The 56,775-nt window shown below is 68.8% G+C and carries 48 protein-coding genes, 2 tRNA genes and 1 pseudogene (1 of these 51 only partly in view); 31 read left to right on the top strand and 20 right to left on the bottom strand.

Annotated elements, in window-relative coordinates; translation table 11 throughout:
• The 5 genes in view from topA to J8J14_RS18875 are tightly spaced (each overlapping or abutting the next) and all read right to left on the bottom strand, a layout consistent with a single transcriptional unit that may run on beyond the window.
• On the bottom strand, window positions 1–1,150 hold the 5' end (the start) of the coding sequence (topA, locus tag J8J14_RS18895) for a type I DNA topoisomerase (RefSeq protein WP_209381105.1). It extends 1,580 nt beyond the left edge of the window; only the first 1,150 of its 2,730 coding nucleotides appear in the window; it begins with the start codon at window positions 1,148–1,150; the stop codon falls past the left edge of the window.
• Window positions 1,147–2,295: a DNA-processing protein DprA gene (gene dprA, locus J8J14_RS18890; RefSeq protein WP_209381104.1), complete on the bottom strand. Its 1,149-nt coding sequence runs from the start codon at window positions 2,293–2,295 to the stop codon at window positions 1,147–1,149. The genes topA and dprA overlap by 4 nt, the downstream gene beginning before the upstream one ends.
• Window positions 2,296–2,886, bottom strand: a complete 591-nt coding sequence (gene plsY, locus J8J14_RS18885) for a glycerol-3-phosphate 1-O-acyltransferase PlsY (RefSeq protein WP_245215959.1) — start codon at window positions 2,884–2,886, stop codon at window positions 2,296–2,298. It abuts the gene before it with no gap.
• Entirely contained in the window at window positions 2,883–4,151 is a 1,269-nt protein-coding gene (locus tag J8J14_RS18880) for a dihydroorotase (protein ID WP_209381102.1), read from the bottom strand. The genes plsY and J8J14_RS18880 overlap by 4 nt, the downstream gene beginning before the upstream one ends.
• Entirely contained in the window at window positions 4,148–5,089 is a 942-nt protein-coding gene (locus tag J8J14_RS18875) for an aspartate carbamoyltransferase catalytic subunit (protein ID WP_209381101.1), read from the bottom strand. Before J8J14_RS18875 ends, J8J14_RS18880 begins: the two co-directional genes overlap by 4 nt.
• 77 nt (window positions 5,090–5,166) lie before the next feature.
• Between J8J14_RS18875 and J8J14_RS18870 the strand changes: the two genes are divergently transcribed.
• Window positions 5,167–5,685 carry a GNAT family N-acetyltransferase gene (locus J8J14_RS18870; RefSeq protein ID WP_245215958.1) on the top strand — a complete coding sequence of 173 codons (519 nt, stop codon included), beginning with the start codon at window positions 5,167–5,169 and terminating at the stop codon, window positions 5,683–5,685.
• A 99-nt stretch (window positions 5,686–5,784) separates the two neighbouring features.
• Here the strand turns inward: J8J14_RS18870 and ruvX are convergent, their stop codons facing one another.
• Together ruvX and J8J14_RS18860 are read right to left on the bottom strand one after the other, a co-directional pair.
• Window positions 5,785–6,270 carry a Holliday junction resolvase RuvX gene (ruvX, locus tag J8J14_RS18865; RefSeq protein ID WP_209381100.1) on the bottom strand — a complete coding sequence of 162 codons (486 nt, stop codon included), beginning with the start codon at window positions 6,268–6,270 and terminating at the stop codon, window positions 5,785–5,787.
• Between the two features lie 5 nt (window positions 6,271–6,275).
• Window positions 6,276–7,211, bottom strand: a complete 936-nt coding sequence (locus J8J14_RS18860; RefSeq protein ID WP_209381099.1) for a retropepsin-like aspartic protease — start codon at window positions 7,209–7,211, stop codon at window positions 6,276–6,278.
• Window positions 7,212–7,331: 120 nt separating this feature from the next.
• Between J8J14_RS18860 and gatC the strand changes: the two genes are divergently transcribed.
• Genes gatC through gatB form a run of 3 tightly spaced genes read left to right on the top strand, consistent with a single transcriptional unit; the run spans window position 7,332 to window position 10,548 of the window.
• Window positions 7,332–7,619, top strand: coding sequence for an Asp-tRNA(Asn)/Glu-tRNA(Gln) amidotransferase subunit GatC (gene gatC / locus J8J14_RS18855; protein WP_209381098.1), 288 nt, complete (start codon window positions 7,332–7,334; stop codon window positions 7,617–7,619).
• On the top strand, window positions 7,619–9,100 hold the full coding sequence (gatA, locus tag J8J14_RS18850) for an Asp-tRNA(Asn)/Glu-tRNA(Gln) amidotransferase subunit GatA (protein ID WP_209381097.1): 1,482 nt from the start codon (window positions 7,619–7,621) through the stop codon (window positions 9,098–9,100). Before gatC ends, gatA begins: the two co-directional genes overlap by 1 nt.
• Window positions 9,097–10,548 (top strand): Asp-tRNA(Asn)/Glu-tRNA(Gln) amidotransferase subunit GatB, encoded by a 1,452-nt coding sequence (gene gatB, locus J8J14_RS18845; protein ID WP_209381096.1) that lies wholly within the window; start codon window positions 9,097–9,099, stop codon window positions 10,546–10,548. Before gatA ends, gatB begins: the two co-directional genes overlap by 4 nt.
• A gap of 6 nt (window positions 10,549–10,554) precedes the next feature.
• Here the strand turns inward: gatB and J8J14_RS18840 are convergent, their stop codons facing one another.
• The 3 genes from J8J14_RS18840 to J8J14_RS18830 all read right to left on the bottom strand — a co-directional run bounded on the left by J8J14_RS18840 (window position 10,555) and on the right by J8J14_RS18830 (window position 13,346).
• Window positions 10,555–11,499: an NAD(P)/FAD-dependent oxidoreductase gene (locus J8J14_RS18840; protein WP_209381095.1), complete on the bottom strand. Its 945-nt coding sequence runs from the start codon at window positions 11,497–11,499 to the stop codon at window positions 10,555–10,557.
• A gap of 73 nt (window positions 11,500–11,572) precedes the next feature.
• On the bottom strand, window positions 11,573–11,905 hold the full coding sequence (locus tag J8J14_RS18835; RefSeq protein WP_209381094.1) for a TM2 domain-containing protein: 333 nt from the start codon (window positions 11,903–11,905) through the stop codon (window positions 11,573–11,575).
• A gap of 73 nt (window positions 11,906–11,978) precedes the next feature.
• Window positions 11,979–13,346: a cytochrome P450 gene (locus tag J8J14_RS18830; RefSeq protein ID WP_209381093.1), complete on the bottom strand. Its 1,368-nt coding sequence runs from the start codon at window positions 13,344–13,346 to the stop codon at window positions 11,979–11,981.
• Between the two features lie 104 nt (window positions 13,347–13,450).
• Between J8J14_RS18830 and J8J14_RS18825 the strand changes: the two genes are divergently transcribed.
• From J8J14_RS18825 to J8J14_RS18805, 5 genes are all read left to right on the top strand, one after another.
• Window positions 13,451–14,080, top strand: coding sequence for a glutathione S-transferase family protein (locus tag J8J14_RS18825; RefSeq protein WP_209381092.1), 630 nt, complete (start codon window positions 13,451–13,453; stop codon window positions 14,078–14,080).
• An 81-nt stretch (window positions 14,081–14,161) separates the two neighbouring features.
• A tRNA-Ser gene (locus tag J8J14_RS18820) sits at window positions 14,162–14,254 on the top strand.
• 367 nt (window positions 14,255–14,621) lie between these two features.
• Window positions 14,622–15,379 (top strand): IS5 family transposase gene (locus J8J14_RS18815; protein ID WP_209381091.1). Its coding sequence is split into 2 segments (ribosomal slippage): window positions 14,622–14,958 and window positions 14,958–15,379, totalling 759 coding nucleotides; the frame shifts between segments, so codons are not numbered across the junction.
• Between the two features lie 328 nt (window positions 15,380–15,707).
• Window positions 15,708–15,950: a hypothetical protein gene (locus J8J14_RS18810; RefSeq protein WP_209381090.1), complete on the top strand. Its 243-nt coding sequence runs from the start codon at window positions 15,708–15,710 to the stop codon at window positions 15,948–15,950.
• 1,420 nt (window positions 15,951–17,370) lie between these two features.
• Window positions 17,371–19,164 carry a transglycosylase domain-containing protein gene (locus J8J14_RS18805; RefSeq protein ID WP_209381089.1) on the top strand — a complete coding sequence of 598 codons (1,794 nt, stop codon included), beginning with the start codon at window positions 17,371–17,373 and terminating at the stop codon, window positions 19,162–19,164.
• A 168-nt stretch (window positions 19,165–19,332) separates the two neighbouring features.
• Here the strand turns inward: J8J14_RS18805 and J8J14_RS18800 are convergent, their stop codons facing one another.
• The 4 genes from J8J14_RS18800 to J8J14_RS18785 form a co-directional block, all read right to left on the bottom strand.
• Window positions 19,333–20,448 carry an acyltransferase family protein gene (locus J8J14_RS18800; protein WP_209381088.1) on the bottom strand — a complete coding sequence of 372 codons (1,116 nt, stop codon included), beginning with the start codon at window positions 20,446–20,448 and terminating at the stop codon, window positions 19,333–19,335.
• Entirely contained in the window at window positions 20,445–21,809 is a 1,365-nt protein-coding gene (locus tag J8J14_RS18795; RefSeq protein ID WP_209381087.1) for a putative O-glycosylation ligase, exosortase A system-associated, read from the bottom strand. Before J8J14_RS18795 ends, J8J14_RS18800 begins: the two co-directional genes overlap by 4 nt.
• A gap of 4 nt (window positions 21,810–21,813) precedes the next feature.
• Window positions 21,814–22,056 (bottom strand): hypothetical protein, encoded by a 243-nt coding sequence (locus tag J8J14_RS18790; protein ID WP_209381086.1) that lies wholly within the window; start codon window positions 22,054–22,056, stop codon window positions 21,814–21,816.
• A gap of 1,224 nt (window positions 22,057–23,280) precedes the next feature.
• On the bottom strand, window positions 23,281–24,447 hold the full coding sequence (locus J8J14_RS18785; protein ID WP_209381085.1) for a M20 aminoacylase family protein: 1,167 nt from the start codon (window positions 24,445–24,447) through the stop codon (window positions 23,281–23,283).
• A 788-nt stretch (window positions 24,448–25,235) separates the two neighbouring features.
• On the opposite strand from J8J14_RS18785, the gene J8J14_RS18780 reads away from it, so the two are divergent.
• Window positions 25,236–25,724 (top strand): PilZ domain-containing protein, encoded by a 489-nt coding sequence (locus J8J14_RS18780; protein WP_209381084.1) that lies wholly within the window; start codon window positions 25,236–25,238, stop codon window positions 25,722–25,724.
• Window positions 25,725–25,744: 20 nt separating this feature from the next.
• On the opposite strand, the gene J8J14_RS18775 is transcribed toward J8J14_RS18780, so the two are convergent.
• From J8J14_RS18775 to J8J14_RS18765, 3 genes are read right to left on the bottom strand one after another with little or no spacing between them, the layout of a single operon-like run.
• Window positions 25,745–26,920, bottom strand: a complete 1,176-nt coding sequence (locus tag J8J14_RS18775; protein WP_209381083.1) for a M20 aminoacylase family protein — start codon at window positions 26,918–26,920, stop codon at window positions 25,745–25,747.
• Window positions 26,921–26,957: 37 nt separating this feature from the next.
• Window positions 26,958–27,866, bottom strand: a complete 909-nt coding sequence (locus J8J14_RS18770) for an SDR family oxidoreductase (protein WP_408896326.1) — start codon at window positions 27,864–27,866, stop codon at window positions 26,958–26,960.
• A 2-nt stretch (window positions 27,867–27,868) separates the two neighbouring features.
• Window positions 27,869–28,561: an extensin-like domain-containing protein gene (locus J8J14_RS18765; RefSeq protein ID WP_209381082.1), complete on the bottom strand. Its 693-nt coding sequence runs from the start codon at window positions 28,559–28,561 to the stop codon at window positions 27,869–27,871.
• A gap of 167 nt (window positions 28,562–28,728) precedes the next feature.
• On the opposite strand from J8J14_RS18765, the gene rplM reads away from it, so the two are divergent.
• From rplM to J8J14_RS18720, 9 genes are all read left to right on the top strand, one after another.
• Window positions 28,729–29,214 carry a 50S ribosomal protein L13 gene (rplM, locus tag J8J14_RS18760; protein WP_209381081.1) on the top strand — a complete coding sequence of 162 codons (486 nt, stop codon included), beginning with the start codon at window positions 28,729–28,731 and terminating at the stop codon, window positions 29,212–29,214.
• Window positions 29,215–29,216: 2 nt separating this feature from the next.
• Window positions 29,217–29,714: a 30S ribosomal protein S9 gene (gene rpsI, locus J8J14_RS18755; protein ID WP_209381080.1), complete on the top strand. Its 498-nt coding sequence runs from the start codon at window positions 29,217–29,219 to the stop codon at window positions 29,712–29,714.
• A gap of 128 nt (window positions 29,715–29,842) precedes the next feature.
• The gene (gene argC, locus J8J14_RS18750; RefSeq protein WP_209381079.1) at window positions 29,843–30,811 is read left to right on the top strand and encodes an N-acetyl-gamma-glutamyl-phosphate reductase; all 969 of its coding nucleotides are present in this window, start codon (window positions 29,843–29,845) and stop codon (window positions 30,809–30,811) included.
• Window positions 30,808–31,350, top strand: a complete 543-nt coding sequence (locus tag J8J14_RS18745; RefSeq protein ID WP_209381078.1) for a gamma carbonic anhydrase family protein — start codon at window positions 30,808–30,810, stop codon at window positions 31,348–31,350. The genes argC and J8J14_RS18745 overlap by 4 nt, the downstream gene beginning before the upstream one ends.
• 106 nt (window positions 31,351–31,456) lie before the next feature.
• Complete coding sequence (locus tag J8J14_RS18740) at window positions 31,457–32,110, top strand: hypothetical protein (protein WP_209381077.1); 654 nt, start codon at window positions 31,457–31,459, stop codon at window positions 32,108–32,110.
• Window positions 32,111–32,293: 183 nt separating this feature from the next.
• The gene (locus J8J14_RS18735) at window positions 32,294–34,555 is read left to right on the top strand and encodes an ATP-binding protein (protein ID WP_209381076.1); all 2,262 of its coding nucleotides are present in this window, start codon (window positions 32,294–32,296) and stop codon (window positions 34,553–34,555) included.
• A 1-nt stretch (window position 34,556) separates the two neighbouring features.
• A complete protein-coding gene (locus J8J14_RS18730; protein ID WP_209381075.1) occupies window positions 34,557–35,030 on the top strand; it encodes a response regulator in 474 nt (157 codons plus the stop codon).
• A complete protein-coding gene (locus J8J14_RS18725; RefSeq protein ID WP_209381074.1) occupies window positions 35,027–36,526 on the top strand; it encodes an HWE histidine kinase domain-containing protein in 1,500 nt (499 codons plus the stop codon). Before J8J14_RS18730 ends, J8J14_RS18725 begins: the two co-directional genes overlap by 4 nt.
• A gap of 82 nt (window positions 36,527–36,608) precedes the next feature.
• A complete protein-coding gene (locus tag J8J14_RS18720) occupies window positions 36,609–37,808 on the top strand; it encodes a M20 aminoacylase family protein (RefSeq protein ID WP_408896310.1) in 1,200 nt (399 codons plus the stop codon).
• Window positions 37,809–37,850: 42 nt separating this feature from the next.
• Here the strand turns inward: J8J14_RS18720 and J8J14_RS18715 are convergent, their stop codons facing one another.
• Entirely contained in the window at window positions 37,851–40,052 is a 2,202-nt protein-coding gene (locus tag J8J14_RS18715; RefSeq protein WP_456307528.1) for a PHA/PHB synthase family protein, read from the bottom strand.
• 228 nt (window positions 40,053–40,280) lie between these two features.
• Between J8J14_RS18715 and J8J14_RS18710 the strand changes: the two genes are divergently transcribed.
• From J8J14_RS18710 to J8J14_RS18675, 9 genes and pseudogenes are all read left to right on the top strand, one after another.
• The gene (locus tag J8J14_RS18710) at window positions 40,281–40,784 is read left to right on the top strand and encodes a hypothetical protein (RefSeq protein WP_209381073.1); all 504 of its coding nucleotides are present in this window, start codon (window positions 40,281–40,283) and stop codon (window positions 40,782–40,784) included.
• 46 nt (window positions 40,785–40,830) lie between these two features.
• On the top strand, window positions 40,831–42,060 hold the full coding sequence (locus J8J14_RS18705; RefSeq protein WP_209381072.1) for an LL-diaminopimelate aminotransferase: 1,230 nt from the start codon (window positions 40,831–40,833) through the stop codon (window positions 42,058–42,060).
• Window positions 42,057–43,343 (top strand): homoserine dehydrogenase, encoded by a 1,287-nt coding sequence (locus tag J8J14_RS18700; protein WP_209381071.1) that lies wholly within the window; start codon window positions 42,057–42,059, stop codon window positions 43,341–43,343. Before J8J14_RS18705 ends, J8J14_RS18700 begins: the two co-directional genes overlap by 4 nt.
• Complete coding sequence (gene glpX, locus J8J14_RS18695; protein ID WP_209381070.1) at window positions 43,340–44,344, top strand: class II fructose-bisphosphatase; 1,005 nt, start codon at window positions 43,340–43,342, stop codon at window positions 44,342–44,344. The genes J8J14_RS18700 and glpX overlap by 4 nt, the downstream gene beginning before the upstream one ends.
• Window positions 44,292–46,136, top strand: coding sequence for a single-stranded-DNA-specific exonuclease RecJ (gene recJ / locus J8J14_RS18690; RefSeq protein ID WP_209381069.1), 1,845 nt, complete (start codon window positions 44,292–44,294; stop codon window positions 46,134–46,136). Before glpX ends, recJ begins: the two co-directional genes overlap by 53 nt.
• Before the next feature lie 94 nt (window positions 46,137–46,230).
• A complete protein-coding gene (locus J8J14_RS18685) occupies window positions 46,231–46,926 on the top strand; it encodes a hypothetical protein (protein ID WP_209381068.1) in 696 nt (231 codons plus the stop codon).
• A gap of 70 nt (window positions 46,927–46,996) precedes the next feature.
• Window positions 46,997–47,072, top strand: a tRNA-Glu gene (locus J8J14_RS18680).
• A 151-nt stretch (window positions 47,073–47,223) separates the two neighbouring features.
• Window positions 47,224–47,349, top strand: a pseudogene (locus J8J14_RS25775) (DUF6538 domain-containing protein); the annotation flags it as partial.
• A gap of 231 nt (window positions 47,350–47,580) precedes the next feature.
• Window positions 47,581–47,997 carry a hypothetical protein gene (locus tag J8J14_RS18675; protein ID WP_209381067.1) on the top strand — a complete coding sequence of 139 codons (417 nt, stop codon included), beginning with the start codon at window positions 47,581–47,583 and terminating at the stop codon, window positions 47,995–47,997.
• 319 nt (window positions 47,998–48,316) lie between these two features.
• On the opposite strand, the gene J8J14_RS18670 is transcribed toward J8J14_RS18675, so the two are convergent.
• The gene (locus tag J8J14_RS18670) at window positions 48,317–49,585 is read right to left on the bottom strand and encodes an efflux RND transporter periplasmic adaptor subunit (protein WP_209381066.1); all 1,269 of its coding nucleotides are present in this window, start codon (window positions 49,583–49,585) and stop codon (window positions 48,317–48,319) included.
• Window positions 49,586–49,790: 205 nt separating this feature from the next.
• On the opposite strand from J8J14_RS18670, the gene J8J14_RS18665 reads away from it, so the two are divergent.
• Entirely contained in the window at window positions 49,791–52,907 is a 3,117-nt protein-coding gene (locus J8J14_RS18665) for an efflux RND transporter permease subunit (RefSeq protein ID WP_209381065.1), read from the top strand.
• A gap of 29 nt (window positions 52,908–52,936) precedes the next feature.
• Window positions 52,937–54,346, top strand: a complete 1,410-nt coding sequence (locus J8J14_RS18660; protein WP_209381064.1) for a TolC family protein — start codon at window positions 52,937–52,939, stop codon at window positions 54,344–54,346.
• 5 nt (window positions 54,347–54,351) lie between these two features.
• Here the strand turns inward: J8J14_RS18660 and J8J14_RS18655 are convergent, their stop codons facing one another.
• Complete coding sequence (locus J8J14_RS18655; RefSeq protein WP_209381063.1) at window positions 54,352–55,761, bottom strand: sensor histidine kinase; 1,410 nt, start codon at window positions 55,759–55,761, stop codon at window positions 54,352–54,354.
• A 68-nt stretch (window positions 55,762–55,829) separates the two neighbouring features.
• Between J8J14_RS18655 and J8J14_RS18650 the strand changes: the two genes are divergently transcribed.
• On the top strand, window positions 55,830–56,522 hold the full coding sequence (locus J8J14_RS18650; RefSeq protein ID WP_209381062.1) for a response regulator transcription factor: 693 nt from the start codon (window positions 55,830–55,832) through the stop codon (window positions 56,520–56,522).
• Window positions 56,523–56,775 lie beyond the last annotated feature (253 nt).

The raw sequence follows: 56,775 nt of genomic DNA, 5'->3' as shown, positions 1-56,775 counted from the left end.
AGACCAGCTCATAGAGGCGGCGCTGGTCGGGGTTGAGGTAGCGGGCGACATCCTGCGGCGTGCGGGTCACGTCCGTCGGGCGGATCGCCTCATGCGCTTCCTGGGCGTTCTTTGCCTTGGAGGCGTATTCGCGCGGCGCCGCTGGCAGGTAATTCTCGCCGAAGGCGGATTTCACATGGTCCCGGATGCCCATCATGGCCTCGCGGGCCATCTGGACGCCGTCGGTTCGCATATAGGTGATGAGGCCGACGGTCTCGCCGCCGATATCCACACCCTCATAGAGCTGCTGGGCCAGGCGCATGGTGGCCTGGGCGCCGAAGCCGAGCTTCCGGCTGCTCTCCTGCTGCAGGGTGGAGGTGGTGAAGGGCGGCGGCGGGTTACGGCGGACGCGCTTCTTCTCGATGGAGGAGACGCTGAAGCGCCCGCCCTCGACCAGCGCCTTGGCGCGCAGCGCGGCGGCCTCGTCCGGAAGGTCGAACTGTTCGAGCTTCCGGCCTTCCAGATGAGTGAGCCGCGCCGTGAAGGGGGCGCCGGCCGGGGTCTGGAGCCCGGCTTCCACGGTCCAGTACTCGCGGGCGCGGAAGACCTCGATCTCGGCCTCCCGGTCCGTGATCAGCCGCAGGGCGACCGACTGCACGCGCCCGGCGGAGCGGCTGCCCGGCAGCTTGCGCCAGAGGACGGGCGAGAGGGTGAAGCCGACGAGGTAGTCCAGCGCGCGGCGGGCCAGATAGGCGTCGATCAGCGGGACATCGAGCTCGCGCGGGTGCTCGATCGCGTGCTGGATGGCGCGCTTGGTGATCTCGTTGAAGGTGATGCGGTGCACCTCCACGCCTTTCAGGGCGCGGCGGCTCTCCAGCATCTCCCGCACATGCCAGGAAATGGCCTCGCCCTCCCGGTCCGGGTCGGTGGCGAGGTAGAGGCGCTTGGCGTGCCCGGCCTTCAGGGCCTGGGCGATCTCGCGCACCTGCTTCTCGCCCCGGTCCTCGGAGGACCAGTCCATGGCGAAATCTTCCTCGGGGCGCACCGAGCCGTCCTTGGGCGGCAGGTCGCGGACATGGCCGAAGGAGGCCAGCACGGTGTAGCCGCTGCCCAGGTACTTATTGATGGTCTTCGCCTTTGCGGGCGATTCGACGACGACAACGTCTGTCATGCGGTGGGCTGGCCGCCTTCCAATCCTTCTGCGCGCTGAGCGCCGGACCGCACGACACGGTTTCCGGGCAACGCCTCGATCAGGCCCTCCAGCTCCAGTTCCAGGAGCGCGGCGCGGGCGTTTGGCGGGGAGAGGTGGCAGCGGCGAAGCACCTCGTCAACCGCAACCGGGGTCGGGCCGATCAGCGAGAGCAGCTCTGAATCGCCCGATTCGCCGGGCTCCGCATGCGGGGGTGCGGGCACATGCATGCGGGGGCGCGCGCCCCCACGCGAGGGGCTGGGGGCGAAGAGGGGCAGCGCCTCCGCCGTGGCGGGCAGGGTCTCCAGCACGTCGCCGGCATGTTCGCAGAACCGCGCGCCGTTCCGGAGCAGGTCATTCGAGCCCTGGCAGCGCGGGTCCAGCGGGGAGCCGGGGACGGCATAGATCTCGCGCCCGGCCTCGGCCCCGAGGCGCGCGGTGATGAGGGTGCCGGAGCGGTGGGCGGCCTCGATCACGACGATGCCGAGGCAGAGGCCCGCGACGATTCTGTTCCGTTTTGGAAAATGCCGCGCGAGGGGGGCCGTGCCGAGCGGCGCCTCGGCCAGAAGCAGGCCTTCGGCGGCGATCGCCTCCTGAAGGCTTCGATTCTCCGGCGGATAGGCGATGTCGAGCCCGCCCGGGATCACGGCGATGGTGCGGCCGTGGCGGAGGGCGCCGGCATGGGCGGCTGCGTCGATCCCCCGGGCCAGGCCGGAGGTGACGGCGACACCCGCCTCGGCCAGCGCCTCCGCCATGTCCTCCGCGATGCGGCGCCCGGCGGAGGAGGCGTTGCGGGAGCCGACGATCGCCACCTGGCGGCGGGGGAGAAGGGAGAGGTCGCCCAACGCCGCGAGGACCGGCGGGGCGTCATCCAGCGCGGCGAGAAGGGGCGGGTAGCCGGGGCCACCGAGATGAAGCCATTCGCCGCCCATGCCCAGAATGGCGTCGTGCTCGCCCTCCACCGTTCCGGGATCGGGCGGGGTGAAGCGGCGGGCGGGGTCGGCGGCCAGGGCGCGCAGGGCGCGTTCGGCGCTGCCATGCTGGGCCAGCAGGCGCCGGAAGGTCTGGGGGCCGATCCCCTCGGTGCGGGCGAGTCGGAGGCGCGCGAGGGAATCGGCCGGGTTCAACTACTTGCCCTGGCCGATCCGGGGCTCGGTGCCGGCCAGGAGGCGGCGGATATTCGCGTGGTGTCGCAGATAGACATAGGCCACGATGAGCGCGACCGGCCAGAAGAGCGGCCATCCGCCCCAGAGCCATGCCACCAGCGCGGCCACCAGCAGGCCGGCGAGGGCACTGGCCGAGGAGATCTTCACCAGCTTCGCCATGGCGAGCCAGGTCAGCCCAGCGGCGACGAAAACCGGCCAGGCCAGGGCGAGGAAGACGCCCAGCGCCGTGGCCACGCCCTTGCCGCCGCGGAAGCCGAGCCAGGGCGGATGGCAGTGGCCGAGCACGGCGGCGATGGCCGCGATGCCGGCGGTCTCCGGCCCGAACAGCGCGCCGGCCAGCCAGACCGCCACGGCGCCCTTGAGGAAGTCCAGCAGCAGCGTGGCGGCAGCGAGCTTCTTGTTGCCCGTGCGGAGCACATTGGTGGCGCCGATATTGCCGGAGCCAATGGAGCGGATATCGCCCAGCCCTGCGGCCCTGGTGAGGACCAGGCCGAAGGGAATGGAGCCCAGGAGCAGGCCGAGCAGGGCGGCCCAGAGCATGGCGGAGCTCATCCGAAGACCCGCCGGCCGGCTTTCCATGTGCCGACCACCCGGCCCTCCAGCGCGCGGCCATCGAAGGGGGAGTTCTGCGCCTTGCCCGGCAGCTTCCCGGCCTCGACCTTCCAGCCCCGGTCCGGGGAGAAGAGGACGAGATCGGCCGGGGCGCCGGGGGCGAGGCGGCCGGCCTCGAGGCCCAGCAGTTTCGCCGGCGCGGCGGTGAGCAGTTCCAGGCAGCGCAGCAGGGGCAGGTCCCCGCCATGGTAGCGGGCCAGGGTGACGCCGAGCAGCGTGGCGAGCCCGGCGCCCCCGGCCTCGGCCTGCGCGAAGGGCACGCGCTTGTCGTCGGCATCGCGCGGCTGGTGGTCGGAGGCGACGGCGTCGATCGTGCCATCCGCCAGGGCGGCGACCACGGCGCGGCGGTCCTCCTCCCGCCGCAGGGGCGGGGAGAGCTTGGCATAGGTGCGGAAATCGCCGATCGCCGTCTCGTTCAGGTCGAAATAGGGCGGCGCGGTGTCGCAGGTCACGCGCAGCCCCTCGGCCTTGGCCTGGCGGATCAGGTCCAGCGCGGCGCCGGTGGAGACATGGGCGAAATGCACATGGCCCCGGGTCAGGCGCGCCAGGGCGATGTCGCGCGCCACCATCATCGCCTCGGCCGCGGCGGGGGCGGCTGGCAGGCCCATGCGGGTCGCCATCTCGCCCTCGGTCGCCGAGGCGTTGCGGGCGAGGGACGGCTCCTCCGGGTGCTGCACGATGAAGGTGCCGAAGGCGCGGGCGTAGGACAGGGCGAGGCGCATGGTGCGCGCATCGGCGATGGCGTGGGTGCCGTCGGTGAAGGCGATGGCGCCGGCTTCCCGCAGCAGCCCGAACTCGGTCATCTCCTTGCCCGCGCAGCCCCGGGTGGCCGCGCCATAGGGCAGGATGGAGAGGCTGCCGGTCATCTCGCCCTTGCGGAGGATGAATTGCAGCGGGGCCGGGTCGTCCAGCGCCGGTTCGCTGTCCGGCAGGGCGCAGAGGGTTGTGATGCCGCCGGCCGCCGCGGCCTCAGCAGCGGATTCGATGGTTTCGCGGTGCTCCTGCCCGGGCTCGCCCAGGGCGGCGCGCAGGTCGATCAGCCCGGGGGCGAGGATGGCCCCGTTGCAGTCCAGCACCTCCGCGCCCTCCGGCGCGCCGGTGCCGTCGAGCGAGGCGATGCGGCCCTTCTCGATCAGCAGGCTGCCCGGGGAATCGCGGCCGCTGGCGGGGCAGACCAGGCGGGCGTTCTGGAGGATGATGCTCATCGGGCGTTGCGCCGCTGGTTCTGGGACAGAATGTCGAGCACGGCCATGCGGACGGCCACGCCCATCTCCACCTGCTCGCCGATCACGCTGCGGGTGGGATCGTCGGCGATGGCGCTGTCGATCTCCACGCCGCGGTTCATGGGGCCCGGATGCATGACGATGGCGTCAGGCTTCGCGTGGCGCAGCTTCGCGGCATCCAGGCCGTAGAAGCGGAAGAACTCCCGCGCGGAGGGGACGAGGCCGCCCTGCATCCGCTCCTTCTGCAGGCGCAGCATCATGACAACATCGGCGTCCTTCAGCCCCGCCCTCATGTCGTGGAAGACCTCGACGCCGAGCGCCTCGGCTTCCGCCGGGATGAGGGTTGGCGGGCCGACGATGCGGACGCGGCAGTTCATCGCCAGCAGGAGGTGGATGTTGCTGCGGGCGACGCGGCTGTGCAGCACGTCGCCGCAGATGGCGACCGTCAGGTTCTCCAGCCTGCCCTTGCGGCGGCGGATGGTCAGGGCATCCAGCAGCGCCTGGGTCGGGTGCTCATGGGTGCCGTCGCCCGCATTGATCACCGCCGCATCCACCTTCTGCGAAAGCAGGGCGGGGGCGCCGGACTGGGCATGGCGGATGACCAGGAGGTCGGTCTTCATCGCGTTCAGCGTGGAGGCCGTGTCCAGCAGCGTTTCGCCCTTGTTCACCGAGGAGGTGCTGACGGACATGTTGATCACGTCCGCGCCCAGGCGCTTGCCCGCCAGCTCGAAGCTGGTGCGGGTGCGGGTGCTGTCCTCGAAAAAGAGGTTGATCAGGGTCTGGCCGCGCAGCACGTCGCGCTGGGTCTTCCCGCTGCGGTTCAGCAGGGCATAGGACTCGGCGAGGTCCAGGAGTTCGGCGATGTAGGGGGGCTCAAGGCCCTGCAGCGCGAGGAGGTGCCGGTGCGGGTAGAGGGGCATGGGTCCTCTTTGCTGCCTGGGTGCGGCCGGGCGGGGCTGCTGGCGGGGCGGATGGGCGCTGTGTAGGGGAGGCCGGGTTGCGGGGGAAGGCTTGGGCGTGGCGCTCCATGCGGGAGGCGGACCTGCCGGCGGTTTCGGCGATCGCTTCGGCCGTGCATCCGGGGCTTCCCGAAGCGGACGGAGTCTTCGCTGAAAGGCTGCGGCTGGCCCCTGGGGCATGCCTTGCGCTGGAAGGGGATGGGGCGGTGCTGGGCTATGCGCTGGCCCATCCCTGGTGGCGCGGGCGGGTGGTGGCGCTGGACCGGATGCTCCATGCCCTGCCGGATGAGCCCGAGGTGCTCTACCTGCATGACCTGGCGTTGCTGCCCGCGGCCCGTGGGAGCGGCGCGGGGGCCGAGGCGGTGCGCCGCCTGGCCGCGATCGCGCGAGGGCTTCCCCTGGCCCTGGTTTCGATCGGCGGTACGGAGGTGTTCTGGCGCGCCCAGGGCTTCGCTCCCGTGGCCGACCCCGCGCTGGACGCCGTGCTGCGGAGCTATGGCGCCCAGGCGCTCTATATGGAGCGGGCCATCGATCTCAGCGGCGGCGGGTCCTGCTGACGGTGGCTGCGCGGCAGCCGCAGCGCCGTCTCTCGTCCGCCCGGGGATGGGATTGCAGGTCATCATCCATCATGAAGGCGGTGACCACCCAGCCGGCGATCATGCCTCGTCCTCCTCGGTGGGACGCGGCCGGGTGGCGTCGAGGGCGGATTGGAGCATGTAGGCCGCGGCGGCGGCGTCCACGGCCTTGGCCCGTTTCGCGCGGGTGAGATCCGCCTCGATCATCATGCGGTTCACGGCGGAGGAGGAAAGGCGCTCGTCCCACAGGGCGACCGGCAGGCCGGTGGCATCCGAGACGGCCATGGCCCAGTCCTTCGCCGCCTGGGCGGCGGGGCCGAAGGAGCCGTCGAGGCCCAGAGGCAGGCCGCAGACCAGGCCGGCCGCCCCCTCCTTTTCCGCGATGCGCCGGATCTCGGCGGCATTGGCCGAGAGCTTGCCGCGGGCCAGGCCGGCATAGGGCGAGGCGAGCATCAGCAGCACATCCGAGAGGGCGATGCCGATGGTCCGGCTGCCCGGGTCCAGGCCGATCAGCCGGGCGTGGCGGGGCAGGGCGGCGCGAAGGGCAGGGAGGGGTGTGACGGGCATTTCGGTCAGGGCCGGGCGGAGGAGGGGGCGAGGTAGAGACGCTGTCCCGCATAGGAGAGCCAGAGCCTGCGGGGGCCGAGCATGTCCTGGCCCAGCAGCACATCGACGGGGAGGGTGGGGGGCAGGGGGGCGAGGACGATGGGGAGGGTGGCCTGGGTCCGCTCCCCCAGCCGGAGCCGGGCGCCTTGGTGCAGGTGGAAGGCGGCATTGCCCGTGCCCGTGCCGAAGATGGTGCCGGCCGGCGGGGCAGTGAGGGCCGAGGCGGGAATCCCGAAATCGGCGATGCGGTCCCGGCGCAGCACGGTCCGCACCGCCCCCGTGTCCACCAGCGCGCGGACCGGCCTGTCATTGAGGTGGATGGTGATGATCGGCAGGCCCTCCAGCCTCAGCTCCACGGGGATCTCCTCGGCCCCGGGCCAGGGCGGCGGGGCGGCGAGGCAGGAGGGCGAATCGTGCAGCGCGACCCGGCTGGCCGGGAGATCGATCTCCAGCGCGCCTCGGCGCAGCAGGTCCGCACCGATGATCCCGGCAATCCGCTCCACCTGTTCGCCGCCGGGCGCGACGGGGACGGACAGGTTCCGGAACACGCGCCGGCCGATCTGCAGGTCCCGCAGCAGCGCGTTGGGCATGCGTGAGGTGCCGCCCATCCCGGTGATGTGCGTGGAGCGCTCCGGATCGACCCGCAGGCCGAGCGAGGCTGCGAAGCTGGTGCGAAGCTGAGTGAGGCCGGTCCCGGTATCCAGAATGAAGGGCAGGGCCACCCCATTGGCCTGGGCGAGCACCACAGGCAGGGAGCCCGCCCCGCGGCCCAACAGGGCGATGGCGGCCGGGGCCGCGTTGGCCACCACGACCAGCCGTTCCCCCTCGTCAGGCCGGCAGGCGGCGCAGGAGGCGAGGAGGAGGGCGGCCAGGAGCGGGATCGAGGATGGGCGAAGCTTCATGCCCGGCCATTGTAGCCGATGTGCACGGGAAGGGGCGGTGCTTCTGCCCGGCCCTTGACTTCGGGGGGGCGGGGGGCTTCCTGGCCCCCTTCGGCCCCATCCAGGGATTTTTGCCCCACCATGTCGCTAGACCTGCAAACCGTGAGGCGCGTCGCGTCCCTCGCCCGGCTCCACTTGCAGGAGGGGGAGGACCAGCGCCTGCAAGCGGAGCTGAACGGGATCCTGGGCTGGATCGAGCAGCTGCAGGCCGTTGACACCAGCGAGGTGGAACCGCTTTCCGGCGCCGGCGGCACCTCCGCACCGCTGCGCGAGGATATCGTGAATGATGGCGGGAAGGCGGAGGCGGTGCTCGCCAATGCGCCGGACCGCGCCGGCGCCTTCTTCGCCGTTCCGAAGGTTGTTGAGTGATGAACCCGACCGATTTCACCATCCGCGGCGCGCTTGAGGCGCTGTCCGAGGGAATCGTCACCTCCGAGGCGCTGACCCAGGCCCATCTGGACGCCATCGCGGCCCTGAACCCGCGCCTGAACGCCTATGTCACCGTCACGGCGGAGAAGGCGCTGGAAGCCGCGCGCGCCTCGGACAAGCGCCGGGCGGACGGCGTGGCCGGGAAGCTCGAAGGCATTCCGCTGGCCATCAAGGACCTGTTCTGCACGGCCGGTACCCGCACCACGGCGGCCAGCCGGATCCTGGGCGATTTCGTGCCGCCCTACGAGAGCACCGTGACGGCGAACCTGCTGCGGGACGGCGCGGTGTTCCTGGGCAAGGTGAATCTCGACGAGTTCGCCATGGGGTCGTCCAACGCCACCTCGGCCTTCGGCGAGGTGGAGAACCCGTGGAAGCGCGGGAATGACGATGGCGTGCGGCTGGTGCCGGGCGGATCCTCGGGCGGCTCTGCGGCGGCGGTGGCCGCGCGGCTGGCCATGGGCGCGACCGCCACGGATACGGGCGGCTCGATCCGGCAGCCCGCGGCCTTCTGCGGCATCGCTGGGATCAAGCCGACCTATGGCCGCTGCTCGCGTTGGGGCGTGGTGGCCTTCGCCTCCTCGCTCGATACGCCGGGCCCGGTCGCGCGGAGCGTGGAGGATTGCGCCCTGCTGCTGGAGAGCATGTCCGGGCACGACCCGAAGGACAGCACCTCGGCCAACCTTCCCGTGCCTGACTTCGCGGCGGCCTGCGCTCGCGGCGTGAAGGGACTGCGGATCGGCGTGCCCCGCGAGTACCGGCTGGAAGGCATGCCGGAGGAGATCGAGGCGCTGTGGCAGCAGGGGCTGGACTGGCTTCGCGCCGAGGGCGCGGAGATCATCGACATCTCCCTGCCGCACACGAAATACGCGCTGCCGACCTACTACATCGTGGCGCCGGCCGAGGCTTCTTCCAACTTGGCGCGGTATGACGGTGTGCGCTTCGGGCTGCGCGAGAATGGCGAGGACCTGAAGGACCTCTACCAGCGCACCCGTGCCGCCGGTTTCGGCGACGAGGTGAAGCGCCGCATCATGATCGGCACCTATGTGCTGAGCGCCGGCTACTACGATGCCTACTACCTGAAGGCGCAGAAGGTGCGTGCGCTGATCAAGCGCGACTTCGACCAGGCCTTCGCGGGCGTGGACGCCATCGTGACGCCGGCGACGCCTTCGGCCGCCTTCGCGGCCGGGGAGAAGCAGGACGATCCAATCGCGATGTATCTGAACGACGTCTTCACCGTGACCGCGAACCTCGCCGGCATTCCGGGCATGACGGTGCCGGCGGGCTATGACCGCCAGGGCCTGCCGCTCGGCCTGCAGGTACTGGGCCGTGCCTTCGACGAGGAGACGGTGTTCGCGGTGAGCTCGGTGATCGAGAGCGCCGCCAATCTGACGAAGATGCCGCAGGTGAGGGCCTTCGCATGACCTACACGATCGAGGGCGAGACCGGGCCCTGGGAGCTGGTGATCGGGCTTGAGGTGCATGCCCAGGTGACCAGCAACGCCAAGCTGTTCAGCGGGGCGGCGACGGAGTTCGGCGCGGAGCCGAACAGCCAGGTGAGCTTCGTGGATGCGGGCTTCCCCGGCATGCTGCCGGTGATCAACCGGGAATGCGTGGCGCAGGCGGTGCGCACGGGGCTGGGGCTGAACGCCCAGGTGAACCCGTGGTCGCGCTTCGACCGGAAGAACTATTTCTACGCGGACCTGCCGCAGGGCTACCAGATCAGCCAGTTCGCCCATCCGATCGTGGGTGAGGGCAAGATCACCGTTGAGCTGTCGGACGGCAGCACGAAGGAGATCGGCATCACGCGCCTGCATCTGGAACAGGACGCAGGCAAGTCGATCCACGACCAGCACCCGACGAAGTCCTTCATCGACCTCAACCGGTCGGGCGTGGCGCTGATGGAGATCGTGTCGGAGCCCGACATGCGCTCCCCGGAGGAGGCCGGCGCCTATCTCACGAAGCTGCGGCAGATCCTGCGCTATCTCGGCACCTGCGACGGGAACATGGAGCAGGGCTCGCTACGGGCGGACGTGAATGTCTCTGTGCGCAAGGCCGGCGAGGGCTTCCGCACGCGCTGCGAGGTGAAGAACGTCAACTCCATCCGCTTCGTCATGCAGGCGGTGGAGGCCGAGGCGCGGCGGCAGATCGAGGTGTGGGAATCCGGCGGCACCGTCGACCAGGAGACGCGGCTGTTCGACACCACGCGCGGCGTGACCCGCTCGATGCGGTCCAAGGAGGACGCGCATGACTACCGCTACTTCCCCGATCCGGACCTGCCGCCGCTGGTGGTGGACCCATCCTGGATCGAGGAGCTGAAGGCGGGGCTGCCGGAGCTGCCGGATGCGCGCCGCACGCGCTACGTAAACGAGTTCGGCCTTTCCGCCTACGATGCCTCGGTGCTCGTGGCGGAGAAGGAGACGGCGGCCTTCTACGAGGAGGTGGCTGCCGGGCGCGATCCGAAGGTGGCGGCCAACTGGGTGATGGGCGACTTCTTCGCCATCCTGAACCGGATGGGGAAGGGGATCGAGGACAGCCCGGTCTCGGCAAAGCATCTCGGCGCGCTGCTGGACCTGATCGCGGACAAGACCCTCTCGGGCAAGATGGCCAAGGAGGTGCTGGAGGCGATGGCGGAGACGGGTAAGGCGCCCGGGACCATCGTCGAGGAGCGAGGGCTGCGGCAGGTCTCGGACACCGGCGCCATCGAGGCGGCGGTGGAGGCGATCATCGCGGCCAATCCGGACAAGGTGGCGCAGTACAAGGCGAAGCCCACGCTGTTCGGCTGGTTCGTCGGCCAGGTGATGAAGGCCATGAAGGGGCAGGGGAACCCTGCCCTGGTGAACGAGGTGCTGAAGGCGAAGCTGGACGCCTGAGGCCCCTCAGTCGCCGGGCTTGCCGCCGATCTCGTCCTCGGTCGGCAATTCGCAGCGGTTGTGGATATCCGTGGCGGCGATGGCGGCATGGCCCATCGCCACCACGATCTGGTTCAGCGCACGCACCACGTCCCCGGCGGCGTAGAGGCCGGGGACGGTGGTGCGGTTGTGGTCATCGACGATGAGCGCGCCGCTCTCGTCATGCTCGGCGCCCAGCGCGAGGGCGAGGTCCGAGCGGGTTTTCAGGCCGAGCGCCGAATAGAGCGTCTCGAACCGGTGCTCCTGGCCGCCGGCGCGGATGGCGCTGATGCGCTCCCCTTCGATGTCCAGCGCCTCGATAGGGGCGGTGATCACGCGGATCCCATGCTCCTTCGCGCGCGCCTCCTCCTCCGCGGCAAGCGACTGGCCGAGGGTCAGCAGCGTGACATCCGGCGAGTAGCTGCGGGCGATGAAAACGGCCTCACCCAGGCCGCGGGCACCATGGCCGAGGACGGCGACCTTCCTGTCGCGGGCCTCGTAGCCGTCGCAGATCGGGCAATAGCGGACAAGGCCGCGCTGCACGGCGTCGGGCAGGTCGGGAAGCGAGGGTTCTATATCGACGCAGCCGGTGGCCAGGAGCACACGGCGTGCGCGGAGCTGGCGGCTCTCCTCATGGCCTTCCAGCATCGCCACGAAGTGGCCGGGCAGCTTGTGCAGCCCCGATATCCGCGCCACGACGGGCGTGATGCCATACTGCGCAAGGTTCTGCTTCTGGCGGGCCAGGAGCTCAGGGCCGCCGATCCCCTCGGCGAAGAGCGGGACATTGTGGCTCGTGGGGATCCAGGCGGCGCGGCTGGCGCCACTATCCACCAGAGCGAAGCGGCGGTTGAACCGGGCCAAATAGAGGGCGGCCGTCAGGCCGGCGGGCCCCCCGCCAATGATCAGGCAATCCAGCACACCGTCTTCCGCCATAGGCCCCTCCCGCGCGATGGTGAGACGCACTGGAGGGGGCTTGTGTTTCAGGCGGCAGAAAATTCCGCCGGGCTCAGCGGCCGAGCGACGCGATGATGCCCCGGTTGTAGGACCGGATCATGCCGGGGATGAGGAAGGCGTCGATCAGCAGCCAGAGGCCGATGAAGGCGAGGCCGAGATAGCCGATGGCGATGGCCGTGAGCGCCCAGGATATGAGGCTGACCGCGAGCATGAAGAGGCCGCTGGCCATCTTCCCCGCATAGAAGCGGTGGGCGGCGAACCAGCCCAGGAAGAACCAGAGGATGTAGGCGATGAGCACCGACCGCTTGTTGGCGTCGTAATGCATCATCGCCGCCGTGTCGGTCATCCCGGGGACGGGGCCTGGGTTGGAGCCGAAGCCGGACATCTTTGAAGCGATTCCTTTCGTGACAGGGGCGAGCCTGCCCCGGATCAGCGGGGTGGGCCAGCCAGGCGGCCGCTCAGCGGCGGGTGATCCGCATGGGCATGCCGCGGGCGGGACGGAGGGTGATCCGCATCTGGAGGCCCGGGTTGAAGCCGGGCTCCGGGCGGAGGCGGATGGCGGGCAGCAGCGTCGCGAGGATGGCGGTTGCCTCCTCCATCGCGAAACCCAGGCCGATGCAGATGCGCGGGCCGGCACCGAAGGGGATCCAGGCATAGCGATGGCGCGCCTTCACCTCCGCCGGGGCGAAACGGCCGGGATCGAAGCGGTGCGGATCGGGCCAGATGCCGGGCAGCCGGTGGGTGGCATAGGCAGGGATCAGGACCGTGGTGCCGGCCGCGATCCGGTGTCCCCCGACCTCCACGGGGCGCGTGGCCCCGCGGGCGATGATCGGGGCAGGGGGATAGAGGCGCAGCACCTCCTGAACAGCCTGGCGGGTGCGGACGAGGCGGGGCACCACTTCCGGCTTCAGGGGGGCGCCGCCCGTTGCCTGCGTGATTTCGGCCAGCAACCGGTCCTCCTCCTCCGGGTGGCGGGCGAGGAGGTAGAAGGCCCAGGTCAGGGCCAGGGCTGTCGTCTCATGGCCGGCGGTGATGAAGGTGAGGAGGTTGTCCGCGATATCGCGGTCATCCATTGCTTGGCCCGACTCCGGATCCCGTGCGGCCAGGAGGAGGGCGATCAGGTCCTCCCGCTCGGAGCCGAGGCGGCGCCGTTCCGAAACAAGGCGCAGCAGCTCGCCCCGGAGATAATCCCGCGCCCGAGCGGCGCGGCGCTGGCCGGGAAAAGGGGTCCATCCCGGCGCCTTCACCATGGCGAAGGCGATGGCCCAGCCCGTGCTCTCCAGATAGGTGGTGATGCCGTTCTCCACGCGCGCCACATCGATGGCCGCGTGGCCCGAGAGCATGGTTTCCACAATGATGTCGAAGGTCATCCGCATCATCTCGTGGCCGAGCTCGATTTCGGTGCCCGGCGGAAGGGCAAGCCAGCGGTCCCGGGTGCGGGCGGCCGCTTCGATCATGGGTGAAAGGAAGGACTGCACCCGGTCAGGACGGAAGATCGGCGCCACGGCGCGCCGCTGCCACCGCCAGCGGTCGCCATCCGCGGTGAGGATGGCATCCCCGAGCGCCGGAGCGAGGGCCCGGCGCATCGCTTCCGACTTGGCGAAGGCGTCGGCCTGGGTGAGCAGCACCTCCTGGATCATCTCCGGGCTGGTGACGAAGTAGCGTTCCCGGCCCAGCACGGTGCGGCGGGCGATGGGCTGTTCGAAGGCTTCTCTCGGGAGGGCCTCGAGCGGGTTCCGGATCACCGCGCGGATCAGGGCGAGGCTGCCCAGCGCTCTTCCGGGTGGGACATGGCGCGCGAGGTCGGGCTGATGGGTGTCCGGCATGGCATCCCGGATATCGGGAGGCGGCCTGCCCGGTTCCAGGGCGGCCCGGGGTGGCTTCCCTGCCGGGTCAGCTGCGGCGATGCTCCCGTGCGAGGAGATAAAGCATGATCACCCTGCACAGTTGGAACACCCCCAACGGCCGCAAGATCAGTGTGGCGCTGGAGGAGATGGGCCTGCCCTACATCGTCAAGACCGTCAATATCGGGGCCGACGAGCAGTTCCGGCCCGAGTTTCTCGCCATCAGCCCGAACAACCGGATCCCTGCCATCGTTGATGACGAGGGGCCGGGCGGGCAGCCGATCAGCGTTTTCGAATCGGGCGCCATCCTGCTTTACTTGGCCGAGAAGACCGGGAGGTTCCTGCCCGCCGACCTGCGCGCCCGCGTGCCCGTACTGGAATGGCTGATGTGGCAGATGGGCGGGTTCGGGCCGATGCCCGGGCAGGTGCACCACTTCTTGATGCAGCCGGACGGGCCGGCCAAGGAATACGGCTTGGCCCGCTACGGCAAGGAAACCCGCCGCCTGTATGGCGTGCTGGAAAAGCGCTTGGCAGGCCGGGACTTCGTGGCCACCGAAGGCGAGCCGAGCATCGCCGATTTCGCCATCATCGGCTGGGCCTGGCGGCATGAGCGGCACCAGGTGCCCTTTGACGACCTGCCCAACGTGGCTGGCTGGTATGAGCGGATGATGGCCCGCCCGGCCACGAAGCGTGGCTTCGAGGTGGCTTTGTCATGAATCGTCATTTGGCGGTTTGACGCGCGGGCAGGGGGCGGGTAGAAGCGCCTTCTGCAACGCCGTGAGACTTTCCACTCCTGCGGAGGGGTGGCCGAGTGGCCGAAGGCGGCGGTTTGCTAAACCGTTATAGGATGTCAAGTCCTATCGTGGGTTCGAATCCCATCCCCTCCGCCATTTTCTGACGGCCAATTTCTAAGTCTTTCGGCGGTATGACCGCGCGGATTGTGCTCCGGATTGTAACCCGCCGTGCATGGCCGCCACCTGACCCGCAAAGGGTCTTCCTGGATGTTCCAAATGCGGGTGTCCACTCGCTTTAACTTTTCGTTAAATTCGTCGCCGATCCGAATCACGCTTGGAGCAATCCGGAGCGTGCGGCGGAAGTCGCCGCTTGGGTCCTTGCGGTATCCGCAAACATTCATTTCGAGCGCGCGAGGTTCCACGACATGGCCGAGGTTGGAATTAGGGTCGAAACTAGATCAGATTATTGATCAACCGGGGCAATTGGGATTCCGTGCTGTCGGCGTGCGGCATGGAGGTGGCTATGGCAGACCTGTTCTGGTTCTCGGACGCAGAGTGGGCGGTGATCGAGCCGTTCATGCCGCAGAACCAGCCCGGCGCTCACCGGGTGGACGACCGCCGGGTCATCAGTGGCATCGTGCACGTCCTGCGCTCAGGCTGCCGCTGGCGCGACTGCCCGGCCGAGTACGGCCCTCCCACGACGGTCTACAACCGGTTCAACCGCTGGTCTCGGCGCGGCTTCTGGCGCGCCATGCTGGCCACCCTGGCCGAGCGGGGATGGATCGCCGAGACGGCCTCCCTCGACAGCACCTACGTCCGCGCCCACCGCTCGGCTCACGGCGGGGAAGGGGGGCAAAGGCGCAGGCCATCGGCCCGTCGCGCGGCGGCCAGACTACCAAGATCCACGTCCTCACCGACGTCCTCGGCCGCCCCGCGGTCATCCATCTGACACCTGGCAACGCCAGCGACGTGACGGCAGCGCCCGACGTGCTCGCCGCCACCCCCGGCCACCTGCGCCGCCTCGTGGCGGACCGGGGCTACGATGCCGACGCGTTGCGGCGCGACCTACGCGCCATGGGCACCAAGCCGGTCATCCCAGGCCGCCGCTGCCGCAAACGTCCCATCCGTCATGACAAGAGGCGCTACCGCGACCGCTGGCGCATCGAGGCCGCTATATGCCGCCTGAAAGACTTCCGCCGCATCGGCACCCGCTACGACAAGCTCGCCGCCAACTTCGACTCCGCCGTCGCGATCGCCGCCATCGTCGCCTTCTGGTGCTGATCGAGTCCGGACCCTAGGACACCGGATCCCTGGCCAACAGTCGCGTCCCGACTTCGGGACGATGTCGCACTGATGCTCCCACTCTTGTGTGCACTCGATGACGTGGACAGGTGTCAGCCGACCGACGCGACGCTCGCGCCGCGGATGGTTGCTGTCGAGTTTGATGGCTTGGCCGATCTCCTGGCCGGCCGCATGAGCGGCGGCGCGGAATTAAGGGTCGGCCCTGGAGGCCTAATTCCGCAAGGTCATCACCGACGAGGAGACGGGCCGCGAGCATCTGGGCGAACCTCACCTGCCGCCACGGGAATCGGCTGCGGACATCGCCAAGGTGCTCACCGTTGTCACGGACATGCGGGTCATGCAGGCGGCCATAGAGGCCAAGGTCGCGTCCGCGACCGCGTTGAAGCATGTTCCGTTGTTCAGCGCCGCGGCGGACGCCTACTATCAGAAGCTACGGCGAGCGCACGGCGACGGATACGACGAACTCAAATACATGCGCCATCGCAAGGCAGTATTCGTGCGATTGTACGGCGACAAGCCGGTCAGCCAATACACGCAGGACGACATTTAGAAATTCGTCGATGATGTCCGCCACCTTCCCCCCCCCCGCCCCCAACGTTTCCACGAACCCCGATTACAAGATTGAGGACGCCTGACGATAAATTGCCGAGGCGAAATAGCAGGGGGCAGAGGGGCCTAGCGAGAGCACGCTGGTCAACAACTACCTCGGCAAGGTTAAGACCATTCTGCCCGACGGCTGCGCCAGCGCGGGAGTTCCCTTCAGCTTGGAGGGCATGCGGATTGTCATACCCAAGGGCGTTCCCAAGGCGCGTCACGGCCCGGCGCCCGACTACACCGCGCGGAACCGCGTATTCCGCGCCGGTGTTGAAAGCGGAATGCTTGCGGAGGCAATGTTGCCGCTGCTGGCGTCCTGACCGGCCGCCGGTTGGGGTTGCTTACCTACCTGCGCCGGGAGGACATCCAGCGGTACCATGGCTGCTGGGTCGTCCCTCCCCGCGGCAGCGTAGGGAATGGCGAGCGGTGGGTGACGGCGCCGTTTGAGACTGACGAGTCCCTCACCTGCTTCGTGCTGCATGACGTGCTGGCCGAAGCAGGCCTCATCGACTGGGCGCGGCGTGGCCAGGGTTTCATGTTGGAAAGCCTGCACAAAGCGAGGGACCCGGCCAACACCACCTCCAAGCGGATGGCGCGCCTTTTCCGGACCGCCGGTCTGAACCCAAGCTGTTCACCATGTTCCACGGGCTCCGGCATGCCAAAATTGCCCTGGCACGGGAATTGAAGCTGGATCCGCGTGCCATCCGGCTCCAGGTGGGGCACGAACTCGGCGGGGTTCATGAGCATCACGGCGACCACGGCATGAACCGCAGCGAACTCGCCGCCGTCGCCCGGGTCGAACTACCGTTGGACAGCGACATGAGCGTGTTCCGCGGTCTCGACTTCGAGGCGCTGGCCGCCATCCGGCCAAAGCGAGGGCGGCCGCGCGGTGAGCACGTCGAATTCACCGGGGCGCCCCTTGTCCCGACGCCGCCGGCCCGGCCGTCGCGCGCAGCGCGGGTTAAGGTTAGCAGAACCACTGCGGAGAGGCGCGCCGCAGGCGCGACCTTGACGCGCGTGACCACGGCGGCAGGCTGGCGGCGAGGGAAAGCGGATCGCGGGGGCTTTGGGGAGCGGTGCCAGTCTCCCGGGCAGGTCCAGGGCGACGCCCTGGTGGGGCGGCAGCTCCTCTGGAGAGCTGGTCCTGCTATCGCGGAGATGGACACCGCCAGACACCTTGACCGGCCCTGCTTCACGGGCCTGGGGCGGCGGTTTCTTCGGCGCAAATCTTGCCGCAAGCCACGCCCTCCAACCTTGTTGAAAGGCGGGGCTTACGTGCACATTTTGCTGAGTGTTCGGCTTCAGGCCGCGACCTGCCCTAAATAGCCTCAGCGCCGGAGGGCTCATTCCACCCTGGCAGGAGGCTTGCACCCGCATTGTCCGCGTTCACGGAAGGCACCCTCGACCGGAGGCATTTCCTCGCGCTGCTCGGTCTGGCGGCCGCTGCCCCTCGCCAGGCCGAAGCAATCGAACTGACCGATGCGAGCCGGCTGATCACAGACAACCGCGAGAACGGCGTGCGGCTGCTGAGCCAGCAAGGCGAGTTCATCGGAGCGCGAGGAGCATATTACGGGCCCCCTGTGCCGTTCGCGCAGCTTCCGAAGCACCTGATCGACGCCTTGGTGGCCAGCGAGGACCGTCGCTTCTACGAACATTGGGGGTTGGACCCGCGTGCGATGGCGCGCGCGGTCTGGTCGACCATCAGCGGCCGGACCCAGGGCGGCAGCACGCTGACGCAGCAGACCATTAAGGAAATCTATCTCAAGGAACACAGCCCGATCATCCGCAAGCTGCTGGAGGAGCCGGTGCTGGCGCCCCTGCTCGAACGTAATCTGAGCAAGGAGGACATCCTCTTCGTCTACCTGAACCGCGTGTTCTTCGGCGGCAGCGCGTACGGCATCGAGGCCGCGGCACGGGTATACTTCGGCAAATACGCCCGCAACCTCAGCGTGCTCGAGGCCGCGATGATGGTCGGGCTGCTGCCCGCTCCAAACCGCTACAATCCCCACAGGAACTTCGAGCTGTCGCGCGACCGGGGCATCCGGGTCATCGAGCAGATGGTGGATGCTGGCTACGTGACCCGGCGCGCGGCGGATCGTGCCAAGGCACAGCGCGTGGTTGTGGCAGCCTCCAAGTCAGCCTGGGGAGGGGTCTATCCACGCAGCACGCAGCTCGGCTGGTTTGCCCGTTGGGCCGAGAGCGAGGCCAACGCGAACTCCAGGGTCAGCGGAAGAAAGGGGACAAGGACTGTCACGACCACGCTGGACCTGCGGATCCAAGCGGCGGCGGAGAAACACCTCGAGCAAGCCCTGCGCCAGAATGCCGAGGCGAAGCAGATTTCGGAAGGCGCCATTGTCGTCATGCGGTATGACGGTGCGGTGGTGGCGATGGTGGGTGGGCGCGACTACAGGCGCAAGGAATTCGACCATGCCACGCAGGCCAAGCGGCAACCGGGGTCGGTGGCCAAGCTGTTCGTGTATATCGCGGCGCTTGAGGAAGGCAGCACGCCCGACACCGAGGTGAGCGACGCAGCCCTGATGCTGGGCGGCCGGCCTGTGCGGAATTTCGACGGCCGCTATCGCGGCGACATCAGCCTCGCCGAAGCCCTGGAAAAGTCGTCAAACACGGCCGCGGTCCGCCTGGCGATGCAGAATACCACGGAGGTTCGGGAGGTGATCGAGAGGCTGAATCCCGGCCGGGAGGTGGAGGGAGCGGCCGGCGACCTGGCGCTCGGCACCTACGAGGCCAGGCTGGTCGATCTCACCGCCGCCTTTGCTAGCGTTGCCAATGGCGGCAGCATGGTCATGCCCTATGCCGTGCTGCGCGTGCAGGACTCGGAAGAGGCCGAGCTATTGACGCGGACCCGACCGACGCGCTCTGAAATTCGGCAGGTGATAAGGCCGCAGCACGCTGAGATGATGCGCCAGATGCTGGCTGGCGTCGTGCAGCGCGGAACCGGCAGGGCGGCAAATCCAGGCTTCTGGGCCGCGGGCAAGACCGGGACGACGACGGCTAACCGGGACGCCTGGTTTGTCGGCTTTACCCAGCACTACGTGGCCGGCGTTTGGCTCGGTAATAGCGATAATCAGCCCATGCTGGGTGTTTCGGGTGGAGGCCTGCCAGCAGAGATATGGCGGGCGGTTATGATCGACGCTGCGAAAGACGCCTGATCAACTGGGACGAAGAAGCGCAGCGGCACCGGAACAAGGAAGGGCTTCAATCGGGTTGCGGAACCCGAGACTGAAAGCCACTGCAGTCCAGATCAAGAAGTCAGACAAAACGATAAGAGTGCAGCCTGATCCTCGGGATGGGACCAGGCGCGCAAACGACATGGGCTATTAAGAACTGGCTCTGATCCGCTGTCGGCCCAAGCGCCGCAACCAGTACCGGCCCGGCTGCTCCACAAACCGGTAGAGGAGACTGGATGCCAGAAGTGTAAGGCACATATAGACGGCGAGCGCGAAAAGCGAAGGCTGCCCCGCCCCGACGAGGAGAAAGCGGACCCAATCCCTTATAAAGTAATGGGACATGTAGGTGGAGTAGGAGACTTCCCCTATCCAAACAAGGGCAGTGATGGCGCCGAGCGCAGATGCGATACGACCCTGTGACGCGAGGCCGTAGATTATCAGGGACGAGGCGATGGGTACAGCGACGTAATCCCGGATGCCCTCGGAGCCAATCGCCAGTCCCAGCAGCCCCATTCCGAGTATTGCGAGAAGATCATCTCGAGTGGCCGATGCACTCGACAGCGCATGGATCCTGTAGAGGATCATGCCCATCGAAAACTGAAGCAGGCATCGCATGAGGCCAAGCTGCGGGATATTGTCTCCCAGCCCGACATTAAGATAGTTCCACAATGCGACGAGCAATGTGTAAGTGCCGAGGAACGTGGCAACAAGAGCGACCCGGGCTGTGACATATTTCACGAGAACGAAAGCCAGAACGGGAAAAGTGAGATACGCCATCCATTCCACGCTGATGGACCATGCCGGAACATTCCAGGCCAGGTATCCAACGAAGCCCCAGTTCTGCACAAGAACCCAGCTCAGAAGGTAGTAGCCGAGATTGTAGCGTTCCCCAATGGTTCCTTCTGACGAAAACAAGGCGATCGCAATCGGATTTGCCAGGAAAAGGAGCAGAAGGAAGGCATGCAGCGGATAAATCCGGGCAAACCGTGCCACCCAGAATTCGCGGGCTGAGCTGAAGCTGGGTTGTCCAAAGCTTCGGCTATAGGTGTAGGCAAGAATGAAGCCGCTTAACTGGAAGAAGAAATCGACGGCCATGTAACCACGAGCCGCAACGTCCAACAGCCAGCTGGGGGTGGCCGCCGGCAGCGCCTCCCTGAAGTGGTAAAGGACCACCCACCAGGCCGCGATCCCACGAACGCTCGTGAGAGCCAACATATGCTGCCTTCCCAGGCCAGCGGCTTCTGCTGACGACACGGGCCGCGTCACCGCGCTTTCCATCGTAGCTGCGGCACAGCTCGCCAGGGCGCGGAGGGAGCCGCTGCTCGTTGGTTCGCGCCGACCGATGCCGGAACGAGAGACCGCCTCACATGGTGCTGTAGGGCCGCGGTCGCGGCGAAGAGGAAGTAGAGCATGGGCTGGAATGCGACGCCGATGAATGCCCCGCAGACGGCCATGACCGCGAGCGAGACCTGCAGCGCTCTTGCAAGGTCCTGGCACCACTCCAGCCCCGGGACACCACGCGTCTGCCGGAAAATCTTCTGGTGGATGAGGAACGACCCGAGGATCAGGCCGAGTAGGAGAAAAAGGCCGACCCAGCCATGCTCGCCGAGCATCTCGAAATACACACTGTGGAAGGCCTTCCCGGTGATAACGATTGGCTCCTGCCGCGTCGCATTGGGCGGTGAGATGAATTCATTAATCATATATGCTTCAAAGCCACCGCCTAATGGGTGTGTCATCACATAGTCCAAGGTCCAACGCCAGACGAGCAGCCGGCCAAATGCGGACGCCTCATTCCTGCTGTCCGCTATGGTTTCCATGCGTTCTGTCCACGCATCTGATGTAATCAGTGAAGCAACCCCGGCTGCAACGGCGCAGAGAAAGACGCTCAGGACCTTGCGGCGCGCCCGGAGGCAAAGCAACAACGCAAGAACAGCAAGTCCGACGAGACCGGTTCTCTGATAAGTGCCCAGCGTACAGGCGATGGCCAAAACGACGAGGCCAGCATAGCCAAGCTGCACAATATTCCAACGAGGGAGGAGAATTGTGTGCTTCCGGAGGAACAGGATTAGCGGCACGACCATCACACTGACAGCCGCGAGTGTAGCTCCTTCGCCCAGCCCTGCATTCGCGCCCACAAGGCCCAAGGTCCGGCCGTAACCTCCGCCGCTCAGGAAAACCTTTATCCCGACCGGAATGAAATGCATCGCGAGGGAGAATACATAGACCTGTAGAAAAGCTTCGATCTGCACGCGTGAGCGGAGTACGAACATCAGTAGTCCGGAGAAAACGACCGTCTTGAACGCCCAATCCCACTTTACCCAGGCAAACTCGGGAACGACTGCCCAGCCAACTGTGGACAGGGTGATCCAGAATGCCAGGGCCGCCGTGAGCGCGAAAAGGAGCCCAGGCCGAGGCGGATCGCGCCGGTCCAAAAGAAAGTAAACGAGAAATGCGAATGCCCCCATAATGAGGGAGGCAGGGATTTGGTTGAGAAGTGCGTAGGCTAGGTGCTGCGGGCGTACAATTGTAACCCAGACATAACCCAGACTAGCCACGAATGGCACCAAGCTCCCCAAACCCAGAAAGAAAAGAAAAGCTACGAGGAGGAACAGGCCACGGAGCACGGCGTCAGCCCTGCTGCTCGCGGGAGCGGCGGCCAGACTGCATCTGCCGTCGCTCGCGCCAATTCGGGATGTTGTTTGGCTGTCTCGATGCTCCAGCTGTCGCATTTTGCGACTGCGGTGCTTCGCTCTGTTGGTCGCCGGTGGGTATGGGGCCGAACCAAGGAAGCCGGGAGTCCATCCAGGCCGCCCGCAATACAATCACCAGGATAGCAATCGTGTTGAGCAGGATCGCAAAGTTATCAATCATCCGGTTGTCCCTAACCTTTGCCGAAACCCTGCGACACACACCCTGACTCGCACTGTTGCACCCAACCGGCAGATGTCGAAATCTAACAGCCGCTGACGCGTATGGCTGGCCCGAGAGATTGAATGATTTCGAGCGGAGGCCGTAGTCATGCTTCGTTGAGAAACCATGTCGTCCCAGCCACCCCAAGCTTGGGAGAGGAGGGCTATGGCGCAGCATACGTCCATAAAAGCTTGAACCGGCCCAGCTCGGGAGACGGTGGAGTCTACGTGCTGCAGGTCCGTGCCAGCAAGTCTGTTTGCCTCACAGGTAGGAAACCTTGCGAAAAGATGATGAGGGACGAGGTGGTCGTGACATGACCCTCGATACATGGTCCGGAGATCGCCGGCTGGCAGAGGGGGACGGCGCCCACTCTTGAAACGCTGGCTACTCAGCCATTCAAGGAAACTTGGTTGTTCTCTGGCGCGGTCCAGTCGAGCATTCCGAAAGCGGAATGAGACGGGTAAGGCTTCTGAGACCGCAGGATTACAAGAATTTCCGCCGTAAGGGTTTGTGTCCGGTCTGGGGAGGCAGCTGAGGAACAGAGGCTTTTGAGCACTCCTGATCGCGAGGTAACGAGCGATTCACGCCAACGACCAACCTGCCGTGAGCCCTTAATGAGAGGCAGCGCCTCTCTCTCCTGGCGCCTTCTGGCTTAGGCCCCGCCGCTGCTGCCGTGCGGGTGAAGGAGTAGATGGGTGGCCGCCCTCGCGCCCCTGGCCGCGTAGCCCTCGTCGGGGGAGTGTTCGATTTGCGGCCGGGTCACCAATGTCATGAACTTCGGATCCGGCCTGGCTTGCTGCGGCGATCTCCACTGGCGACGGTTGGGTGACCGGGGCGCTGCCGTGTTGGCGCAGGCCTCTGCCGATTTGCTGAAGCTGAAGCGGAGCGGGCCGTCTTCGCTTGCCGAGCGAAGCTTTCCTGGGCTGAACCACTGCCAGCGCACGACGCCCGGCTACGAACGCCGCGCCGGCCTGCACCTCGCCCCAACGACACTCACCCAGGCCATCAGCTGCCTGCGCCAGATCCGCCGGTTTCGTCCTTCGATTTCTGCGCCCGCGCGGCAGGAACGGCTTAACCCCGCCCAGAGGTCGTCCGATACCAGGGGCTTCGCGATGGCCCGAGTAACGCCCAAGAGCCACATTTGGGCGACGTTCTCAGCACTACCGGGCGGCCACGGGCGGGCTTTCAGCCTGCGGCGCCCTTGGGGAGCATCCGTTCCACGACCCGCGCATAGAGCGCGGCGCCATATGGGATGGCCTCGTCGTTGAAGTTGTAATGCGGGTTGTGGGCCTGGGCTCCGGGGCCGTTGCCAACATGAATGTAGGCACCCGGCACCCTCTCCAGCATGAAGCTGAAATCCTCGGATCCCATCACCGGGGCGCGGTTGCGGTTCACGAGCGCATCGCCCACCAGATCCGCGGCCGCGTCGGCCAGCTCCGTTGTGCGGGTGGCGTCGTTCACGGTGGGAGCGAAGATCAGGCGGAACTCCAGCCGCGCGGTGGCACCGAAGCCAGCCGCCACGCCTTCCACCAGGCGACGCATCGCAGCCTCGATCTCCATTGCCACTTCCTTGCGGAAGAAGCGCGCGGTGCCGGAAAGCACGGCGCTCTGCGGGATAACGTTGTAGGCGTCCCCCGCAACCACCTTGGTGACGCTCACCACCGCCGTTTCCCGCGGGGAGAGATTGCGGGCGACGATCGATTGCAGGGCCGCGCCGATATGGAACGCGGTGAGGACCGGGTCGATGCTTGCCTCCGGCCGCGCACCATGGGCGCCGCGGCCCTCGATGGTGATGTCGAAAAAGGAGCCGCCGGCCATGAAGGGGCCGGCGCCGATGGCGTATTGTCCTACATCCAGCCCCGTGGCGTTGTGCATGCCGTAGAGCTTGTCGCAGGGGAAGCGCTCCAGCAGCCCGTCCGCCAGCATGGCCAGGGCGCCGCCGCAGCCCTCCTCGCCGGGCTGGAAAATCAGGTTCACCGTGCCGGAGAAGTTGCGTGTCTCGGCCAGGTAGCGCGCGGCGCCGAGCAGCATCGTGGTGTGGCCGTCATGGCCGCAGGCATGCATCCGGCCCGGGCTGCGGCTGGAGTAGGGAAGGTTGGTCAGCTCATCCATCGGTAGCGCGTCCATATCCGCGCGCAGGCCGACGGATCCGCCCGGGCCATTGCGGAGGACGCCGACCACGCCCGTGCCGCCGACGCCACGATGCACGTCGATCCCCATGGCCTCGAGCTGCTGCGCCACGATGCCCGCCGTCCTGTGCTCCTCCATGCCGAGCTCGGGATGCGCGTGCAGATCCTGCCGGATCGCGGTCAGCTCATCATGGTAGCGGCGGATTTGGTCGAGCACGGACATGGTTGTCTCCAGCAGGCATCGGCGGGGAAGGGGGGGCCGTGCCGGGCGGGGTGCCCAGCACGGCACGCGCCTTTGCGCGGCGCGGATGCCCCAGAAGACAAGGAGTCCGTCGGGCACATCGGCCAGCCTACGGCGACAGGCTGTTTTGTACAGGTACTGGCCTGTGGGGACATAGGGTAGTTCCTGCATCGCCGCGGCCTGGATGTATCGAATAGGCTCCAGCCGCCCTGGTCTGGTGGCAGCCGGTGCGCGGCGCGATGTCTCAATATCGCGTGGCAGATGACGGCTTTTTCGGAGGGCGGATGGAAGCGGTTGAAGGCGCCGGTCCCCATTGTGCCGAGCGGGCTGGCGAGCTTGGACGCAATCTGGCGGTTGCGCTCCAGCACGGGCAGCAGGTCGTTGGTAAGGGTTCTCCCACTGATCTACCCCATGGCTAGAATAGGCGATGGGGGCGGCGCCGAAGCCCGGCCTCACATGCCGTTCCAAGCGGCCGAAATGCGCGCGCCTCTGGCCCGCGTCCCAGTTCGATGCCGCACTCCCTTCGCGGTACGTCGAAGCATGCGGACCTGTCTCCTTGAGGGAAACAGGACTGGCGCCGGGGTCTGGAACTACCCTTTGGACGCAGCAATGCCCGGCGGGAACGCCGAGGCAAACGGGACAAAGCCCGCTTGCGCGGACGGATCCCCGTGCCCGCCTTTCCGCTCTGCGTTATGGTGGCGCGGCGCCGCGGGGCAGGGCGCTCTGTGATCCCGTGAGGGGCGGGGCATGGCATGCGGGGGGGCAGCATCTTGGAACAGCAGGAGACCGGTGGCCAGCGGCATGAGCGCCGCGGGCGGCGTGATCGGGTGCTCAAGAGCGCGCAGGTGGTGTTCGGGGGCGCGGCGATCGACTGCGTTGTTCTGGATATCTCGTCGAATGGCGCACGGGTGAGCTTCAGCAGCCCGGTTGAGGTGCCGGAGCTGCTGGCGCTGCGGCTCAATGACGGCTCGACCTATCCGGCACTCAGGCGCTGGGTGCGGGGCACCGATATGGGCCTGCAGTTCACGGGCCCGGTGATGGCCAGCGGGGATGAGGGGCATCTGCGCCGCGCGCATCAGGCCATGGAGGCCCTGCGCGCCGCGAGGGGCATGGGTTGGTTGGAGATCCTGCGCGCCGAGAGGCACTTCGGCGACGAGGCGCTGCGAGAGGCCGCGCATGCGCTAGAGGCGGCGCATCAGCAGCTGGAAGCGGCGCTGATGCCCCATGTCGTCCAGCAGGCGGGGAAGGGGCCGGGCTGAGCGGCCCCTTCCCGGCGGGTTCAGCCCTTCCGGGGCAGCTGCTGCTCCACCAGTGTCGCCCACCAGGAGGCGCCGACCGGGAGGATGTCGTCATTGAAGTCGTAGCGGGGGTGGTGCACCTGCGGGTCCTCCTCGGTGCGGCCGGCGCCGAGCATCAGATACGCGCCCTGCTTGGCGTTCAGCATGAAGGAGAAATCCTCCCCGCCCATGGTGGGCTTGGGCAGCATGTGCACCTTCGCATCCCCGGCCACGGCGCGGGCGGCATCGGCGGCCAGGCCAGCCGAGGATTCCTCGTTGATGGTGGCGGGGTACATCCGGTCGAAATGCACCTCGGCCCGGGCGCCGAAGGCCTCGGCTATGCCGGTGGCAAGGGCCTTCACCTTCGTCTCCAGCGTGTCGCCTACCTCGGGCAGGAACCAGCGGGCCGTGCCGCGCAGGTTCACGACCTCCGGGATCACGTTGAAGGCCATGCCACCCTCGATCTTGCCGATCGTGATCACGGCGCCTTCCACCGGCTCCACATTGCGGGCCACGACAGACTGAAGGGCGGTGACGATCTGTGCGGCGATCACGATGGGATCGTTCCCCTGGTGCGGCATGGCGCCATGCGCGCCCTTGCCGGTGATGGTGATGCGGATATCGGCCACCGCCGCCATGACGGGCCCGACGCGCCACAGGAACACGCCCTCCGGGGCGCCCGGCCAGTTGTGCAGGCCATAGACGCGGTCCATCGGGAAGCGCTCGAACAGCCCCTCCTTCACCATCACCCCGCCGCCGCCGCCCATCTCCTCGGCGGGCTGGAAGATCATGTAGGCCGTGCCGGAGAAGTTGCGTGTTTCCGCCAGGTAGCGCGCGGCGCCCAGCAGCATGGTCGTGTGGCCGTCATGGCCGCAGGCATGCATCACGCCCGGGGTCTGCGAGGCGTGCGGCGCGCCGGATTCCTCATGGATCGGCAGCGCGTCCATGTCGGCGCGCAGGCCGATCGCGCCGCCCTCGCCGCGGCCCCGGATGACGCCCACCACGCCGGTCGTGGCGATGCCCGTGATCACCTCGTCGCAGCCGAACTCCCGCAGCTTCTCCGCCACGATGCGGCTGGTGCGGACCTCCTGGAAGTTCAGCTCTGGATGCTGGTGGAAGTCGCGGCGCCAGGCGGTCATGTCCTGGTGGAACTCGGCGATGCGGTTGATGATAGGCATGAAGGGCTCCGGTGGCCGAAAGGCTTGACCCTGCTCGCTAGCGCGCCGCGAAGGTGAGGGCCAGCCCCTCCTCCAGTCCCATGGGCTCGAAGCCGAGCAGCTTGCGCATCGGGCCGGTATCGAAGGCCTTGTCCTCGGTCAGCCGGCGAAGCTCCGCCGCTCGGATGCGGGGCAGGTGCGGCACCATGCGCAGCAGCGCGGCGGCGGCGAGCAGGGGGGGAAGCGGCAGGGGAACGACCGGGGGCGGCCGGAAGCCGGCTGCGCGGCACACGGCGCGCAGGAAATCGGCATAGCGCAGCGGCTGCGGCCCGGCGATCACCACGGCCTGCGGCTCCGCCCATTCGCGCCCCAGCGCCGCCATCACGGCCCGGGTCACGTCGGACTGGTGGATCGGCTGCACCAGCGCCCGGCCGCCGCCCGGGAGCGGGGCCAGGGGCAGCCGGCGGAGCAGCGCGGCCAGGCGCTGCACATTGTCCTCGCCCTCCGCGCCATAGATCATGGTGGGGTGGAGGATCACGCCGGGCCGGCCGCTGGCCAGCAGGGCGGCCTCGCCCTGCCGAACCCCGTCCCCGTGCTCGTCCCGCCATTTCGAGAAGCGCCGCGTGCTGCCCAGCAGCACCACCGGTGCCCCTTCCGGCGCGGCGGCGAGGATCGCCGGGGCATGGCGCGCATGGGCGCAGGACACGACGGAGCCCGCGCCGGCCAGGGCCTTTCGCAGGGCGGAGGGATCCCCCAGCTCGGCAATCCGCGGTTCCTCGGGCAGCCCTGTGGCGGACCAGCGGGTGGCATCGCGCACCACGGGGCGAAAGGGCAGGCGTCGCGACGCCAGGGAGGCGCAGAGCGCGGCGCCGGAACGGCCGGAGGCGCCGATCACCGCGACCCGACCGGCGCGGGCGAGGCCCGTCGCCGGCCCCGTACCGGCTTCCGCGGGCTGGTCATGCGGCATGATCATCGGCAGACGCCCCATCCTCCCCGGTCCAGGTGGAAGTGATCCCGGTGCGCGGCGTTGTAGTCCGGCCCCAGCACGGCGCCGAAGACCCGGCAGGCCTCGTCGCGGACGGCTCGCAGAAAGGTGTTGGCGGGCGGCGGCCCGTCCCAGTCCCGCGGCAGGCCGATGCTGCGCCCGTCGGCAATGGTGAAGCCGGCAATATCCAGGGCGTTCGCGGTGGCGTGCTGACTCCGCCGCCCGCCCTCACGATGGTAGACGTTGCGGCAATTGTAGCTGCCCAGATGCCGCATCCCGGTAACCTGCTGGCCTAGCGCCCGATCGGCCGCGCGCTGCAGCCCATGCCGCTCGAAGATCACCCAGGCAGCCGCAAAGGGGCAGTTCACAACCGGGACGCTGGGGGAGAGGCGCAGCTCGGTGGGCAGGCGCACGGGCTCTGCGATGCCGCAGCCATCGCGGATCGGCTGCGTGGGAAGCGCCTGGAGCGGGATCCCCGAATGGGCGAAGGAAGCGGCGCAGAGCCCGGGTTCCCGCGCCATGCGCGAGAGCTTGTAGCGGGTGAGAAGGCCGGGCGGCTCCCGGAGGTCCAGCGGGGCAAGGGGATTCCAGGCCGGGGGAAGCATGACAGCCCGGGGCAGCACCAACAGCAGCAGGGCAAGGACCGGCAGGAGGATGAGGAGGACGCGGCGGCGCATGAGGAGGGGCAGATAGGCGCGATCCGGTCCGGGTCAAACCATGCGGAAACCCGATACGGGACAGGGGGTATCTGCCTGTGGTATTGCGCTACCACACATCTTTTCCTTGACCTTAGGCAGCGCGCCAGCCATATGCGGCGCCACCTTACTGACTGAACACACGGATCATGCTCGAAACCCAGACCCGCTCGATCAAGCCGGCCGAGGTCCAGAAGGACTGGATCCTGATCGACGCCGATGGCCTCGTCCTCGGTCGTCTCGCCGCGCTCGTCGCGACCCGCCTGCGCGGCAAGCACAAGCCCACCTTCACCCCCCATGTCGATTGCGGAGACCATGTGGTGATCATCAATGCTCACCGCGTGCGGCTGACCGGGAACAAGGCGGAGCAGTCCACCTTCTACTGGCACACCGGCTATGCCGGCGGCATCAAGCAGCGCACCGCGCGCGAGACCCTCGAGGGCCGCTTCCCCGAGCGCCTGGTCGAGAAGGCGGTTGAGCGCATGATCACGCGCAACAATCTCGGCCGCGCCCAGATGCGCAACCTGCATGTCTATGCCAGCGCCGAGCACCCGCATGCGGGCCAGTCGCCGAAGCCGCTGGATGTTGGCGCGCTGAACCGCAAGAACGTCGCCGCCGCGAAGAAGGCCGCCTGAATATGAGCGAGCAGACCTCCGCCACCTCCCTGGCCGACCTGAAGAACCTCGTCGCCGGCACCCCCGCCTCCCCCGAGAATGCCACTCCGGCCCGTGAGCCGAAGAAGGACGCTTTCGGCCGCGCCTACGCCACTGGCCGCCGCAAGAACGCGATCGCCCGCGTTTGGATCAAGCCGGGCAAGGGCACCGTGGAGATCAACGGCAAGCCGGCCGCGAAGTATTTCGCCCGCCCGGTGCTGCGCATGCTGATCGCCCAGCCCTTCCTGGTGGCTGACCGCTACCAGCAGTTCGACGTGATGTGCACCGTGACCGGCGGCGGCCTGTCCGGCCAGGCCGGCGCCGTGCGCCACGGCCTCTCCCGCGCGCTGACCAACTTCGAGCCGGGCCTGCGCCCGATCCTGAAGAAGGCTGGCTTCCTGACCCGTGACCCGCGCGTGGTCGAGCGGAAGAAGTACGGCAAGCCGAAGGCCCGACGTTCCTTCCAGTTCAGCAAGCGCTGACGCTGGCGGGCCGGCGTCACGCCGGTCCTGCCTCGAAGGACTGTTCATCAGGAGGGGCGGCCCGCAAGGGCCGCCCCTCTTGCGTTTCGGCACCCCCGAGCCCCTATTTCACCCCAGAGGAGAGCCAGATGGCCCAAGGCACGAAGTCCGGCAGCGTTCCGAGCATCTTCATCGATGGCGAGTCCGGCACGACCGGGCTGCAGATCGTCGAGCGACTGCAGGGCCGAGCCGATATCGCCCTGCGTTCCCTGCCGCCCGAGCTGCGGAAGGACCCCTCGGCCAAGCGCGACATCTTCGCCGAGGCGGATGCCGTGGTGCTCTGCCTGCCGGATGATGCCGCGAAGGAGGCCACCTCCCTGGCCGCGAGCCTCGGCAGCCAGGCGCCGAAGCTGCTGGACGCCTCCACCGCGCATAGGGTGGACCCGGACTGGACCTATGGCTTCGCCGAGATGGCGCCGGGCCAGGCCCCGGCCATCGCCGCCAGCCCGCGCGTCTCCAACCCGGGCTGCTATCCGACCGGCGGTATCGCCCTGCTGCGGCCCCTGGTGGAAGCGGGCATCCTGCCGAAGGATTTCCCGGTCACGGTCAATGCCGTTTCGGGCTATTCCGGCGGGGGCAAGTCCATGATCGCGGCCTATGAGGGGGAGGGGGCTCCATCCTTCGAGCTTTACGGCCTTTCTCTCGAGCACAAGCACCTGCCGGAGCTGCAGCTCTATTCCGGCCTGTCCCGTCGCCCGATCTTCGTCCCCAGCGTGGGTGATTTCCGCCAGGGCATGCTCGTCTCCGTGCCGCTGCACCTGGATGTGCTGCCGGGCAGGCCGGCCCCTGCCGATCTCCAGGCGGCCCTGGAGAAGCACTATGCCGGCGCGGAGTGGGTCCGCGTGGCGCCCGCCGAGGCGAATGGCAAGCTGGAGCCGGAGGCGCTGAACAACACCAACGGGCTGGAACTGCGGGTCTTCGGGAACGCCAAGCGCCAGCAGGCCGTGCTGGTGGCGCGCCTGGACAACCTGGGCAAGGGGGCCTCCGGCGCCGCCGTGCAGAACCTGGAGCTGATGCTCGGGATCGGTGCCGCGAACCGTATGGGCAAGGCCGCTTGAGCGGGCCGCTCTACCCCTTCCGGGGCAAGTGGCCGCAGATCCATGAGGGGGCCTTTGTGGCCCCCTCCGCCTCCGTGATTGGCGATGTCACGCTCGGGGAAGGCGCCAGCGTCTGGTATGGCTGCGTCCTGCGCGGCGACACGATGTTCATCCGCATCGGCGCCCGCAGCAATGTGCAGGACGGCACGATCATGCATGTGGCGCGCGGCACGAAGCCCGCGCTGGTCGGCGCCGATGTCACCATCGGCCATGCCTGCATCATCCATGCCTGCACCCTGAAGGACCGCGCCTTCGTCGGAATGGGCGCCACCGTGCTGGACGGGGCGGTGATCGAGGAAGGCGGGATGCTCGGGGCCGGGGGATTGCTGCCGCCGGGCAAGGTGATCGGGCCTGGGGAGCTGTGGGTCGGCGCGCCCGCGCGCTTCGTCCGCGTCATGTCGGCAGAGGAACGTGCCGGATGGGACCGTACCACGGCCCATTATGTGGAACTGGCACAGGAGCACCGCGCCGGCCTGAGGGAAGGGACGGCTGGGGGTTAGCCCCGCCGGTCCCCCTGAAGCACGCAGAGCACAACCTGCACCGATTCCGGCTACCCCGGCAGGCGGGAATTCCGGTCCGGCGGCAGGCGAGGCATTCTGCGGCCCAATGGCACCGATTCCCCCGACCACCCGACGCCGCGCCCTGGCCTCCTTCCTCGCCCTCGCCCCGCTGGCCGCCTGCGCGGAGCTGAGCCGGCCGAGCCATGCCTGGTCCCTGCCGCCCGGCCTGTTGCCGGCATCGCTGGAGCCCGGCCGGGCCGCGATCGGCACCCTGGCGCAGGACCTTCAGGGCGCGAATAGCGGCCTTTCCGGCCAGCCCGCCCGCGTGGCCCGTGCGGCCGCGCTGCTCGAATGGCTGGCGGTGGAGTTGATGAGCAATCCTCGCTGGGCGCCGATTCCGCGCGAGCTGCGGGCCGCGATCGGCCTGGCGAGGGACGAGATGCGCGGTGCCCTGGGCGCGGACCCTCTCGCCGCATCGCCGCGCCTCGCGGCAGCGCTGGCCTCGGCCCACCGGGCGTTGGCCGCTGGCAGCCGGGGCGCAGCCGAGCAGGTGCTGGCGGCCAGTCTCTTTCCCCGGGGCGGGGCGGCGACGCTGGGGCGGCTCGGCGATCCGGGCCCGTTGCCACAGGGCGAGATCGCCAGCGCCGCACTTGCCGAGCGCGTGCGGCTGCTGGATGAGACAAATGGCTGGGCGGCCGATTTCAACACCCCAGTCCCGCCGGAGCGGGGCGGGCGCGGCGCGCTGCCCTTCGGGATCTGACCAGCCCGCACGGCAAGGGGTGGGCGGCGCGGTTCGCAGTTCGTGATGTGCGGGATCGCGATCAGACACCATCTCGAGATTGGCCCGTCCATTTCAGACGGGCTAATGCTCCTTGCGCCCTCGCGATGGATGGACCGCTGAAGCCTTGAGAACATGTTTCCACCAAGGAGCAGCCACGCCGTAATGCGTGCCGAAGAGGAACCGTCCGGCGCCGACCCGATTCTGGGTTGTGACAGACTGCCGATTCATGTCCCCGGCAGCATCCAGCCGCATGGGCATCTGCTCGCCTTCTCGGCGGAGTCCCTCCTGCTGACCCATGCCAGCGAGGGCGCGGTCGCGGCGATCGGGGCGGAGCCGGAGGGGCGGATCGGTGATCCTCTCGACCAGATCCTGGCCGGGCCGGCGACGGAATCCCTTCTGGCTGCTGTGCGGCACCTCGGCGCGGCAGGGCCGATGCAACTCGGGCGGCTCCACACGCCAGGAGGGCAATACTACCAAGCGATCGGCCATCTAGCGCCGGACGGCCATGTGGTCTTCGAATTCGAGGAGGAGGCCTGCGGCAGCGGCGATTCCCCCACGCCGATGGATGTCCTCTATCCCGGCGTGCGCGACGCCTTCGCCCGGCTCGGGCGTGTTGCGTCGCCGGAGCAGCTCGCCAGTGCCGCAGCCGAGGCCGTCCGCCGCATCACGGGCTTCGACCGGGTTCTCGTCTATCGTTTCGAGGCGAACTGGGACGGCATCGTGATGGCGGAGGACGGGAACGGGCGGCTCCCTTCCTATCTCGGCCTGCGTTTCCCCGCCTCCGATATCCCGGCCCAGGCGCGGCGGCTGTACCAGCTCAACCCGCAGCGCCTCATCGCCGATGTGGACTACCGGCCCGTGCCGATCCTGCACGCGCCGTCCAGCCCGCCGCTCGATCTCACCTTCTCCACGCTCCGCAGCGTGGCGCCCGTGCATCTCGAATACATGCGGAACATGGGCACGCCCGCCTCCATGTCCGTCTCGATCCTGCGCGCCGACGGTTCGCTCTGGGGCCTCATTTCCTGCCACAATGCAACGCCGCGCCGTGTGCCTTTCGCTACGCGCAACGCCTGCGACCTGGTCGCCCAGATGTTCGCCGTGCGGATCGCCGCGAGCGAGGAACTCGCCTATTCGGAAGCCCGGGCGCGGCTGAAGGGGCTCGAGGGGCGTCTGCTCGCCCGGATGGCCGAGGCGCTCCAGTTTGAGGAAGGGCTGCTGGCCGTTCCGGCGGACCTGCTGACCCTGACGGGCGCGGCCGGTGCCGCAGTGGTGACGGAGAGCGGATGCCGGATCACGGGCCGCACGCCTCCCGAGGCTGAGGTCCGCCGCATTGCGGCCTGGCTCGCGGAGCAGGGCGGCCCCGAGGTGCTGGAGACGAGCTGCCTCTCCAACCTGCTGCCATGGACGGAATCCTGCGCGGATGTGGCGAGCGGGTTGCTCGCCGTTTCCGTCTCCAAGCTCTACCCGAGCTTCCTGCTTTGGTTCCGGCCGGAATTGGTCCGGACGGTGACCTGGGGTGGGGATCCCCGCAAGCCCGCCGAACCCGAGCCCACCCGCCTGCACCCCAGGCGCTCCTTCGCGGCCTGGGCCGAGACGGTCCGCAAGCGCTCGGCGCCGTGGTCGGCGGCCGAGGTGGAGGCCGCGCGCGACCTCCGCACCGCCATCATGGGCGTGGTGCTGCGGGCGGCCGAGGAGCGCGCCGAGCTGACCGGCCGGCTGGAGCGGGTGAACAAGGAGCTGGCCGCCTTCTCCTACTCCGTCTCCCACGACCTGCGGGCGCCCTTTCGGCACATCGTCGGCTTCGCCGAGCTGCTGCGGGATCGGGAGGGGGAACAGCTCAGTGAGCGGGGGCAGCGCTATCTCGGCACCATCGTCGAGGCGGCGGAGACGGCGGGGCGTCTGGTGGACGCCTTGCTGAACTTCTCCCAGATGGGGCGCACCGCCCTCGTGACGATGGTGCTTGATCCGGGACTGATCATCGCCGAGGTGCGGCGGAGCCTGGAGCCCGACATGGAAGGGCGCCGCATCGAGTGGCGGATCGGGCCCCTGCCGATGGTGCGCGCGGATCCGGCCATGCTGCGGCAGGTGTTCGAGAATCTTTTCTCGAATGCGCTGAAATACACGCGCGGGCGTGACCCCGCCGTGATCGAGCTGCAGGGCGAGCTGACCGGCGAGGACGCCGTCTTTCACCTGCGGGACAATGGCGCGGGCTTCGACATGGCCTATGCGCACAAGCTCTTCGGCGTGTTCCAGCGCCTCCACCGCGCCGAGGAGTTCGAAGGGGTCGGTATCGGCCTCGCGAATGTCAGGCGCATCATCGAGCGGCATGGCGGCCGCATCTGGGCCGAGGGAAAGCTCGGCGAGGGCGCCGCCTTTCATTTCACGCTTCCTCGCTCGGGCGTGCTTCCGGACCAGGACCCGTGAGATGGCGCAGCTGAGACCAATCCTCCTCGTCGAGGATAGCCTGAACGATATCGAGCTGACGCTGGCCGCGCTGGAAAGAAGCCGCCTTGCGAACCCGGTGCAGGTGGCCCGGGACGGGGTGGAGGCGCTGGACTTCCTGTTCCGCCTCGGCAACGCGCCCGATTCCATGCCCGGGCCCCTGCCGGTGGTGATCCTGCTGGACATCAAGCTGCCCCGCGTGGACGGGCTGGAGGTGCTGGAGCGCATCCGCGCGGAACCACGCACGCGGCAGGTGCCGGTGGTGATGCTCACCTCCTCGCGCGAGGAGCAGGATCTGGTGCGGAGCTACGGGCTGGGGGTGAACGCCTTCGTGGTGAAGCCTGTCGGGCACCGCGAGTTCTTCGAGGCCATTCGTGACATCGGTGCCTTCTGGGCCGTGCTGAACGAGCCGCCACCCACCCACTCCGGATCGCCTGAATCGGGAGCGGCGGAATGAGCGGTTCGGCCGCCATGGATGGCCGTCCCTGCCGCATCCTCCATCTTGAGGACAGCCCGATCGACGCGGAGCTGGTGCAGGAGCAGCTGGCCCGCTCGGACCTCGGCTGCGCCATCCAGCTCGTGGTCACGCGGGAGGATTATGCGGCCGCGCTGCTGGAAAGGGGCTTCGACCTGATCCTGGCGGATTACGTGGTGCCCGGCTTCGATGGCATGGCGGCTCTGGCCATGGCGCGCGAGATCGCGCCTGACACGCCCTTCATCTTCGTCTCCGGCACGCTGGGCGAGGAGGAGGCGGTGGAGGCGGTGCGCCAGGGGGCGACCGATTACATCCTCAAGCAGCGCCTGGCCCGCCTGCCGGTCGCGATCCGGCGCGCCCTGGCCGAGGCGCGCACCCGGCGCGGGCAGCGCGAGGCCCTGGCTGCCCTGCGGGAGAGCGAGGCGAGGCTGCGCGTGGCCCTTGATGCCGGGCGGCTGGGGGCGTGGGAGCTGGATCTGCGCACCCTCGTCCTGAAGGCCTCCGCCACCTGCCAGGCCAATTTCGGGCGCCCGCCCGGGGCACCCTTTGCCTATGCCGACCTGCTGGCCGCCATCCACCCCGATGACCGGGACCGGGTTCAGCAGGCGATGGCGCGATCGATCGCCGAGCGCCTGGACTACGACGCGGAGTACCGCGCCATGGGGTTGGACGGGGTGACGCGCTGGGTGCAGGTGCGCGGCCGCGCCATCCATGCCGCGGATGGCACGCCGGTCGGCATGGCCGGGGTCTCGCTCGACATCACGGAGCGCAAGGCGGCGGAGGAGCGGCAGCTCCTTCTCTCGCGCGAGGTGGACCACCGGGCGAAGAACGCGCTTGCCGTGGTGCAGGCCATGCTGCGGCTGACCTCGGCGATGGATGTGCCGAGCTATGTCCGCTCGGTCGAGGGGCGGGTCGCTGCCCTCGTGCGTGCGCAGACCCTGCTGGCCCGGGACAGCTGGGCCGGCGCGGATCTCCGCACGCTTCTGGAAGGGGAGCTGGGGCTCTTCCTTGAGGGGCAGGACCGGCGCGTGCGCCTGCAAGGGCCGCCTGTCTCCCTCCCGGCCACGGTGACGCAGCCCATGGCGATGGTGGCGCATGAGCTCGCGACGAACGCCGTGAAATACGGTTCCCTCTCGGTCGCGGAGGGAAGGCTCGACCTGTCCTGGGGGGTCGAGGAAGGCGGGGAACAGGTTTCGGTGCTGCGCCTGCGCTGGGCGGAGCAGGGCGGCCCGCCCGTCACCGGCAAGCCGAAGCGCCGCGGCTTCGGCTCGCGCGTGCTGGACGGCACCGTGCACGGGCAGCTGGGCGGCGAGGTACGCCTGGATTGGCGGCGGACCGGGCTGGTCTGCGAGGTGCTGGTGCCGCTGAGCCAGGCGCCGGAGGCGGTGCCCGGGCCGCAGGCGGTAACGCCCGCCATCCCGCAGCCGGCGCTGCATGCCCCGGTGATGCAGGACGTGCCGAGCGCGGCCGGGGAGTAGCCGCCCCACGCATCCCGGGCCATGTGGAGGTTGCGCTGCGCCTCTGGCACCATCGCGCGCGGAATCATCCGGAAGGACCTTCATGCTGCGCCAAGCCATCCTCGACGAAATCCAGGCCTATGCCGATGAGCTGATCGCGATCCGCCGCGACATCCACATGCATCCCGAAACGCGGTTCGAGGAGGTGCGCACCGCGGCCCTGGTGGCGGAAAAGCTGCGCGAATGGGGCCTGGAGGTGACGGAGAAGGTGGGCGTCACCGGCGTGGTGGGCACGCTGCAGGGCAGCCGGCCGGGCCAGCGCGCCATCGGCCTGCGCGCCGACATGGATGCGCTGTTCATCGAGGAGCAGAACAGCTTCGCCCATCGTTCCACCGTGCCGGGAAAGATGCATGCCTGCGGGCATGATGGGCACACGGCCATGCTGCTGGGCGCGGCCCGGTATCTGGCCGGGCATCGGGATTTCGCCGGCACGGTGCAGTTCATCTTCCAGCCCGCCGAGGAGGCCGCAACCGGCGCGCCGGCCATGATCCGGGACGGGCTGTTCGAGCGCTTCCCGGTGGATGCCGTCTATGGGATGCACAATTCGCCGGGCATCCCCGTGGGGCAGTTCGCCACCCGGCCAGGCCCGATCCTGGCCGGTTCCGACTTCTGGGGCGTGACCTTCCGCGGCACGGGCGGGCATGGCGGCGCCGCGCCGCATCTGGCGACGGACGCGACCGTCGTGCTGGGTCATTTCCTGCTGGCGGTGCAGACGATCCTGCCGCGCAATCTGAAGCCGATCGAGAATGCGGCGCTCAGCGTGGGGCATGTGGCCGGCGGTGCCTACAACTCCCCCAACGTGATGCCGGCGGAAGTGGTGGTGCGCGGCACGTCCCGCTACTTCCAGACCGAGGCGCAGGCGATCATCCGCCGCCGGCTGGGCGAACTGGCGGAAACACTGGCTGCGGCCCATGGCTGCACGGCGGAGTTCACCTATGAGCCGCTCTGCCCGCCGACGGTGAACGCGCCGGAGAAGGTGCCGGTGGCGCAGGCCGCCGCGGCGGCGCTGGTGGGTGCCGCGAAGGTGGGCGAAGTACCGCTGAGCACGGGCGGCGAGGATTTCGCCTTCATGCTGCAGGAAAAGCCGGGCGTGTTCATGCGGATCGGCAACGGGGTGAACCCCGATGGCAGCTTCCACAATGTCCACACGCCACTCTACGACTTCAACGACGCCGCGCTGGCCCTTGGCTCCGCCTATTGGGTGAGCCTGGTGCAGGAGGAACTCGGCCTCGGGGAAAGCTGAAGGCGGGCTTCCCCCGGCCCGACGGGCCGGGGGAGGGTGCGGTCAGTCGCCGGCCATCACCTTCACATAGCTGCCGGGTGCGTCCTCCAGCGCCGGCAGCGCGCCGGCACCGGGCTGGCGGGCCGGAGCCATGCTGCGGTCCTGCGCGGTGATCCAGCGCTGCCAATCCGGCCACCAGGAACCGGCGAATTCCGTGGCGTGCTCGAACCACTCGGCCGGGCTCTCCGGCGCCGGGCCGGTGCCGACCCAATGGCTGTACTTGCCGCTCTCCGGCGGGTTCACCACGCCGGCGATATGGCCTGAGGCCGCCAGCACGAAGCGCACGGGCCCGGAGAAGATCTGCGTGGCGCGATAGCTGCTCTTCCACGGCGCGATGTGGTCCTCCCGCGTGGCCAGCACATAGGAAGGCGTGCGGATCTCACGCAGATCCAACGCCACCCCGTCCAACTCGATGGCGCCCGGCTTCACCAGGTCGTTCTGCTGGTACATGCGGCGCAGGTAGAAGCTGTGCATCCTGGCCGGCATGCGCGTGGAGTCGCCGTTCCAGAACAGCAGGTCGAAGGGGAAGGGCTCCTGCCCCAGCATGTAGTTCTGCACCACGAAGGACCAGATCAGGTCGTTAGCGCGCAGCATGTTGAAGGTATCCGCCATCTCGGCGCCCTCGAGATAGCCGCGCTGGTTCATCTTGGCCTCGATGGCCTGCAGCTGCTCCTCGTCGATGAAGACGCCAAGCTCACCCGCCTCCTCGAAATCCAGCATGGTCGTGAAGAAGGTGGCCGAGGCAACCCGGTCGTCCCCCTTCTGCGCCATATGCGCGAGGGTTGAGGCCAGGAGGGTGCCGCCGAGGCAGTAGCCGATAGCATTGACCTGCCGCTCGCCGGTGGCCTTCTCGATCGCCTCCAGCGCGGCATAGGGGCCCAGGCGCATGTAGTCGTCGAAGCCCATCTCGGCCAGGCTCTCATCCGGGTTCACCCAGGAGCAGATGAAGACAGTGTGCCCTTGGCTGACGGCCCAGCGCACGAAGGAGTTCTTCGGGCGCAGGTCCAGGATGTAGAACTTGTTGATCCAGGGCGGCAGGATCAGCAATGGCCGCTTCAGTACCGTCTCGGTCGTCGGGCTGTACTGGATCAGCTCCATCAGGGCATTGCGATAGACCACCTTGCCCGGCGTGACCGCGATGTTCTCGCCGATCGAGAACTTGCTCTCGTCGGTCATGTTGATGCGCAGCTTGCCCTTTCCGCGCTCCAGGTCGGAGAGCAGGTTGGACAGCCCCTTCAGGAGATTCTCGCCACCGGTCTCGGCGGTCTTGCGCAGGACTTCGGGATTCGTGAGCCAGAAGTTGGTCGGGCTCATCGCATCGACGAATTGCCGCGTGTAGAAATCCACCTTCTGCGCGGCCTTCGGTTCCAGCCCCTCCGCCCCATGCACCAGATTGGTCACATAGCGCGAGGAGAGCAGGTAGGACTGCTTGATGAAGTCGAAGACCTCGTTCTCCCGCCAGGCGTCATCCTTGAAGCGCTTGTCGCCCTTGCGCTCCGCGATCACCGGCTCGGCCGCGCCGCCCAGCATGCGGCGCGCGGTGTTCTGCCAGAGCGTGAGGTAATCCTGCCAGAAGCCGATCTGCGCCTGCATGAGCCGGGCCGGGTTCGTCATCAACCGCGTCGTCATGTCCAGAAAGGCGCTGCCGATATTCAGCGGATCGGGATTGGGCGGCCCTTCGGCGCCGCCCTGGCGGCGCAGGAACTCGGCGACAATGCGCTGCCCGCGCTCCGCCACATCGGCCATGGTGCGGCTGACCAGGGCGGGATCGGGCAGGCGGAACCCGGCTTCGGCCGGCGTGGAGGGAGGCTGGGCCGCGGCGCGGGGTGCCTGCGGGGCCTCCTCGGGGGCCGGGCGGGCCGGCTCGGCAGCGCGGGCTGGCTCAGGCGCCTCGGCAGCGTGGGGCGGCTCAGCCGCCCGTGGCTGCGGGGCAGAAACCGGTTCCGGGGCAGGGGCGCCATCGGCGACCGCCATGGCGATCCGCGCCGCATCGGGTTCCACCGCCGGAACGGTCCCGCCGGGCGGGTGGGCCAACACCATCGGCGCCTGGTCGGCGGCGGCGAAATCCTTCTCCACAGCGGGATTCACGGCGGGCTTGCCCTTGCGCGGGGCAGGGGGGCTGCCCTCGGCCGGGCCGCCCAGCGCCGCGGCGCCGGCCTTCGCCAGCTCGGGCGGGGTCCGGCCCGTCTGCGGCTTCCTGCTCATGCTCGCGTCCTCTCCCTGGTCCGGGCTGGCGGTCCCGGCCGCAACATGCCGCGCCGGCGAAACCCGGCGTCCCGTTCTCCGGCTTCCGCCGCCCGCCATTCTGCGGCAAACCCCCCGGGAGAGGAGCGTGCAATGCGAGAGCAGGCCATGCCGTCCCGGATGGTTTCCGTCCGGTACAGGGAAGCTAGGGACCGGGAGGGAGCGAGACAAGCGCGCCCGGCCATGCGGATGGCCGCGTGCACCGCATTGCTGGCCCTCGCGGGCTGTGTGGGTTCCCCGGCCGAGGGACCTTTCGAGTTCTACCGGCAGATCTCGGGCGAGGCTCTGCAGGGCCGGCCGCTTCCGCCCGGGCTGGATGAACCGGGCCCGAAGCTGGGCAGCGTTCCGCAGCGCCCGGATCGCGGGCCCGCCGGCATCCGCGCGGAACTGTCCAGCCTCCTCGCCGCGAACCGGGCCGCCGCGGCCAATCCCCAGCCACCCGGCGGTCCCCTTCCGGAGCGCCCGCCTACCGAGGGGGCAGCCGTGGTTCCCGCCGCGCCGCCGCCGCCGCCGCGCCTCGCTCCCGCGCCGCCCATCGGCGCCGGCCCGGCCACGCTGCTGGTGCCGGGCACCGAGGCGCCACGCATGGACGAGGCCGCACCTGAGGCCCCGCCCGCCGAACTGACCGCCCCGCCGCCCCCCGGGCTTTCGGCGCCGCCCAGCTTCCCGCCGATCGCGCCTCGCGGCCTGTGATCGTCGCGGCTATCCTGTCCCTCCCAGACCGCCGAGCACCCGGACCATGAACGACGAGTTCCACCGCATCCGACGCCTGCCGCCCTATGTCTTCGCGGAAGTGAATGCCGCCAAGGCAAAGGCGCGCGCAGCCGCGGAGGACGTGGTCGATCTCGGAATGGGCAATCCCGACAGCCCCACGCCGCCCCATATCGTGGCGAAGCTTGTCGAGGCCGTGCAGGACCCGCGGACCCATCGCTACTCGTCGTCGAAGGGCATTCCCGGGCTGCGCCGCGCCCATGCGGCCTATTATGCCCGCCGGTTCGGCGTGAAGCTGGATCCGGAGACGGAGGTGATCGCCACCCTCGGCTCCAAGGAAGGGCTGGCGAACCTGGCCCAGGCCATCGCCTCACCGGGCGATACCATCCTGGTGCCGAATCCCTCCTATCCCATCCATCAGTTCGGCTTCCTGATCGCGGGTGCGAGCGTGCGCTCCATCCCCTACACGCCGGATGACGAGATGCTGCGCGCGATCGACCGCGCGGTTCGCCATTCCGTGCCCAAGCCGACGGCGGTGATCGTCAACTTCCCGTCGAACCCCACCGCGCTGGTGGCGGGCATCGAGTTCTACCGGGAGCTGGTGTCCTTCTGCCGGCGCCACGAGCTCTTCATCCTCTCCGACCTCGCCTATGCCGAGCTTTATTACGGCGCCACCCCGCCACCTTCGGTGCTGGAGGTGGAGGGCGCCAAGGATGTGGCGGTTGAGTTCACCTCCATGTCCAAGACCTACAACATGCCGGGCTGGCGGATGGGCTTCGCGGCAGGCAATCCGCGGCTGATCGCCGCGCTGACCCGCGTGAAGTCCTATCTGGACTACGGTGCCTTCACCCCGATCCAGGTCGCGGCCACCGCCGCGCTGAACGGGCCGCAGGATTGCATCGAGGAGATGCGCGTCCTCTACAGGGAGCGGCGGGACCTCCTGGTGAAGGGGCTGCACGCCGCCGGCTGGGAGGTGCCCTCGCCCGAGGCTTCGATGTTCATGTGGGCGCCCATCCCGGAGCGCTTCCGGCACCTGGGCAGCGTGGAATTCTCGAAGCTGCTGCTCGCCCGTGCCAAGGTCGCGGTCGCGCCGGGCGTGGGCTTCGGCGAGCATGGCGACGACCATGTCCGCATCGCCCTGGTCGAGAACAATCACCGCATCCGCCAGGCCTTGCGTGGCATCAAGACCTTCCTGCAGGGCGACAACGCCGCCCCTGCCATTGACGAGACCGTGAAAGAGGAACCCCTTCGCGCATGACACGTCCTCTCGCGGTTGCCGTCGCCGGCCTCGGCACGGTTGGGGCGGGTGTTCTTGGCCTGCTCCGGCAGAACGCGGATATCGTGGCGGCGCGCGCCGGGCGCCGGATCGCCGTCACCGCCGTGTCCTCGCGCGACCGTTCGCGCGATCGGGGAATCAGCCTGGACGGGCTACGTTGGTACGATGATCCCGTTGCCCTGGCGAATGATCCGGCGGTGGACGTCATCGTCGAAACCATCGGCGGCAGCGAGGGACCGGCGCGCGCGCTGATCCAGGCGGCGCTTGCCGCAGGGAAGCCGGTCGTCACCGCCAACAAGGCGCTGCTGGCCATCCATGGGGCGGAGCTCGCCGAGCTTGCCTCGAAGGCCAGCGTCCCGCTCGCCTTCGAGGCAGCGGTGGCCGGCGGCATCCCGGCCATCAAGGCTATCCGCGAGGGCCTGGCGGGCAACAGAATCACGCGCGTCACCGGCATCCTCAACGGCACCTGCAACTACATCCTGACCCAGATGCGCGAGCGCGGGCGGGAATTCGCCGAGGCGCTGACCGAGGCACAGAAGCTCGGCTACGCCGAGGCCGACCCCACCTTCGACGTGGACGGAATCGACGCTGCCCATAAGCTGGCCATTCTGGCCGCGCTCGCCTTCGGGCGCCCGGTGGATTTCGGCGCCGTGCATGTGGAGGGCATCCGCGGGGTTTCCGCGCTGGACATCAAGCTCGCGGAGGAGTTGGGCTACCGCATCAAGCTCCTCGGCATCGCCTCCTGCTCCGATGCGGGGGTGGAGACGCGGGTGCATCCCTGCATGGTTCCGGCTTCCCATCCTGTTGCCACGGTGGATGGCGTGTTCAACGCCGTGGTGGCCGAAGGCGACCATGTCGGCCGCGTGGTGCTGGTCGGGCGCGGCGCGGGTGCCGGGCCCACGGCCTCCGCGGTCGTGTCGGATCTCGTGGACATCGCCCGCGGCCGCCATACGCCGGTATGGGGCGCCGAATCCTTCTCCGCCCTGGCATCGGTTGGGATGGAGCGGCATTCGGGCGCCTATTACCTGCGCCTGATGGTGGTGGACCGGCCGGGCGTGATCGCCGACGTGACCGGTGCCCTGCGCGATGTGGGGATCAGCCTGGAATCCATGATCCAGCGTGGCCGCGCGCCGGGCGAGGCCGTGCCCGTGGTGCTGACCACCCATGACGCCAACGAGACCGCCATGCGCGAGGCCATCGCGCGCATCGCGGCGCTCGATGCCGTGCTCGAACCCCCCGCCCTCATTCGGATCGAAAACCCATGAGCCAGACCGCCTCCATCAACCTTGACGCGCCGCTGCAGAGCGACCGCAACCTGGCGCTGGAACTGGTTCGCGTGACGGAAGCCGCCGCGCTCGCCTCCTCCCGCTGGATCGGCCGGGGCGACAAGAACAGCGCAGACGGCGCGGCGGTGGATGCCATGCGCCGCGCCTTCGACAGCGTGGCCATCAACGGCACCGTCGTGATCGGCGAGGGTGAGATGGACGAGGCGCCGATGCTCTATATCGGCGAGAAGGTCGGCGCCGGCGGTCCCGAGGTGGACATTGCCGTGGACCCGCTGGAGGGCACCTCCATTACCGCGCGCGGCATGCCGAACGCGATTGCAACCGTGGCGGTGGCAGAGAAGGGCGGCTTCCTCCACGCGCCCGATATCTACATGGACAAAATCGCGGTCGGCCCCGGCCTGCCCGAGGGCGTCGTGCATCTTGATGCCAGTCCGAAGGAGAACCTGAAGAACCTGGCCCAGGCCCGGAAGGTTGCGATAGAGGACCTGGTCGTCTGCACACTGGACCGCGACCGCCACAAGGACATCATCCGCGCCTGTCGTGAGGCCGGGGCGCGCATCATGCTGATCCCCGATGGTGACGTGGCGGGCGTGGTCGCATGCTCGCAGCCCGAGGCGGGGGTGGACATGTATCTCGGCTGGGGTGGCGCGCCCGAGGGCGTGCTGGCGGCCGCGGCGCTGCGCTGCATCGGGGGGCAGATGCAGGGCCGCCTGATCTATGAAGATGAGGGCCAGCGCGAGCGCGCCCGTTCCATGGGCATCTCCGACCCGGACCGCATCTTCAACGTGATGGACATGGCGAAGGGCGACGTGATGTTCTCCGCCACGGGCGTGACCACGGGCGCCATGCTGCGTGGCGTGCGTCGCACCGTTACCGGCGCCATCACCCACTCCATCGTCATGCGCAGCAAAACCGGTACCGTCCGCTATGTCGAGGGGCACCACAACTTCACCATCAAGCCGAACCTACTCATTGGCTGAGGCGGGACTTCTGGAAGCCGAGGCACCGTCCGGGGCGGTCCTCGGCGTGGAGAGGAGCGTCACGGCCCGGCGCTGGGTCTGGCGCGCGGCGGATGCGCGAACGGGCCTGGCCATCGCGCAGCGGCTGGAGGTGCCGGAGCTGGTGGGGCGGCTCCTGGCCGCGCGCGGCGTCGGCGTGGAGGCAGCGGCCGATTTCCTGGAGCCCCGGCTGCGGGCGCTGATGCCCGACCCTTCCTGCATGCGTGACATGGACCTCGCGGCCGCGCGCCTGGCCCAGGCCGTGCGCTCGGGCGAGCGCGTGGCGGTCTTCGCCGACTACGATGCCGATGGTGCCTGCGCCGGTGCGCTGATGCTGCGTGTGTTGCGCGATCTCGGCGTGCCCGCCACCCATTACGTGCCCGACCGCATCAAGGAGGGCTATGGCCCGAACGCGCCGGCCATCGCCGCGCTCTGCGATGCAGGGGCGGGGCTGATCGTCTGCGTGGATTGCGGAATCTCGGCGCATCAGGCGCTCGATGCGGCGCGGGGCAGGGCGGATGTGGTGGTGCTGGACCACCACAAGGCCGAGGGCCCGCCGCCTGCCATTCTCGCCACGGTGAATCCGAACCGGCTGGACTGCGATTCTGGCCTTCGCGGGCTCTGCGCGGCGGCGGTGTGCTTCATGGCCGCCGTGGCGCTGCATCGGACCCTCCGCAAATCCGGCTTCTTCTCGGACCGGGCGGAGCCACCTTTGCTGGAGCTGCTGGACCTAGTGGCGACCGCCACGGTCTGCGACGTGATGCCGCTGACCGGGCTCAACCGCGCCCTTGTCTCACAGGGTCTCCGTGTGATGGCCCGGCGCGGGCGCCCCGGAATCGCGGCCCTGCTGGAGGTGGCAGGGGTGAAGGACGCGCCGAGCGCCCATTCCCTCGGCTTCGGCCTGGGGCCGCGCATCAACGCCTCCGGCCGGATCGGGGAGAGTAACCTGGCCCTGCGGCTCCTGCTGGAGGATGACCCGCTCGAGGCCCGCGCCATGGCCGAGCGGCTGGACATTACCAACCGCCGCCGCCAGGAGGTGGAGGCCGAGGTGATGGGCACCGCCCTCAGCATGGCCGAGCGGGGCATGGCGGCTGGGCATCCGGTGTTGCTGATCTGCGGAGAGGGATGGCATCCGGGTGTGGTCGGCATCGTTGCCGGCCGGGTGAAGGAGCGGTTCAACCGCCCCGCCCTCGTGGCCGGCGTCGCGGATGGGTTGGCCAAGGGCTCCGGCCGTTCCGTGCCGGGGTTGGATCTGGGGGCCGCCATCATCGCGGCCCGCCAGGCCGGGCTGCTGGAAACCGGCGGCGGGCACGCCATGGCGGCGGGCTTCAGCTTCCGCGCGGAGCGGCAGGAAGCCGTGCATGCCTTTCTGAACGAGCGGCTCGCGGAGGCCACGACCTTGCCCGACGCGGCGGCCCTGGTGGTGGAGGGCACGCTTTCGGTCGCCGCCGCCAACAACCTATTGGCCGCGCAGATCGGCAGGCTTGCGCCATTCGGCACCGGCAACGAGGAGCCGCTCTTCGCGATCCGGCACGCACGGGTGGTCCGCGCGGACCGCGTGGGAAAGGAGGGCGCCACCATCCGGCTGTTCCTGGAAGGCGAGGGGGGAGGGCGGCTGAAGGCGATCTGCTTCCGCGCCAAGGAGGGGCCGCTTGCCGAACTCCTGCTCAACGCGCGTGGGCGCCCGCTGCATCTTTGCGGCACCCTCCGTGCCGAGAGCTGGAATGGCGAGGTCTCCACCAGTCTTCATGTGCAGGATGCGGCACCGGCCTGAACAGTGAACGGGTTGTCCCAGCCCAGCTGGCGTCCTACCTCGCGGCCCGGGGCCCTAGGGGCTCCGCCGGATCGCCGGACCTCGTGGAGTTGCTATGCCGCCCAGCTATTTCCTCGTGCCCATGCTCCTCCTGGCGGGCTGCACCGGTAACTATTCGCCGGATACCTATTCCACCCGGGCCGTGCAGCAGGCGAATCCTGTGCAGCAGGGGGTCATTATCGGCGCGCGGGATGTGGCCATTGCCGCTGATGGAAACGCCGGCGCGGCCACGGGCGCGGCCGCCGGCGGGATCATCGGCGCGGCGACGCCGGGCAGCGGGCTCACCTCCGCACTGGCCGGGGTGGGCGGTGGCCTGATCGGCGGGCTCTTCGGCTCGGCTACTGAGCGGGTCGTCAATGATAATCGCGGCACAGAGTATATCGTTCGGAAGATCAACGGCGAGCTGGTGAACGTGACCCAGCGCGACATACCGCCGCTGCCCGTTGGAGAGCGCGTGCTCGTCATCGCCGGGCCTCAGGCTCGGATCGTCCGGGACTATACGGTTCCTGGCGCGGCTCCCCTTGCTGCTGGCCAGGCGCCTGCCTCGGTCGAAGCACCCGTTCGGGCCGAGCTTCCTCCCTCCGCTGTCTCTCCGCCCGTCTCCAGTGGCACGGCGCCGCAAGGTACGCCGCTGCCCCATGGCGAGAGCCCGGTTCGAAGCACTCTCCCGCCTGCCTCACCCACCGCCAGCGAAGCCCTGCCTTCCCCGCGAACGCCGCTTACGCCTCCGGAAGCGCCGCTGGCGCTTTGAGGGTGCTGGACGCGAGCCCCGGTCCGTTGTAGTCACCCCACCGCGCCGTGCTTCCGGCGCGGCTAGGCTCGTCCCGTTCGTCTAGAGGCCTAGGACGCGGCCCTTTCAAGGCTGCAACACGGGTTCGAATCCCGTACGGGACGCCAGCCGCTCCCCAAGTGGTTGAGGCACCAGCAAACACGATAAATCAGAGGCTTCCAGTGCGCCCGCTGCTACAAAGGGGTGCTACATCGGATGCCGCTCGTGACGTACCTTCATCGACATCCGCGAACGGGGATCTACTAGTTCCACCGTGCCGTACCGCCGGACTTGCGCGCCGCCCTTGGACGGCGCGAAATCGCGGAGTCACTCCGCACCAACCTCCCGACGGAAGCGAAGGTGCGCCTTTCAGGCGCTGCTACCAGGGCTGTGGCGGTGCTCGAGGCTGCCAGGAACCCCGGGGGTGCGGTTGCCCCGGATGGCTCGCCTCTCACTTCCCGGCCGTCATCGATTGCGGGACGCGGGACGCCCTTCACCAGAGCCGACGCGGAGCGGATCGCGGACGCCTACATTGCCTGGGCAGAAGAGCGGGACGCGAGGGCATACGCGGAGGGTGCGCTACACTCGATTGCCGCGGCGGAGAAGCTGCGACGCTTTCTTGAAGCAGCCGCCACGATGTGGCGCACCCACCGGCGCGAGCGCAACTGGGACATGGTCAGGCCGACTTGCCTCCAATGGCTTGCCAAGGCTGACATCCCCATCCCCAACGAGGTGGGGCCAGCCTACATGGCCGGTGCAGTGCTCCGCGCCTACGCCGAGATACAGGACCGATCCCTCGCCCAGCTCCTGAAGGCATGGCCGATCCTCGCGCCTCCAGAAGCGCCACCTCTCGCGCCACTCCTGCCGCCAGCCGGCGAGGTGGCAGGAGCACATCCGGCCGCGACGGGCGGCGAGCAGCCCGAGCCGCAGCCGGGCGTGACGCTGTCGCAGATGGTCGAGCTCTACAGGGCGGAGAGGGATCTCGCCGGAAAGAGCGCGGACGAGCTCGCTGCCGCGGCACGGCGCTCCGATGAGGTGCACGGGCTGGGCTGACCGGTGCGCAGCATCGGTAAGCTCGCGGTCGGGCGGTTCAAGACCGCGATGCTCGCCAAACCGGCGGTCCTAAGCCGCGCCGAGGCGGCTCTGCCCTTACCTGAGATTGTCGTGCGGCACGCCGGTTCGGCGAAGGCGCGTGTCCGCCGTGACCGTCGCGAAGAGCATGAGTCTGCTTTCGGCGACTTACGCCTGGGGGGTGAAGAACGGCTACCTTGCGGAGAACCCGTTCGCGGGCATGAAGCCCGCGCCTCGACGGGCTGGCCGCGACGGGAACTTTGCTTCGATCCACAACCAGCCTTGCTACACTGTCTCGTGGTCAGTCCGCGGTGGCGGCCCGGTCGATGAAGAGCGCACCACCAACCACCACGCGGGCACCCGTAGCGAGGCCGGACAGCAGCTGGACCTCGCCTCCCGCGCGCAGACCCGTTCGCACGGGACGAAGGATGAAGCGCGTATCATCCAGCGCCTCCCATACGGCGGCCTCGCCGCCGCGGTAGATAACAGCGGAGGCGGGCACGGAGGTCGAGCTCGCGGCGTCGCCGACAGTAATTCGGAAGCTCGCAAACATCTCGGGCTTCAGCACGCCTTCGGGGTCGTGCACGGCCGCGCGTACCGGCAGCCGCCGCGTGGAGGAGTCGAGTGCAGCGGCCACGTGCTCGATGCGGGCCGGGAAGACGCGCCCGGGCAGTGCATCCAGCCAGATCTGCACCTCCTGTCCCAGCCTCACCATCGGAGCATCGATTTCACGGACAGCGGCGACGAGCCACATCTCGGACAGGTCGGCGATGGTGAAGACGGGCTCGGCGCCGCCGGCGTTCAGCCACTGCCCGGGGCCGACACGCCGTTGCACGACTGCGCCGGACAGAGGGGCGGTGATCGGGACGACGGCATTGACCCGGCGCGTCCGCTCGATCTCGGCGATCGCCTGGGCGTCGCGGCCGAGCACGCGCAGCCGGTCGCGCGCGGCGGCCTGGGCTGCCTCCGCCGTCCGCTGGTCCGACAGCGCATTGGCGAGGTCAGCCTGCGCCTGTTCAAGGTCGCGGCGGGCGGCGGCGCGCGCAGTGAAAAGGTCCCGCTGCCGCGCTTCGTTCCGCCGCATCAGGTCCACCTGGATGCGCGCCTTTGCCAGCGCATCACCGGAAGCGAGCAATTCATTGGCCGCCTGGGTTAGATCTGTGGTTTCCACCTCGAACAGCACGTCGCCGGCGCGCACTGTCTGGCCTGCCTGGGCCACCACCCGGACCACCCGGCCGGTATAGGGCGGATAGACCGGCGTCGCGCGGTCCTCGTTGTAGGAGATGCGGCCCTCGGCCACGCGCTCTGGCTGGAAATCGCGGGTGCTGGCGGCCGCGATCTTCAGCAAACGCGCCTCGGCAGGGGAAATCCGGAAGCTGCCGTCGGGCAGGCGCCCGCCCGCGGAGGCAGCGGCGGCAGGGTTGACCACCGCCACGTGCGGCGCCTCCGCCAGATGCCAGCCAATCCCGGCAGCGACGACGGCGAAAGCAGCGGCCGTGTACATCAGCATGCTCCGATGGCGCCTCCCTTTGGCTCGCGGCGGCGCGGCGGGCGCCGCGACCTCGGTCATCGGCTGCGGGCCGGCCGGGACGGTTTCGGCAGGCGGGTTCACGTGCATGGTGGGGAACACCTTTCCTGGCGGATCTACGCGGTGATCGCGGCGCTGATGCCTTTTGAACGGCCCCGCTTACGGGCCGCTTACGCCCATACTTGACGCTTCCGCGGCGGCCGCGGCCCGGCCTATTGCCCGGCTCGACCAGATCCGGGAGGCGCTCATGCGTCAGATCGTCGCCATCGCGCTCGAGCGCCGCCCCCTCGTGCTGCTGCTTTTCGCCGTTTTCCTGGTGGTCGGTGCCGCCGGTTTCCTCAAGCTGAACATCGAGGCCTATCCGGACCCGGTGCCACCCACCGTTGTTATCGTCACGCAAAATCCTGGCCAGAACGCCGAGGAGATCGAGCGCACCATCACCATCCCGATCGAGGTGGCGATGTCGGGTCTGCCGAATCTCACCACCGTCCGCTCCACCTCGCTGTTCGGCCTTTCCGACGTGCGGGTGCAGTTCAACTTCAGCTACACCTACGACGAGGCAGTGCAGCAGGTGCTGAACCGGCTGGGGCAGCTCTCCGGCCTGCCGGACGGCGCTCAACCGGGGATTTCGCCCGCCTCGCCGATCGGCGAGATCATGCGCTACCGGCTCGTCGGCCCGCCGGGCTACCCACTCGAGGATCTGAAAACGCTGCAGGAATGGGTGCTTGACCGCCGCTTCAAGCGCGTGCCCGGCGTGATAGACGTGACCACCTTCGGTGGCCTGTCCAAGACCTATGCGGCGGAAGTGGACCTCGGGCGGCTGCGAGCCCTCGGGCTGAACCTGCCGGAGGTGGTGGAGGCGATCCGCAAGGCGTCCGTCAATGTTGGCGCGGGCACGATGAACCTCGGCGCACAGTCGCTGGTAGTGCAGGGAATTGGCCTGCTCCGCAGCGCCGATGAGCTCCGCAACGTCGTGCTCGGCAGTCAGGCCGGCGTACCCGTGCTGCTTTCAGATGTGGCGACAGTCAGCACAGGTGCGCTGCCGCGGCTAGGCGTTGCGGGCCATGAGCTGGACGACGATGTGGTACTCGGCACCGTGCTGATGCGTCGCGGCGAGCAGACGCTGCCGACCATCCGCGGGGTGCAGGAAGCCGTGGCGGAGATCAATGCCGGCGGGGTGCTGCCGCCCGGCGTGCGCATCGTCCCGCTCTACGACCGCGAGGATCTCGTTTCCACCACGACAAAGAAGGTGGTGAAGAACATCATCGAGGGCGTGATCCTCATCCTCGTTATCCAGTGGATGTTCCTCGGCGACTTCCGGGGCGCGCTCGTCATCGCGGCGACCATCCCTTTCGCCTTTTTCTTTGCTGTCATCCTGATGCTGACGCGAGGAGAGAGCGCAAACCTGCTGTCAGTCGGCGCGCTTGACTTCGGGCTGCTGGTGGATGCGACAGTGATCATGGTGGAGAACATCTTCCGCCACCTGTCGCTGGCCCGCCGCGCGCCCGGCGGACCGCACCCGGTCGCCAAGACCGTGCTGCGCGCTGCCGGCGAGGTCGGGCCGGCAATCTTCTTCTCGGCGCTTATCATCATCGCAGCGTTCCTGCCCCTATTCACCATGGGCGGGATCGAGGGCCGCATCTTCGGCCCGATGGCGAAAACCTACGCCTACGCCATCGCGGGCGCGCTGATCGCCACCTTCACCATCACGCCCGCCCTCTCGGCCACGCTGTTCCGGCCGGATACGGAGGAGCGCGACACGGCGGTGATGCGTGTGATCCGGCGCGGCTTCGACGCGACTTTCGCAGCCGGCATGCGCAGGCGCGTTGCGACCCTGGCGCTCGCCGCCGCGATGGTCGCCGGCTCGATGGGGCTGCTGTCACGTCTCGGCGCCGAATTCCTCCCTACCCTCGAGGAGGGCTCCATCTGGCTCCGGGCGACGATGCCAAGCACAATTTCACTCGAGGACGGGAACCCCGTTGCCAACCGCATCCGCCGCGCGCTGATGGAGTTCCCGGAGGTGATCACCGTCACCTCTCAGCAGGGACGGCCGGACGATGGCACCGATAGCGCCGGCTTCTTCAATGCCGAATTTTTCGTGCCCCTTATCCCCCAGGATCGCTGGATCACGGCGCATGACCGTGACGGGCTGGTGGCGGCGGTGAACCGGCGGCTGGCGTTGGAGTTCACAGGCGTCGAATTCTCCTTTTCCCAGACCATCTCCGACAACGTGCAGGAGGCGGCATCGGGCGTGAAGGGCGCTAACGCCGTCAAGGTGATCGGTCCCGACCCGGAAGTTGCATCGCGCCTCGCGGACGCCGTGCGGCGAGAGCTTTCGCAGGTGCAGGGGATCGCCGATCTCGGCGTGCTGCTCTCGGTCGGGCAGCAGACGCTCTCGATCACCGTCGATCGTAGCCGTGCGGCGCGGCAGGGCCTCACCGTCTCCGACATCAACACTGCCCTGGCCGCCGCGGTTGGCGGGCAGGAGGCAGGGCGCGTTTTCGAGCCCGGCGGCGACCGCAACTTCCCGATCATGGTCCGCCTGGCCGGGCGCTATCGCGACGGGCTTGAGGCGATCGGCCGTATCCCGGTCGGCAACGCCGCGACGCTCTCTGACGTGGCGCGGATCGAGCTGGTCTCCGGCCCTTCCTATATCTACCGCGAGAACTCGGCGCGCTACGTGCCCGTGCGCTTCTCGGTGCGCGGACGCGACCCGGCCAGCGCGGTGACGGAGGCGCAGGAGCGTGTCGCCCGCAACTTGTCCTTGCCGACCGGCTACCGGCTCGAATGGGTGGGTGAATTTCGAAACCTCCAGCTCGCCGTCGCGCGGCTGACGGTGGTGGTCCCGATCGCGCTCGCGATCATCGCCGTGCTGCTCTACGTCGCTTTCGGCCGCATCCGCGATACGGCGCTGGTACTCGCCATGCTGCCGCTCTCCATCTCGGGAGGAGTGCTGGCATTGGTTCTGGCCGGGCTGAACTTCTCGGTGCCGGCAGCGATCGGCTTCCTCGCCCTGCTCGGCATCACAGTGATGGAGGCGATCATCTTCCTCTCACACTTTCAACACCTGCGCGACCACGAGGGGATGGATTGGACGCCGGCGCTGGTGCAGTCCGGCTCGGACCGGCTGCGTCCCGTGATGATGACCTGCTTTGCCTCCTTCTGCGGTTTGCTGCCGATGGCACTTGCGACCGGCATTGGTGCCGACGTGACCAAACCGCTCGCCATCGTGGTGGTGGGTGGGATCGGCCTGGTTCCGCTCTTCATCCTCGTGGTGCTGCCGGCCGCGGTGGACCTTTTCAACCGCCGCGACGCACGCGCCGAGAACGAGGCGGGCGCCCGGGTGGCGCAGCCGGCCGAATGACACCCACTCGCCCGCACGGTAATCTGACCATGACACATACGATCCGCCCGCTGCTGCTGGGCGCCCTGCTCCTCGCGGCCGGCGGTGCCGCCGCTCAGCCGCGCCCGGAGCCGCCCCGCCTCGCCACGACCCAGCCACTACCGGCGAATGCTCTGACGCTCGCCGAGGCCGAGGCGCTGATGGTCGAGCGCAACCTTTCCCTGCTCGCCGCCCGGCGCGGGGTGGACATTGCTCGCGCGCAGCTCCTCGTGGCCGATACGCGCCCCGCGCCTGAGCTGGGTTACAGCCAGACCGTCGGCCAGATCGCCGAGGGGCAGCGATTCCGCAACGTACAGGGCGCGCGCGGCTACTCCCCGGTGCAGAACGCCTCCATCACGCTCTCGGTGTTGGTCGAACGTGGCGGCAAGCGGGAGCTGCGCACCCGCCTTGCCGAAGCACAGGTGACAGTGGCCGAGGCGCAGCTGCTGGACGCGCTTCGCGGCCAGATCTACTCGCTGCGCCAAGCTTTCCTGAACGGGCTGCAGGCCCGCGCCGATCTCGATGTGGCGCTTGCCAACCGCACGGCGCTCGACCGGACCGAGGCGCTGCTCCGCCGGCAGGTGCGCGAAGGGCAGGTGCCGGAGGTTGATCTGCTTCGATTCCAGGCGAGCCGGCTGCCCTTCGCGCAGGAGCTTGCCGCGGCGGCGCAGTCCTATGCGGCCGCCTCCGCCCAGGTCGCCGCCCTGCTTGGTGCCGACGCGACGCGCGTGGCCGAGCGTCGGGCCCCGGCGGGCGATCCGATGGCCGCGCTGCTCGCTCCGGTCCCGCTGGAACTGCGGGGCCGGCTGGATGTCGCACCCGCCGCGCCACCGGCACGCGAGGCGTTGGCGGAGGCGCTGCCGAACCGGCCGGACGTGCTCGCCGCCAGCCGCGGCGTCGGGGCAGCGGCGGCGAACACCCGCCTTTCCGAGGCCGCGCGCACGCGCGACGTGACACTGAATGGGGGTGTCACGCGGTCCGAGATCGCCACGGACCTGTCCGGAGGCGCGCGGGGCATCACCTCGCTCGGCCTCGGCGCCACGTTGCCGATCTTCACCGCCCGTATCACCGAGGCGAATGTCGCCGTTGCGGTGGCCCAGCAAGGCCAGGCGGCTGCGCAGGCGAGCAGCGCGCTGGCGGCGGCGCAGGCCGATCTTGCCACGGCCTGGGCCGGATACCGCCAGGCGCGCGCGCTGGTGGACCTTACCGCCGGCCAAGTGCTGCGCCGCGCGGAAGAGGCCTATAGTTCGACCGAGGCGGCCTATCGCGCCGGCGGTCGCACCTTGCTCGACGTGCTGGACGCGTTGCGCACGCTGAACGCCACGCGAGTCTCGGCCAATGCGGCGCGGGCACAGCTTCTGCTCTCCCTTGCGCAGCTCGAGCAGGCGAGCGGCGTAGCCGGGATCGCCCCGCGGCTCTGAGCGGGCTACTCGGGTGCCGCGTTGGCGGCGGCAGTCTCGGGCGCGAGCGGGAGGGTCACCGTGAAGACCGCCCCGCCGCCGGGATTGTCCCCCACCTGCACGCGGCCGCCATGGGCGCGCGCGATTCGTTCCACGATGCTCAGCCCGAGGCCAAGGCCGCGCCGGTGGGTGTCGCCTGCCCGCCAGCGCCGCCGGAACACCAGCGAACGTTCGGCGATCGGCACGCCGGGACCGCGGTCGCTTACCGCCAGCACCGCCTCGGCGGCCGGGCGGCGTTCATCGAGCCCGATCTCCACCGCGGTGCCGGGCGGCGAAATAGCCAGCGCATTCTCGACGAGGTTTCGCAGCACGCGGCCGATGGAGTCTCGGTCGCCACGTACCGGCAGCGGGCCGTCGCGTCCTGGGCCGATCACGCTGCGCCCCTCGCGGGCGAGCGAGGCGAGACGCGGCACCGCCTCCGCGACCAGCGCGGCGAGGTCGAAGCTGTCATTGCCCACGGGCACGTCGCTCGCCGCTTCTGCCGCCTCCAGCAGGTCGCCGACGAGACGCGATAGTTCCTCGACATCGCGCCGCAGCCTGTCCCGGGCGGGTCCTGGATCGAGCAGGTCCAGCTCCGCTTGTATGATCGCCAACGGCGTGCGCAGCTCATGGGCCACCTCCTCGGAGAAGCCGCGCTGCCAGGCGAGCGCGTCATCCAGCCGGTCTAGCCCGCCATTCACCGCCGTGATCAGCGGCCGCACCTCCACGGGCATCGAATCGAGCTCAAGTCGCGCCGCGCCGCCCTGGCCGATCGCCCCGGCCTGCTGTGCCGCGCGGCGCAGCGGACGCAACATCAGCAGCAGCAGCCCGGCATTGGCCCCAAACAGGAGCAGCGCGCCGACCGCAAGCACCAAAATGGTGGGTCCGAGCGCGGCGATCGGCACCTCATCGAGGACGACGTAGGACCGGCTCATATCTTGCGCGATCTGCAGCCACAGCCGCCCCTGCGGCGTCTGCACATCCTGGGTGACGCCCCAGAGCAAGCTGCCATCCTGCCCGGTCTGGAAGGAGGCGAGGGGCGTGCCTTCCTTCAAGCGCGGCAGGCCGGGTTCGGCGCCTGAGGAGGTGGCGATCAGCCTTCCGTCGGAGGCGAGCAGGGCGTAGCGCATGGAGCCGGTGGCGCTGTCGAAGCGGCGCGCGGTTTCCGGGGAGAAGGGGCGCGCGAGCCCAGGCGGACCCTCGCGCCCGAGTCGCTGGATCACCTCCGCGCCGGCGGCAAGAATGGCGCGCTGATGCTGCAGCCAGACCACCCGGCTGAGTGTCTGGTGCAGCACGAAGGCGCCGATGAACAGCGCGACCAGGCCGATACCGGCATGGATCAGCGCGAGCTGGCGGATTAGGCTTGGGCTCTGGCGCCCTGGCGCGACGGCTGGCATTTCCCATCCTACGCGCCTCCCTAGGTATTCCCCAAGGGCGGCCGGCGTCGCAGGGCAGGGACGGGCGCATGCGGGTGCTGCTGGTCGAGGACAACGAACGCCTGTCGGCGCTGCTGGCCGAGGGGCTGCGGCGCGCCGAGTGGGAGGCGCATGGGGTCTTCTCGTTGGAGGAGGCCGAGGGCGCGCTGCTGGTGGGTGAGTACGACGTGGTGGTGCTCGACCGTGGGCTGCCGGACGGGGATGGGCTGGAGCTGATCCGCCGCATCCGCAACCGGCCAGGCGCGCCGCCGGTCATCGTGCTCACCGCCCGAGGCAGCGTGAAGGAGGTGTGCGAGGGGCTCGACCTCGGCGCCGACGACTACATGGTGAAACCTGTATCACTGGCCGAGCTGGTGGCGCGGCTGAATGCGGCGCGGCGGCGCGGGTTCACGGCGGTGCCGGCGATCACGCTCGGCTCGCTGAGCTATGACACCCTCTCCCGAAACATCACGATCGGCGGCGAGCCCTTCGACCCGCCGCCGCGAGAGAGGACGCTGCTGGAGGCACTCTTGCGCGCAGCACCACGTCCGGTCGCGAAGGAGACCCTGGAGGCGCGGCTCGGCGGGCTAGGCCGGGCTGTGCAGGCGAACGCGGTTGAGGTCTACATCCACCGGCTTCGCCAGCGGCTGACGACGCAGGCCGGCGACGTCGCCATCCAGACTGTGCGCGGGCTGGGATACCGGCTAGCCCGGGCCGGTGACCCAACGCCGGACGGCATCTGACCCGGGCGTCAGAATGTGCTTGGGATGCGAAGCGCTCAAAGGTGGACCGGCCCGCGGTCGGCGTTGTAGGCGGGGTTGACCGCGATCTGGTAGTTCAACGCGGCGTTCAGGCCGGGCGCGTGGCGGGTGTCTTAGCTCGACTTTGGCCATTTGAGCTGAGGAGAGGCGGCGGAGCGGGCTGACCGGCTAGGGTGGATGCGTCCCCGCCAAGAGACGCCGCCATGCTCTGCCTGCCGACCCGCTTCGCCGCGGT

Origin of the sequence: Pararoseomonas baculiformis (assembly GCF_017813395.1) — a bacterium.
GTDB classification, from domain to species: Bacteria; Pseudomonadota; Alphaproteobacteria; order Acetobacterales; family Acetobacteraceae; genus Roseomonas; species Roseomonas baculiformis.
The sequence above is the reverse complement of the archived record's forward strand: the minus strand, read 5'-3'. Positions and strand labels throughout refer to the sequence as shown.

Coding starts and splice junctions, on each gene's coding strand:
- J8J14_RS18715 (WP_456307528.1), bottom strand. CDS start 40,052: ATGAGCAGGAAGCCGCAGACGGGCCGGACCCCGCCCGAGCTGGCGAAG.
- J8J14_RS18770 (WP_408896326.1), bottom strand. CDS start 27,866: ATGCCGCATGACCAGCCCGCGGAAGCCGGTACGGGGCCGGCGACGGGC.
- rpsI (WP_209381080.1), top strand. CDS start 29,217: ATGAGCGAGCAGACCTCCGCCACCTCCCTGGCCGACCTGAAGAACCTC.
- J8J14_RS18875 (WP_209381101.1), bottom strand. CDS start 5,089: ATGCCCCTCTACCCGCACCGGCACCTCCTCGCGCTGCAGGGCCTTGAG.
- J8J14_RS18785 (WP_209381085.1), bottom strand. CDS start 24,447: ATGTCCGTGCTCGACCAAATCCGCCGCTACCATGATGAGCTGACCGCG.
- J8J14_RS18685 (WP_209381068.1), top strand. CDS start 46,231: ATGCCGCCCAGCTATTTCCTCGTGCCCATGCTCCTCCTGGCGGGCTGC.
- J8J14_RS18825 (WP_209381092.1), top strand. CDS start 13,451: ATGATCACCCTGCACAGTTGGAACACCCCCAACGGCCGCAAGATCAGT.
- J8J14_RS18675 (WP_209381067.1), top strand. CDS start 47,581: ATGTGGCGCACCCACCGGCGCGAGCGCAACTGGGACATGGTCAGGCCG.
- J8J14_RS18840 (WP_209381095.1), bottom strand. CDS start 11,499: ATGGCGGAAGACGGTGTGCTGGATTGCCTGATCATTGGCGGGGGGCCC.
- J8J14_RS18670 (WP_209381066.1), bottom strand. CDS start 49,585: ATGACCGAGGTCGCGGCGCCCGCCGCGCCGCCGCGAGCCAAAGGGAGG.
- gatC (WP_209381098.1), top strand. CDS start 7,332: ATGTCGCTAGACCTGCAAACCGTGAGGCGCGTCGCGTCCCTCGCCCGG.
- J8J14_RS18660 (WP_209381064.1), top strand. CDS start 52,937: ATGACACATACGATCCGCCCGCTGCTGCTGGGCGCCCTGCTCCTCGCG.
- J8J14_RS18835 (WP_209381094.1), bottom strand. CDS start 11,905: ATGTCCGGCTTCGGCTCCAACCCAGGCCCCGTCCCCGGGATGACCGAC.
- J8J14_RS18830 (WP_209381093.1), bottom strand. CDS start 13,346: ATGCCGGACACCCATCAGCCCGACCTCGCGCGCCATGTCCCACCCGGA.
- J8J14_RS18655 (WP_209381063.1), bottom strand. CDS start 55,761: ATGCCAGCCGTCGCGCCAGGGCGCCAGAGCCCAAGCCTAATCCGCCAG.
- J8J14_RS18720 (WP_408896310.1), top strand. CDS start 36,609: ATGCTGCGCCAAGCCATCCTCGACGAAATCCAGGCCTATGCCGATGAG.
- J8J14_RS18860 (WP_209381099.1), bottom strand. CDS start 7,211: ATGAAGCTTCGCCCATCCTCGATCCCGCTCCTGGCCGCCCTCCTCCTC.
- J8J14_RS18700 (WP_209381071.1), top strand. CDS start 42,057: ATGACACGTCCTCTCGCGGTTGCCGTCGCCGGCCTCGGCACGGTTGGG.
- ruvX (WP_209381100.1), bottom strand. CDS start 6,270: ATGCCCGTCACACCCCTCCCTGCCCTTCGCGCCGCCCTGCCCCGCCAC.
- J8J14_RS18730 (WP_209381075.1), top strand. CDS start 34,557: ATGGCGCAGCTGAGACCAATCCTCCTCGTCGAGGATAGCCTGAACGAT.
- J8J14_RS18765 (WP_209381082.1), bottom strand. CDS start 28,561: ATGCGCCGCCGCGTCCTCCTCATCCTCCTGCCGGTCCTTGCCCTGCTG.
- J8J14_RS18775 (WP_209381083.1), bottom strand. CDS start 26,920: ATGCCTATCATCAACCGCATCGCCGAGTTCCACCAGGACATGACCGCC.
- rplM (WP_209381081.1), top strand. CDS start 28,729: ATGCTCGAAACCCAGACCCGCTCGATCAAGCCGGCCGAGGTCCAGAAG.
- J8J14_RS18740 (WP_209381077.1), top strand. CDS start 31,457: ATGGCACCGATTCCCCCGACCACCCGACGCCGCGCCCTGGCCTCCTTC.
- J8J14_RS18705 (WP_209381072.1), top strand. CDS start 40,831: ATGAACGACGAGTTCCACCGCATCCGACGCCTGCCGCCCTATGTCTTC.
- gatB (WP_209381096.1), top strand. CDS start 9,097: ATGACCTACACGATCGAGGGCGAGACCGGGCCCTGGGAGCTGGTGATC.
- plsY (WP_245215959.1), bottom strand. CDS start 2,886: ATGAGCTCCGCCATGCTCTGGGCCGCCCTGCTCGGCCTGCTCCTGGGC.
- J8J14_RS18790 (WP_209381086.1), bottom strand. CDS start 22,056: ATGATTGATAACTTTGCGATCCTGCTCAACACGATTGCTATCCTGGTG.
- J8J14_RS18650 (WP_209381062.1), top strand. CDS start 55,830: ATGCGGGTGCTGCTGGTCGAGGACAACGAACGCCTGTCGGCGCTGCTG.
- glpX (WP_209381070.1), top strand. CDS start 43,340: ATGAGCCAGACCGCCTCCATCAACCTTGACGCGCCGCTGCAGAGCGAC.
- J8J14_RS18735 (WP_209381076.1), top strand. CDS start 32,294: ATGCGTGCCGAAGAGGAACCGTCCGGCGCCGACCCGATTCTGGGTTGT.
- J8J14_RS18880 (WP_209381102.1), bottom strand. CDS start 4,151: ATGAGCATCATCCTCCAGAACGCCCGCCTGGTCTGCCCCGCCAGCGGC.
- J8J14_RS18725 (WP_209381074.1), top strand. CDS start 35,027: ATGAGCGGTTCGGCCGCCATGGATGGCCGTCCCTGCCGCATCCTCCAT.
- J8J14_RS18665 (WP_209381065.1), top strand. CDS start 49,791: ATGCGTCAGATCGTCGCCATCGCGCTCGAGCGCCGCCCCCTCGTGCTG.
- argC (WP_209381079.1), top strand. CDS start 29,843: ATGGCCCAAGGCACGAAGTCCGGCAGCGTTCCGAGCATCTTCATCGAT.
- gatA (WP_209381097.1), top strand. CDS start 7,619: ATGAACCCGACCGATTTCACCATCCGCGGCGCGCTTGAGGCGCTGTCC.
- recJ (WP_209381069.1), top strand. CDS start 44,292: ATGTCGAGGGGCACCACAACTTCACCATCAAGCCGAACCTACTCATTG.
- J8J14_RS18710 (WP_209381073.1), top strand. CDS start 40,281: ATGGCCGCGTGCACCGCATTGCTGGCCCTCGCGGGCTGTGTGGGTTCC.